We start from the raw sequence: 55,525 nt of genomic DNA, 5'->3' as shown, positions 1-55,525 counted from the left end.
CAGTTGCTGCACGCACCGTGAATGCACGGGCCCGCCCAGGATGCGCTCGACCAGTTTCGCGATGGCAGTCGAGGAAAGTGGTTGCAGTTCAATGCGTTCCAGCACGTCATCTTTCCAGATCGCGGTGATGGCGTCTGGAGCCGGTTCACCCGATCGCAGAGTCAGCACGACGGTGGCCAGTTTCCGCGAGACCAGTTGGTGCACAGCGAAGGCCGACAGATCATCGAGGAGGTGCGCATCGTCGACACCGACGACCACCGCACCCGTCGGCGCGGCGCCGATGACGCCGTCGATCACTTCCCGTACCCGCCGCAACGGATCGGGGCCGAAGTCGCTGACGACGTCGGCAAACGCACCCAACGGGATACTGCGGGCCGACGCGGTGCCGGCGATCCATCGGGAGCGTGCGGGTGGCCTGCAGGCTGTGATGACTTCACGGGCCAGGCGCGTCTTGCCGACGCCGGCGGCGCCGGACAGGACAATGCCTCGGGCCCGGTCCGGACGTCTGATCGCAGTCTCGATCGCCCGCAGTTCCTCAGCTCGACCGTGCAGGGGCCAGTCGTGAATCACTGACGGATCACCCCCAGACACAGCAAACTCACACCATTTGCAGCAAATGTTGCCAGGTCCACCGGCGGCCAACAATAGCTGCGCTAAACGATTGGGGTAGGGCCTTACCTCAGACGGGCAGGATCGGCCGTCTTACCTTCCAATCACCGGCGCAATTGCCGGCGCTAGGCGGAGGCGGAAGGGCGAATCATGAGTCATGCCAACCACATCGGGCGAATCGGGGCGCTGGCGGTGGCATTGGGCGTAGGACTGGTCGTCGCGCCCGGCTTGGCCGCGGCCAAGCCGGCTCCGTCTTCGCCGACATCGGATGGGCCGGGCACCACCGCGCCCACCGCGCCCGTCCAGAACATGGCCGTGGCCACCAACGGCGTCACCCGGGTCCAGCGGGGCGACGCCACCGCGACCTCCGATGGCAAGGGATCGGTGGCCATCGCCCGCGGTTCGGACGCGACGGCGATCTCGTCGGGCGGCCCGGGCTCGTTGGCCATCGCCCGCGGTGACGGCGCCACCGCCATCATCAATACCCGGGGGTGTGAGACGTGCTTGACCACCTCGGGCAACAAGGTCACCGCCAGCGGCGATTACGCCACGGCCACCGCAACCGGCGGGACAGGCAACACCGTCCGCGCCACCGGTAACCACAGCACGGCCACCGCCGACGGGTCGAACAACACGGTCACCGCCTCCGGTGGAGGGAGCCAAGCCACCGTCGTCGGGTCGGGCAACACGGTCACTGCCTCCGGCGGGGTCGCCACCGGCTACAGCAGCGGTAGTGAGGCCACGGTGAACGGATCGAACAACACGGTCACCACCTCCGGAGTCTCCAGCGAGGCCACTGTCATCGGATCCGACAACACCGTCCAGACCTCCGGCAATGTCAGTGAGGCCAACGTGACCGGTTTCGGCAACACGGTGACAGTCGACGACGCACTCGGTGACGTAACGGTGACCGGTTCTGACAACGACGTCCACACCTACGGCCAAGTCGACAGACGCAGCGAGATCAACACCACGACGGTGACCGGCGACAGCAACACCGTGACCGTGTTCGGCACCGGCAACACATCCCGGATCTACCAAGGCGACAGCAACACCGTGACCGTCAGCGGGTATGACGACTTCGCCTTCATCGACGGAAACCACAGCACCGCAGTCGTCAACGGCGATGACAGCACCGCTGACGTCGTCGGCGACCACAGCACGGCGCAGGCCGGCATCGACGGCACCTCCACCACCAACCTCGCCGGTGTGGCCGGCAACAACAGCACCGCGTTGGCCACCGGCTCGTACAACTTCATTGTCTTTGCCACCGGTGACGACAGCAGCGCCACCGCCCTCGGCAGCGGCAACGCAGTCCAGGCCAACGGCCCGGACAGCCACGCCACAGTCATCGGGGACAGCGCCAGCCTCCAGACGGACCCCGGCGAAACCGTCACGCTGATCAATCCTTAGCAACGCCCTGCTCCAGCAGCCGGCGCACCTCGACGTCGCTGACCTGATCGAAATCGCGATAGGACTCCCCCACAGCTGAAAACGGCGTCGGCATATCGGCGCACACCACGTCGTCCGCGATCGCCATGAGCTGCCGGCACGCAGATTCGGCGCCGACGGGAACGGCCACCACGAGCGTCCTGGGTCCGCTCTCCCGCACCACCTCGGCCGCCACCCGCATGCTGGCCCCGGTGGCCATGCCGTCGTCGACGAGGATCACGGTCCGTCCGGTCACGTCGGGCGGTGGCCGGCCCTGGCGGTAGTCGGCTTCACGCCGCTTCAACTCCCGAGCCTCGGCGTCGGCGACGTCGTTCAGGGTCTGTTGCGAAATCTGCAGTGGCCCAACCACATCCTGATTGACGACGATGTGGCCGCCGCCGCCGAGTGCGCCCATGGCGTACTCCTCGTGGCCGGGGACTCCCAGCTTGCGGATGATCAGCGCGTCCAGCGGTGCGTCGAGAGCGGCGGCGATTTCCCGGGCGACGGGGACGCCACCGCGAGCCAGGCCGAGCACCACGACATCGCGTCTGCCGCGGTACGCCGTCAGCAGACCGGCCAATGCGCGCCCCGCTTCTGAACGATCACGAAAGACGCGCCTCGATGGTTGGTTTCGCGTAGTTCCGATCCTATTCCCATCAGCGCTTTTCAGTGGTAATCCGTAATTGACAGGGCCATACAAAAACCGTTCGAGGAGGCAGAAGTGAAGGTCACCGGAACAGCTGTTGCGGTTTTCTCGGTCATCGGCATCGCCAGTGCGCCGATCGCGTCAGCCGGCTATCCACTCGTCGGCAAGCTCGGCAGCGCCATGACGATGACGGACAGCGTCGGTCAGGTCCAGCTGAGCTGGCAGGTCTCCGACCTCAAGCCGAGCTCCGATGTCATGCCGGGCTACCGGGTCGCCGGAAAGCTCTGGGAGGCCACGGCCACCGTTCGCGCGCTGAGCGGCCCGGTGACCCCCGGCATTTCGCAGTTCAACGCCGTCGCACCGAACCAGGCGGCGTACCGCGTGCTGTGGATGGTCGCGAGCCCCGTCAACATCAGCGGCGCGACCATTCCGCAAGGCGGCCAGTCGACCGGAAAGATCCACTTCGACGTCACCGGCCCCAGCCCGACGACGGTGACGATGAACAACGGCATGGAGGACCTGATGGTCTGGACTCCGTGAGCCGCGGCGAATGAGTAGACACCCTGCTTTAGGGTGTCTACTCATGAAGACCTACCAGTGCGAACGCGTCGGCGTGGATTTCATCGACAGTGCACCGTTCCGCTTCGTCAGCAAAGTCGATCTGACGATCAAGCCGGAGCAGTTGTTCGAGGTCTTCTCCGACGAGACGTCGTGGCCGCACTGGGCGACGCTGATCACCAACGTGGAGTGGACCAGCCCGAAACCGTACGGCGTGGGCACCACCCGCACGGTGACCATGCGCGGCCACATCGTCGGCGACGAGGAGTTCATCGCCTGGGAGCCGTTCTCCTACATGGCTTTCCGTTTCAACACCAGCACCTCGAACATGCTCTCGGCCTTCGCCGAGGGCTACACCGTCGAGGAGACCGCGGATGGTTGTCACCTGACGTGGGTGATGGCCATGAAGCCGAGCGGCCTCGCCGGCGAGTTGGGCATGCGGGCCGGCCGGCCGATGATGGCGTGGCTGTTCCAGCGGTTCCTGCACAACCTGCGCCGCTACTGTGACGAGCGCTACGGCGCGTAGAGCCCTTCCCAGGCCTCTCGGCGTACCTGATCCGGGTCGTCGATGGTCTCGTCACGCATCGAGCCGATGACCCGGGTGGCCCGGCGCTCGGTGTCGTAGGCCGGCCAGTCCGCCATGCCGTCACCCTTGGTCGCGAAATCCAGCCAGGTGCGCTGCATCCGCCGGCCCACTGACGGCTGCACCTGACGCCCGAGCGGGTGCAGCATCCGCCCCAGGTACGAGCCGTAGCTGTGCTGGATGTGCACGATCTCACTGCCGTGCGTGGCACCCAGGCCCAACACCTTCAGTGTCCAGGTGGTGTGGTCGAACCGGTAGACGTGCGTCGGCGCCTGGTCGCTGTAGGCGTCCGAGAAGGCCCACGTCGGGGCGCCGAACATGATGTCGGAGCCGATCTCGATCAGCGCCCGGCGCCGCGGGTAGCTCGGATAGGCCTGCAGCACAGAATCTTTGGCGTCCGGCGCGATGCGGGCGAAGTAGTCGTCGACCATCGGCACAGTGGTGGGCAGCATCGGCGGCTTACCCCAGGCGAACATCGACGCCTCCCGACTGTTGGTGCCGACGATCAGCGGCACCTTCGCGACGGCACCGCTACGTGCGGCCTCAACCGGAGGGGCGGGCAGCAGGTCGACGCCGTATGTCAGGCCGTAGGCCAGCTTCGGGCTGTTGGCCGCGCTCTCCCCCTGCAATTGGCCGGCGGCGCGGCGCAGTTGGCGCTGCGGCAGCGCGACGATCTCGTCGACGGCGACACCCAGGCGGCGCACGAACTCGTGAGCCTGGCGGGCTCGGGACTCGCGGTCCGCGATGAGCGTCAAAGCCGGGCTTTGCGCTATGGCCCGCCCGAACAGTCCGGCGGCCGCGGGACTGGCCAGGAGGGCGAGCACGGATGTCGCACCCGCGGATTCGCCGAAGACGGTGACCTGATCGGGGTCGCCGCCGAACGCGGCGATGTTGTCGCGCACCCATTGCAGCGCCGCGATCTGGTCGCGCAGGCACAGGTTGTCGTCGAATCCGACACCGAGATCACTGAGTTCGAAGCCGCCGAACACGCCGAGCCGGTACGTGACGTTGACGACCACCACGTTGCCGTTGGCGGCCAACCGGGAGCCGTTGTAGAGCTGCAGCTGGCCGGCCCCGAACACGAAGGCGCCGCCGGGAATCCACACCATCACCGGCAGCGAGCCCGTCACATCCGGCGACCACACCGTCACGGTCAGGCAGGCTTCGTCACGCATCTTGGGGTCGTCGCGCCCGCCACCTACGAACGACTTGCCCTGCGGCGGGATGGGTCCATGATCGATGGCGTCGCGCACGCCCGACCATGGAGTCAGCGGTTGCGGAGCGCGGAACCGCAACGGCCCGACGGGCTGCTCGGCGTAGCCGACGCCGCGCCAGACATTCACGCTGCCTTCGGTGGTGCCTCGCAGCGCGCCCGCGGCAGTCTGAACGATGGTCGAACGATCGATGGTTTCGGGCTGGACGGCCACACCGCAAATCCTAATGTGAAAAGCTGGCATCCTGTCGTATTCGAGGCCCGGACGGAGCGGTGATGACCTTCAACGAAGGTATGGAGATCGACACGAGCAACACGTCGACCAGCGGGGGTGGCGGCTTCGGCGGCCGTGGCATCGCGATCGGCGGCGGCATGGGCGGCCTGGTGATCGTGGTGGTCGCCATGTTCCTCGGGGTCGACCCGAGTTCGATTCTCGGCCACCAGAACCAGGCGCCCCAGTCCAGCCAGGGGTCCTCGGCCTACGACCTGAGCAAGTGCAAGACCGGCGCGGATGCCAACAAGTACCTAGAGTGCCGCATCGTGGCTACCGGCAACTCGGTGGACGGGGTGTGGTCGCAGCTGCTCAAGGGCTACACGCCGCCGAAGATTCGGCTGTTCCGCGGGCGGGTCGATACCGCGTGCGGCCAGGCCGATACCTCGGTGGGTCCATTCTACTGCCCCGGCGACAAGACCGCGTACTTCGACACCAGCTTCTTCCAGACGCTGGTCGACCAATTCGGTTCCAGCGGTGGACCTTTGGCGCAGGAGTACGTGGTGGCGCACGAGTTCGGCCACCATGTGCAGAACCTGCTCGGTGACATCGGCAAGGCGCAGCGGGGGCCCAAGGGCGCCGAGGGCAACAGCGTGCGCACCGAGCTGCAGGCTGACTGCTACGCCGGCGTGTGGGCACACTACGCGTCAACGGTCAAGCAGAAGAGTACCGGCGTCCCGTTTCTGCAACCGTTGAGCGACAAGGACATTGCCGACGCCCTGTCGGCCGCCTCGTCGGTCGGTGACGATCGCATCCAGAAGCAGGCCACCGGTCGTGTCAACCCGGAGTCGTGGACGCACGGCTCGTCGGCCGAACGGCAGAAGTGGTTCACCACCGGTTACCAGACCGGTGATCCCAAGCAGTGCGACACGTTCAACGCACAGGACCTGGGTTAAGCCACGCGGAACGTGAGCGCAGCCCCGTTCATGCAGTAGCGCAGTCCGGTCGGTGCCGGACCGTCGTCGAAAACATGACCGAGGTGGCCGCCACACTGGCGACACAGCACTTCGGTGCGGACCATTCCCAAGGTGCTGTCGGATCGTTCGATGACGGCCCGGTCGAGCGCTTTCCAGAAGCTCGGCCAGCCGGTGCCACTGTTGAACTTGGTGGCCGAGGCGAACAGGTCGAGCGCACAACCGGCGCAACTGAACACCCCATTGCGATGTTCGTCGTTGAGTGGGCTGCTGAACGGCGCTTCGGTGCCTGCTCGGCGCAGCACGTCGTACTGACGGGCATCGAGCAGCTGATGCCATTCGGCATCGGTATGGGTGACGCCGAAGGCCGGGTCTGCCAACGCCGAATGACTGCACCCGGCGAGTGTGCCGATCCCCGCAAGGGCGATGAACATGCGGCGAGTCAACGACATGTCTCGACGATAGGTCCGACAGCATCCTGCCGGCATCGATGATGTCCGTTCGTCAGCGTTTGGTCACATCTTTGGACTGCCGTGCAGGGGAATTCGGCCGGATGATCGATGTATGCGTACTCGACCGATCTTGGCTGCCGTCCTCGTCCTGACCGGTTCGGCCGCCGCACTCGTGGTGTCGGGGGCGCCGGCGCAATCGCGTCCACTCCCACCGGTCGCCGCCGACGAGCAGGTTCCCGCCGGAGCACCGCACGAGACCGCCGTGTTGGCCGGAGGCTGCTTTTGGGGAGTTCAAGGGGTCTTCGAACACGTCGCGGGGGTACTCGAGGCAGAGGCCGGTTACGCGGGCGGAGAGGCCGGCACTGCCGACTACGAGTCGGTGAGCGGCGGCGCCACCGGTCACGCCGAGTCGGTACGGATCACCTATGACCCATCGCAGATCACCTTCGGGGAGGTGCTGCGAATCTTCTTCGCCGTCGCCACCGACCCCACCGCGCTGAACCGACAGGGACCTGACGTTGGGCCCCAATACCGGTCCGCGGTATTCGCCCAAAACCCCGACCAACAACGCGTTGCAGAGGCCTACATCGATCAACTCAACCGGGCCAAGGCGTTTCCGGACCCGATCGTCACCACCGTGTCACCGCAGTCCAACTTCTATCCGGCGGAGTGGTATCACCAGAATTACCTCGAGCTGCATCCGGATCACCCGTACATCAGCTTTTACGACAAGCCGAAGATCGACGAGCTCCGGCGACTGTTTCCCGATCGCTACCGGGACCAGGCAGTGCTGGTCAAGCGGCCGGGTTGATCCGCGCGATGTGGACATCGCGGGTGAAGATGCGCAGCCCTTGCGGTGTCGGTGGTGCGGTGGAGGTGTACACCGCTCCTGATGGGGTGGTCAGTGCGATGGTGTGCCGGCCGTACCGGTCATAGGTCGCCGCGGCCTGCCAGCCGGGTTCTTCTTTGACGTAGTTGCAGTGCTCACACAACCCGTCACCGTTGTGGGCGCTGGTGGGTCCACGCTTCGCGTGCGGTGTGACGTGGTCGGTGTGCCGGATCCGCGCATTGCAGTACGGGGTCCGGCACAGCTGATCGCGCAACCCGATGAACGTGGCGAGCGCTTTCGGGAACGCCCGCGCCGTGGATTCCATCGCCACCAGCTTGTTCGTCCCGGGCTGGGCATACAGGCGCCGCAACGCCGCCCCCACCGTGTCATCGGCGGCCGCGGCCAGCACCCAGTCCCGGGCCAGCGCCGCCGGAATCGGCCCGTACCCCTGCAGGTGTGCGGGCTGCTCACCGCCGGTCAGTAGCGTCTCATCCGAGAGCACCAGGTTCGCGGTCACCGGCACCGGCGCCGCCGGGTCACGGCCGGTGACCCGCGCCACCACCACATCGGCCATGATCTGGCCACGGCTGCGCACCGTGCCCGCCGCCACCGCCGTGGCCGCCTCGCGCGAGAGCGCCTGGCGCATCAGCTGGCCCTGAGCGGCCGGCACCCGCACCGTCATCGCCATCATGCCGTCCCGGGCCACCCGGAACCGCACGTGCCGCGACGCCCGCGCCCGCGCCATCTTGTCCAGCACGCCCTGCTGATCCACCTCACAGGCGATCCGCGCGGCCTCCGCCGAAATCTCGGCGTTGCCCAACCCCGCCAACCCGGCCGGATCCCCACACAACTCGACGTCCAGCAACTGACGATCCAGCGGCGACAGGCATGCCGCTTCCTTGGTGATCAGCTCGGCCCGATGCTCCGACAACACCCCCGACTCCAGCGCCGCCAGGGTGCACGGCATATCCGCCACCAGAATCCGGGCCATCGCCGCGAGCCGCTCACCCCGATGCGGCGACTCGTGCCGGGCCAGCCCGATCTCCGAACCCAACGCCGCCCGCGACACCCGCGGCCCACCCGCCCGCGCTGCCGCCACCCGCCGGGCCTCCAACGCCGCCGCCAACCGCGCCTGCTCGGCCGCCGCGGCCGACTTGACCCGTTCGAGCTCGGTCATGCGACCCCGCAACGCCGCCTCATCGACATCAGGGTCCAAATCTTCGCTCATACGTTCGATTATGCCACGCGGGTGTGACACGCGCCGCCACCAAAACCGGTTTCCCGAATCGTTGACCACGTTGAACAAATTTCGTTAATGTGTGCAAATGCCCGCCAAGCCGCCGATTCCCCGGACTATCTCGCCGGCACTACTAGCAGCCACCGCCGACACACTTCACCGTTTGGGCCCAAGGCAATTCAGCCTCACCGCGGTCGCGGAAGCCGCCGGAGTCTCGCGCGGCACGGTGTACAACGCTCTTGGGGGTCGTGACCACGCGATCAGCGTCGCGCTGGACCACCTGGCCTCGACGTTCGTCGACGGCATGGCCGCGGAGATCGACAAGCAGTCCACGCTGGCCGATCAGGTCGCCGCGGCCGCCGTCCTGATCTGCGCCCACCGCGAGAGTTCTCCGTCAGCCCCCCAGAAGGGCATCAATGAGGGCATCGTCGTGCTGCTGTTGCGCAACATCGGAGAAGACCTGATGAAGCGCGCCGTCGAGCTCTGGAAGCCGCGCGTCAAGGCCGCGCAACGCGACGGCGAGATCGGCGCCGGCGTCGACCCCGCCCGCGCCGGTGAATGGATCGTCCGGGTGCTGCTGAGCTTCGAACTGCTGCCCCCGATCGGCGTCAACCTGGACAACCCCCGCGCCATCCGGCGCTTCGTCACCGACCACATCATCAATGGACTCACCGGAGAGACACCATGACCACACCCGACCACGAAGTGGTCATCATCGGGGCGGGCCCCGGCGGCATCGCCGCCGCTCACCTGCTGCAGCAGAAGGGCATTCACGACTTCCTCATCGTCGACCGGGGCGACGACTTCGGCGGCACCTGGCGTGACAACCACTACCCCGGACTTGCCGTCGACATCCCGTCACCGTGGTACCAACTGTCCTTCGCGCCCAACCCCGACTGGAGCCGGTTCTTCGCGCCCGGGCCCGAGATTTATGCCTACCTGCGCGACACCGCCGACAAACTGGGCCTGCGTCCGCACCTGCGCACGGGCGCCGAGGTGCTCCGCCAGCAGTGGGACGACGATGCCGGCCTGTGGCGCCTGTCCATCCGCAACCAGCCGGACGTGACGGCCCGGTTCCTGATCAGCTCGGTGGGCGGCTACGTCAACGCCAAGAACGTCGTCGACATCGACGGCATCGGGGACTTCGAGGGCACCATCCTGCGCCCGAACGCCTGGGACGACGACTACGACGTCCGCGGCAAGCGCGTCGCGGTGATCGGCACCGGATCCAGCGGTGTGCAGATCACCGGGGCACTGTCCGGGATCGCCGCGAATCTCGATGTGTACCAACGCACTCCGGCGTGGGTACTGCCCAAGGTCGACTTCGACATCCCGCCGTGGCTGCGCCGCCTGTTCAAGGTGCCGGGCTTCGTCACCGCGATCAACATCTTCGGCCGGCTCCTGATGGACGCGGCGATGGTCGTGCCGATCATCCACGTCTTCTCCCGGCTGCCGCGCAACGTGCTGACCAAGCTCATGCCCCTGTACGACGGCAACAGCCGTAACCTCTACCGGCTGCTGCTGCGTACCACCGTGCGAGACAAGGCAACCCGCAAGGCACTGCTGCCCCGTTACGGCATCATGGCCAAGCGTCCGGTGATCTCCAGTGCGTTCCTGCCGGCCCTGAACCATCCGGACACGCACCTGATCACCACTCCCATCGAGCGGATCACCCGCGACGGGGTCCGCACCGTCGACGGCGTCGACCATCCCGCCGACCTGCTGGTCACCGCGACCGGCTACGAGCTGTGGACCGACCCGGAGACGTACCGGCCCGGAACCATCCTGGGTTCAAACGGATTCGACCTCGCCGAGTACTACCACGCCCACGGACTGCACGCCTACGCCGGCACTGCCCACCCCCGGCTGCCGAACCGGTGGGAGATCGTCGGCCCGCTCGGGTTCGTCGGCTTCGCCTGGATGGACTGGGTCGAAACCGTTGCCGCCCATGCCGTTCGGATGATCGACGAGGCCCGTCGCCGGGCCGACGCGCCGGTCGTCGCGGTGAGCAATGACGCGTTCCACAAATGGAATGCGCTGATGGACAAGCGTGGCCGCACTGCCCACACCTATTACACCCGCGCCTCCGAACTGAACACCTACTTCGTCAACTCCCAACACGAAACACCGTATTACCGTCCACAAACCATCACCGGGTCAAGGATTTTCGCGCGGCGCTCGCCGCTCACGGACTACGAGTTCAGCGATGTCCGGGCCGCCACGATCAGTGAGGAACTCAGCGCATGACCGATCAACCATTGGCCGGCAAGGTCGCCTTCGTCACCGGGGCCGCTCGGGGACAGGGCCGCTCGCACTGCGTCCGGCTGGCCCGGGCCGGAGCCGACATCGTCGCCATCGACGCCTGCGCACCCGTGACCGAGGCCAACGGCTACGAACCCGCGACGCCCGAGGATCTCGTCGAGACGGTGAATCTGGTGGAAGGCGAAGGCCGCAAGATCTACGCCAAGACGGTCGACGTCCGCGACGCCGAAGGCCAGCAACAGGTGGTCGCCGAGACCATCGAACAGTTCGGCCGGCTGGACATCGTGGTGGCCAACGCGGGAGTGCTGAACTGGGGGCGGCTCTGGGAGATCTCCCCGCAGCAGTGGCAGGACACCCTGGACATCAACCTGACCGGGATGTGGAACACCATCCGGGCAGTGGTGCCGACGATGATCGAGGCCGGCAACGGCGGCTCGATCATCGCCACCAGCTCGGCTGCCGGGATCAAGGCCGTCCCGGGCTGCGGCCACTACTGCGCGACCAAGTTCGGCGTCGTGGGCATGATCAACGCGCTGGCGGTCGAGCTGGGTGAGTTCGGCATCCGGGTGAACTCGGTCCACCCGTACGGCACGGACACCCCGATGGGCAACGACGTGTCGATGTACCAGGTCCTGCAGGATCACCCGCACTACATCCACAGCTTCTCCCCCGGCGCGCTGCCGACGGATTCGCTGATCAAGCCCGATCAGATCTCCGACATCGTGGTGTGGTTGGCCAGCGACGCATCGTCATTGGTGACGGCTGCGCAAATCCCGGCAGACAAGGGTTACCTCAAGATTTGACCGGGTAACGTCACTCGCCATGGCGAAGGCAACCGCCGGGGTGGCAGACAACGGTTCCGACGCGCAGGCGCGCGCCACACAGTTCATGCGCTCGGCGCTCGACATTCTTGGCGAGACCGGTCGTACGGAGTTCACCGTGCTCCAGGTTGTGGAGCGCTCGAAGACGTCATTGCGGGCGTTCTACCAGCACTTCGCGACCAAGGACGAACTGGTGCTGGCGCTGATCGACGCGATGCTGACCGAATTCACCACCACGTGGCAGGCCGAGGCAGCACAGCTGGAACCGACGGACGCACTGCGGGCACTGGTCGACCGAATCTATGTGCCGCCCGCGTCCAGCACCCAGGAATGCATCAACCGGGGGCTGACCTTCTACCACGATCGCTTGGCCGAGACCATGCCGGACGATTATGGGCGCGTGCTGACCCCGCTGCACGCGCTGATCGTCGACATCATCGAGCGCGGAAAAGCCACGGGCGCCTTTGATCCCGACTTCGAAACCGAACCCGCCGCGGCACTGGTCATGCAGACCATCTTCGGGGCCCTGCGACTGCGCTCACTCGGGCCCGGACTCGACGTCGCACCGATCGGGAGCGAGCGCATCTACGCGTTCTGCCTCCGCGCGTTGCAGCGGTCATGACGATGCATGCCTGGCGAGTGCGCACGCCCGCGCCGATCGACCGCGGCCCGCTCGAGTTCGGCACTACCGCCATCCCCGAACCCGGCGCCGGCGAGGTGCTCATCGCCGTGCGGGCATGTGGTGTGTGCCGTACCGACCTGCACGTCACCGAAGGCGACCTGCCGGTTCACCGGCCACACGTCACCCCTGGCCACGAAGTCGTGGGCGAGGTCGTGGCAACCGGTGAGCACACGGACACCGACCTGGTCGTCGGCGATCGGGTCGGGGTGGCCTGGCTTCGGCACACCTGCGGACGCTGCCGGTTCTGTCTGCGCGGAGCGGAGAACCTCTGCCCGCACTCGCTGTACACAGGCTGGGACGCCGACGGCGGCTACGCCGAATTCGTCACGGCGCCAGCCGATTACGTCCACCGCTTGCCTGCCGGATACACCGATGCCGAACTGGCCCCGCTGCTGTGCGCCGGCATCATCGGCTACCGGTCCCTGCTTCGGGCCGACCTGCCCGACGGCGGGCGGCTCGGCATCTACGGTTTCGGCGGCAGCGCACACATCACCGCCCAGGTCGCGCTCGCCCGCGGTGCCGAGGTGCACGTCATGACGCGCGGCGAGGCAGCGCAACAACTCGCTCTAGATCTCGGTGCAGCCTCGGCCCAGGGCGCCACGGACCGGCCGCCGGTCGCGCTGGATGCCGCGATCCTGTTCGCCCCGGTGGGCGACCTGGTGTTGCCGGCGTTGGAAGCGCTGGACCGGGGCGGCACCCTGGCGATCGCGGGGATCCATCTCAGTGACATCCCGGCGCTGAACTACCAGCGGCACCTGTTTCAGGAACGCCAGGTGCGATCGGTGGCATCGAATACCCGTGCCGACGCCCGAGAATTTCTCGCCTTCGCCGGCAACCACCACATCCACGTCACTGCCCCTGGCTACCCGTTGGATCAGGCGGACCGCGCCCTGGGCGATCTGGCAGCCGGACGAATCTCGGGCGCCGCGGTGCTGCACATCGGTTGAGTCAGAACAGCGCAGGCTGCACCGCCCCGGCGGACACCGCCGCCGGGGCGGTACGCATGGTGTCAGGTCTGTGTCCGCCGCCTCCGAGTCCATACCGGGCGATCAGCGGCGCCACCCGGGTACGCAACCGTTCGCGGTACTCCGGGCCGAGATACGCACCGCGCCCGTACAATTCGCGATATCTGGGCAGCAGCTCCGGATACATCGAGCCCAGCCACGCCAGGAACCAGCCCCGGGTCGCGCCGCGCAGATGCAACCCGAAGACCGTCACACTCGTGGCGCCGGCAGCCGCGATGCGCGACAACAGGGCATCCAGCTGATCGACGGAGTCGGTCAGGTGCGGCAGCACCGGCGCCACCATCACATGGCAGTCCAGGCCTGCTCGCGCGATGGCCGAGATGAGCTCCAGCCGGGCGGACGGCGTCGGCGTTCCCGGCTCGACCGACCGGTGCAGGTCCGGGTCCAGCATGGCCAGCGACACCGCGACGCTGACCCCGACCCGATCGCCCGCGTCGACGATCAGCGGCAGGTCACGGCGCAGCAGTGTGCCTTTGGTCAGGATCGAGAACGGCGTCCCCGAATCGGTCAGCGCCGCGATGATCCCCGGCATCAGCGCATAGCGACCCTCGGCCCGTTGATAGGGATCGGTGTTGGTGCCCAACGCGACCGCTTCGCGCGTCCACGACCGTCGAAAAAGCTCGCGCCGCAACACTTCTGCGACATTCGTCTTCACCACGAGTTCACGGTCGAAGTCGTTCCCGGAGTCGAAGTCGAGGTACTCGTGCGTGGGCCGGGCGAAGCAGTACCGGCAGGCGTGCGAGCAGCCGCGGTAGGCGTTGACGGTGTACCGGAACGGCAGGTTCGACGCTTCGGGCACCTTGTTCAGAGCCGACTTGCACAGCACCTCATGGAAGGTGATGCCGTCGAACTTCGGCACCCGGATGCTGCGCACCAGTCCGAGGCGTTCCAGGCCCGGCAGCGCCCCGTCCTCGCCGGCCCGCGTGACCGCCTGCCCGTCCCACCGCATGACTCAATTCGAACAATTGTTCGACAGATTGTCAAGCCTCGTCACCGTCGGGGGGACCGTCGACGAGCAACAGATGGTCGATCACCGTGACCGTCTCAGAGGCCAGGCCCTCGCGAATCACGGCCTCCAGCAGCCGGGTCGCGACAGTTCGGAGCTTCACCTGGGTGGCCTGCGAACGCCATTTCAGAATCTCGAAGGCACGATCGGCATCGATGCCGTAGGCCGCCATGAGGATGCCCTTGGCCTGATCAATCACCGCTCGCGACTCCACCACCGAGGCCATGGCCACGGTGAGATCGGACTGAATGCCGGCGGTGACGTCGATGTAGTAGCCCTTGGTACCGGTGACCGCACCGTCGTCGTCGGTCATCCGGTCACTGACCACCACGACCCAGTGAATCCTGCCCTCGGTATCGACGATGCGGTGCCGACTGCTGAACAATCCACCGGTCTGCACCCGCTCCAGAATCTCGGCGACTTTCGCCCGGTCGTCAGGATGCTTGTGGCTCAGCAACAACTCGGTGGTGGGCTCCACCTCCCCCAACGTGTAGCCGTGCATGCCGGCCACCTCGGCAGACCAGATCCACCGCTGCTCGGCGAGACTGAATTGAAAACTGCCGACATGTTGAGTAACGCCGCCGCTGAATACCGCGGCGACGTCCCAGGATTCGGAGTCGGCGATTTCGCCGTCAGGTTCACTCATGTCGTTGTGGGCGGCACTTAGCCGAGATGATCGTAACGCGCTCCGCGATTGTCTGCCCAACTTGCCGGGTACGAGTCCCACATGACGCATATCGGCTACTTCCTCTGCTGTGAACAGTTCGACCCGCACGACCTGATCGCTCAGGCCCGACGTGCCGAGGAAGCCGGCTTCCACGGCCTGTGGGTGTCAGACCATTTCCATCCGTGGCACGACGAACAAGGCCAGAGTCCTTTTGTCTGGGGCGTTCTGGGCGCGCTGTCCGAGGTGACGGCCTTGCCGGTGACCACGGCCGTCACCTGCCCGACGTTCCGGATGCATCCTGCGATCATCGCGCAAGCGGCCGCCACCGCCGCTGTTCAGCTGCGCGGCGGCTTCCGGCTGGGTGTGGGCAGCGGCGAAGCCCTCAACGAACACATCCTGGGCGACGCCTGGCCGTCGGCCGGAGAACGTCTGGACCGGCTCGCGGAGGCGGTGTCGCTCATCAGGACGCTGCACCGCGGCGAAGTGGTGAACCATGACGGGCGCTACTACCGCGTCCAGGACGCGCGCATCTACACCCTCCCGGAGTACCGCATACCGATCTACATATCGGGGTTCGGCCCGCAGGCAACCCGGCTGGCCGGGCGGATCGGCGACGGGTACTGCATCACCATGCCCGACGCCGACCTGGTGGCGCTCTTCCGCGAGGCCGGCGGCGGGCGTAGGCCAGTACAGGCCGGGATGAAGGTGTGTTGGGATCTGGACGCGAAGTTCGCGGCCGACACGGCGCACCGCCTGTGGGCCACCGACCAGCTACCCGGACAACTCAATCAGATTCTGCCCCGCCCAACGGATTTCGCCTCCGCCGCGAGCCTGGTGGCGCGTGAAGCCGTGACGGATGCGATCGTGTGCGGACCCGACATCGACGCCCACGTCGCACAGGTGCGTAAGTACGTCGATGCCGGTGTCGACGAGATCTACGTCCAGCAGATCGGCCCCGACATGGACGGGTTCTTCGATGCCTGGGAGCGCGACGTACTGCCGGAATTCCAGGAGTCGGCCTACGCCTGAGCCGCCGCCTGGCGCTCGGTGTGCGCGCCGCCGGTGACCAACTCGCCCCCGGCGGATTCCAGGTGGGCACGGACGAACCACTGGAACTTCTCCAGTTCGGCGACCTGACCGATCAGCATGTCCTGAGTGACCAGATCGAGCTCGTCGAGTTCTTCGATGGCCTTGCGCGCGTCCTTGATGACGCCGTCATAGACCAGGTCGAGTGCCGCGAGGTGCGCTTGCGCGGTGTCGCGGCCGATCGAGTAGTCGTCCCAGGTGCGATGTTTGAGAATCGCCCCCGGCGTACCGTCGGGCGACGCGCCGAGCGCCGCGATGCGCTCGGCGGTTTGATCCGCGTAACCCCGCACCAGCTCGACCTGCGGATCGATCATCTCGTGCACGCCAATGAAATTGGGCCCCACGACATTCCAATGCACGTGCTTGAGCGTCAGATGCAAGTCGTTGTACGTGCTCAGTTGAATTTGCAACAGCTCTCGGATCCGGCTGCTCTGCTCTTCGGAAAGCCCTGGAATGGTGAATTCGCTCATTGGTTGCCTCTACCCCTACGGCATCGCGGGCAAACACCGTTTAGGACCAGTGCGCCCCGGGTACCGCCCCGGGGTGACTGCTGTCGAAGTGCCGTTGACGCCGCAGCGGCCGTTCCCGGCGCGCCGCAAGAGTTTGGGCGCTGTCCTGTACGGACTCGTCAGCACGACCGACCACAAGGTGATCGGCCAGATGTACCTGGCGGCGTCGTTCGCGTTCTTCTTCAGCGCCGGGATCATGGCTTTGCTGATGCGCACCGAGCTTGCCATGCCCGGCCTGCAGTTCCTGTCCAACGAGCAGTACAACCAGCTGTTCACCGTGCACGGCACCTTGATGCTGCTGCTGTACGCGACCCCTGTGGTCTTCGGTTTCGCGAATCTGGTGCTGCCCTTGCAGATCGGCGCACCGGACGTCGCCTTCCCCCGGCTCAACGCGCTGTCGTTCTGGCTGTTCCTGTTCGGCGGACTGGTGGTGCTGGCCGGATTCGTCGTACCCGGCGGCGCAGCGGATTTCGGGTGGACGGGCTATACCCCGCTGTCCGACGCCATCCGCTCGCCGGGGTCCGGTGGGGACCTGTGGGCGGTGGGCCTGATCGTCTCGGGCCTCGGCACCATCCTCGGTGCGGTCAACATGATCACCACGGTGGTCTGCATGCGCTGCCCCGGGATGACCATGTTCCGCATGCCCATCTTCACCTGGAACATCGTCGCCACCGGCGTGCTGATCCTGCTTGCCTTCCCGATCCTGACCGCGGCCCTGTTCGGTCTGCTCGCACAGCGCCACCTGGGCGCGCACATCTACGACGCGGCCAACGGCGGCGCGATCCTGTGGCAACACCTGTTCTGGTTCTTCGGCCACCCCGAGGTCTACATCGTGGCGCTGCCGTTCTTCGGCATCGTCACCGAGATCATCCCGGTGTTCTCCCGTAAGCCAATATTCGGTTACACCACACTGGTTTACGCCACGTGGGCCATCACCGTGCTGTCGGTCGCGGTGTGGGCGCACCACATGTTCGCCACGGGTGCCGTGCTGCTGCCGTTCTTCTCGTTCATGACGTTCCTGATCGCGGTCCCGACCGGTATCAAATTCTGGAATTGGATCGGCACCATGTGGAAGGGGCAGTTGACGTTCGAGACGCCGATGCTGTTCTCGGTGGGCTTCCTCGTCACCTTCCTGTTGGGTGGACTTTCGGGTGTCCTGTTGGCCAGCCCGCCGCTCGATTTCCACGTCACGGACTCGTATTTCGTTGTGGCGCACTTCCATTACGTGCTGTTCGGCACCATCGTGTTCGCCACGTACGCCGGCATGTACTTCTGGTTCCCGAAGATGACGGGCCGTCTGCTCGACGAGCGCCTGGGCAAGCTGCACTTCTGGCTGACCTTCATCGGCTTCCACACCACGTTCCTCGTGCAGCACTGGCTGGGCGATGCGGGCATGCCGCGCCGCTACGCCGACTACCTGCCCGGCGACGGCTTCGACACCCTCAATCTGGTCTCCACCATCGGGTCGTTCATCCTGGCGCTGTCGGTGCTCCCGTTCGTCTGGAACGTGTTCAAGAGCTGGCGCTACGGCGAGCCCGTCGTCGTCGACGACCCGTGGGGCCACGGCAACTCACTCGAGTGGGCCACGACCTGCCCGCCACCGCGGCACAACTTCACCGAGCTGCCCCGAATCCGTTCGGAACGGCCGGCTTTCGAACTGCATTACCCACACATGACCGAACGGATGCGCACCGAGTCGCATGTGGGCCGTTGACCATCAGTGGTGCAGGCGGTCGTGCAATTTCTCTTGTTCGGCGGTGTCCCGGCGTTCGGCGTCGATGACGTCGTCGCGGGCTGTCGACGAGGTGACGATGAGTTCATCGAGCTTGAGCAGTATCGCGCCGGTCTGACGGTTGGTGGTGTGCTGAATGACGAAGAGCATCACCAGGGCAACCAGCGCGTTGGTGGCATAGACGGCGGTTTGCCACCAGGGCGGGAAGCGTGTGACGATGCCGGCCAGCAGGGCTGCGGCGACCGCCACGAAAACAGCGACGCTGATGCGCAGCGAACCGGCCCAACCGATGATGGCGTCCATCGCCCGGGCACCCGGTTTGACGGCGTTCATGGTCAGCCGGTGCTTTCCCGTTCTTCGAGTCCGACGGCCTCCCGCAGTTCTTTCTCGTCGTCGCGGATGCCGTCGTTCTCATCGCCCTGGTGGTGCATCAAATCTGCCAGTGCGTCGGCGATGGCGTTGAGTTTGTGCTGAATCGCGTCATCGGAACGCCTCTGGGTGTTCTGCAGCAGAGCGACCAACAGGAACGTGATGATCGTCGTGATCGTGTTGATGACCAGCTGCCAGGTATCGACGGTCATGAGGGCGAAAGTCGGCGCCCACACGATCACCAGCAGCACGCACGCCAGGAAGAACCAGGCCCGGGAAACGATTTCGGCCGTGGTGGTGGCGAACCGGTCGAACATGGACACTTTGTCGGACACGCCGGACGGCATCACGTCCGGGTCGGGATTTTCGGAGACGGTCATGACGCGTCCTTTCGTGGTGCAGCCCTGTTTACCCGGGACGTGCCCTCGGCAAACGGCACCGGCTGCATCAGGAACTCCACCAACACGTCTGACATCGCACCGATGCCATCGCGCGGCACCACCTCGTACCCGTGAGTGCTCAGCGTGGGCAGGCACAGCAACCCGGCCGCGGCCGTGTGCCCGTTCGACTTGGCATGCGACGCATCGGATTCGAACGCGCCCAGGACCGCCGGCTGCGGATCGGTGCCCAACTCGGTCGCCACGTCCACCAGCCGGTCCGCGACGCCCTTGTCGTAGACGCACTGCGCGTCGCTGTAGCCGACGATGGGCCCACCTGTGACGGTGGTGCCGTACTCGGCTTCGGTCGGGCCGACCTCGAGTGCCAGGGTCAACTCACCAGGCAGGGCCCGGCTGGCGTACGAGCCACCGAGGCCGCCGACCTCCTCACTGACCGTGCACACGAAATACACGTCCTGGGGCGGTCTTTCCGGCCGTTGGCGCAACTCGCGCGCGGCAGACAGGAGCACCACCAGCAGTGCTCTGTCATCCATGAAATAGGACCCGAGATAGTCATCGATCTCGACGAGTTCCCGCTTGCTTCGGTGCACGCACACGCGAGCGCCGGGACGGATGCCGGCTTCGGCCAACTGGTCCGGTGTGCGGCCCGTGAACACGTACACATCCGACCAGTTCAGCGCCCGGTCACCACCGTCGGGTTTGGTCTGCCAGATCTGCGGACTTTCCTGGGTGGTGTGTTCGGATCCCACTGTGAGGACACCTCATACGTGTTCCCGGTCACCAAGCATCAGCACGGGTCCGAGGCCGAAGTTCGCGGGGTACATCGTGCCCAGCGGAGTCAACCGCACTCTGCCGTCCGGCTGAATTCGCTTGACGAGCATCGACAGTTCGTCCATGTGAGCCATCACGCGGATGGGCGAGTGCTCCTCGTCGCGCGCCGACGAGGACACCCGCCCCACCACGTTGCCGGCCTTGTCGACCCAGGCGCTGTCGACCACCGGCGCCAGCTCGCGCAGGCAGATCTCACGGACGGCGTCCTCCTGGCCACAGGGTCCGTACGCCCACAACAGTTCCTGCAGCAGCTGGATCATCGGACTCAGCGGACGCTCGAGATCACGTCCCGCACACGGTCGAGCATCGCGGCGAACGGTCCGACGATGAGGTTCGCGGCCGGGGACTCCACGCCGGGATGTGGCCGGGTCGGCGCGACTGCCTCCGCGAGTTTGGCGATCTCGCCCATACGCTCGAGCTCCTGCTGCGACAGCTCGGTTCCGAGCTTGGCGAACTCCTCCGCCTCCTCGTGCTCGGCGTGCGCGATCACGGCGTCGCGGAGTTTCGTCAGCTTGCCGGTGAACTCCTTGCTGTCGACGTCGAGCGACTCCAGTTCGGCGAGTAGCTTTTTCGCCTCGTGCTCCTCTTCCAGCCTGGCATCGACGACCTTCTCGCCACCGGGCAGCTTCTGCTTCGCCCGCGGGTGCACGATCTCCTCCTCGGCGGTTTCGTGCACCGCGAGGAGCCGGCGCAGATCCCGGAACGACCTCGCTCTCTCGTCGCCGGCCAGCACCAGGGTCTCGGTGAACAGTGACTTGATCTGCTCGTGCTGATCAGTGAGGAGATCGATCACATCAGACGGGGATTTGAGGGCGTGTGAAGCCATATTTCCTCCTGTGAGAACGTCAGACGCGCTCGGGCCGTGAGCGCGTCCCTCACCGATTACCCGGTGCGCCGGCGGTCAAACGGGCCAGTGCTGCAGCGACGGGCACCCTGCCGCCCAGCTGGACAGCATGTGATCGGCGAGCCGTCCCTCGATCGCGTCGAAGGCGCGAATACCGAAAACGATGTCCCGTTCCAGGCCGGGCTCGCGCGACACCAGGTCTGCCACGACGTCCTTGCGGACCACTTGTTCGTGAACCGCGTCGGCCTCGACGTGTTCCCGATAGAAGTCGACGCAGGGTCGCGGAGCGCCAAGTCTCTTGAGGCCCTTGACTATTCGGTGCGATCCCGGCGAGGAGGTCAGTTCGGTTGCGGCGAAATGCCCGACGGCCGCGCCACGCAGGTGGCGGTGCAGACCGAACATCGACATGAGATTCACCGCGGCCAGGGTGCTGCCCGTCGCATTGCCGAGGTAGTGCAAATAGTCGCTGCGCAGACCCGCGGCATCGAGCAGATCGGCGAACAGCCGCTGGTGCATGGACGCGTACCCGCCACGGCCGCCGTATTCGTCGTATTCCACCGCCACGAACGCGGCTTTCGCCCGACCGGTCAGCCGCGGAATGATCCACGACTGCGGGTCGGCTTCCTTGAGGTGGTACAGCGAGCGATGCACGAACTACTCCTGCATCTGCGGCCACGTCGCCTGATCTTGTAGATAGACAGACAGACTCGAATCATCGACAGGCTCGGTGTCGCAGCGAGCCAGCTCGGCGTGCGCCGTGCTGTCCGGACTGATGGGGCCGACGAGCTCTCTCACGGCGGCCAGGAACCGCTCCTCGATGCGATGACGAACATCGAGGAGGGCGGGGTTCCATTCCCACTTTTCGTCGGTGCCGGCGAAGCCGCGGTAGTGCAGTTCGTAGCAGACATACAGCGCCAACTGCAGGTCGAGGCCAAAGGGGTCGGCATTCGCGAGCGGCAACTGTATCCGCGCCAGATACTGTGTGGGCAGGCGCTCGCCCAGCAGTCCGATGACGACACTGGACACGGGACCGCGGGGGTCCGGTAGCAAAGGCTGAACAAGTTCTTCTGTGCACATGAGACCTCCCCGATACCCGCAGGTGTGGCCCGCTAAACCCGGTTTGCGCCGCGGCTCACGTGTACCGATGCCCGCGTACTGGATGCTCTGGGCGCACAACAGTTTTGGGATGACGTGCTGGCCAGCGGCGGGCTTGTACCTGCCGGACCCCGCACATCCCGAGCTCAAATCGGTGCGAGTCGCCGCACAGCGGGTGTAGAACCGCCCTGCACCGGGCATTAGAACGTCGAGGACTGATCCCCAGGAGGCATTCCATGAAAGACCCCGTCGACCATGCTCGCACCACCCGGCCGCATGCCGGCGAATCGTTCAAGGACGGCACGAATGCTCCGGGCCTGGTGGCTGTTGCGCTCGCGGTGGCCACCCTGGTTGTGAGCCTGTACTTCTTCGCCGGCGGCCAACCCGGTACCGGCGGCGTGACCCTGGTGATCGCGGCCGTGCTGGCCGTCGGAGGTGGCGCCTGGCTCTTCGTCCGGCACCGCCGCATCCGCCAACGCGAACTCGAATTCCTCCAGGCTCACCCCGGTGAGCCGCGGACCCCACCGACGAGCTGACTGCGGACGCACCGCGGCGTTTTCCGGCGTGCGGGGCGGGTATCCGCTCTGACATGACACCAGAACAGTTTCCGGACGCTGTCCCCGACGCCGATGCCGCCGAACAGTCACGCGACGTTCGCGAACAGGTACCCGACGACGAGGCCGCCGTCACCGGCCGCGACAACCCGCCCCCGGAGGCCGCGCCGCACGACTGGTTGGAGCAGACCGCGGACGTCGAAATCGACGCCGACGAAGACGATTTCGGACGCGATGCCTGATATGGACACCCCGATCCCCTATCCCGGGCACACCGCCGACATGGCAGAACAGCCGCACGACGAGATGCGCGATTACGTCGGCCGCGGGCTGCTGACAGGTCGCCGGGCCCTCATCACCGGCGGTGACTCCGGCATCGGACGCGCGGTGGCCGCGGCGTTCGCCAAGGAGGGTGCAGACGTCGCCATCGCCTACCTCGAGGAGCACGACGATGCGATCCACACCGCGAGCATCGTGGGCGCGGCCGGCCAGACGTGCGCGCTGTTCCCCGGTGATCTCGGCGAGCCCGCGCATTGCCGAGAGGTGGTGGCGCGCACCCTCGCCGAACTCGGCGGGCTCGACATCGTCGTCAACAACGCCGCATACCAGGCGCCTGCAGAGGAACTCACCGATATCACCGACGAGCAGTGGCGACGGACGTTCGCCGTGAACATCGACAGTTACTTCCAGGTGACCAAGGCCGCCTTGGCTCATCTCCCCGACGGCGCCGCAATCATCAACACGGCGTCGGTGAACGGGCTGCGCGGCAATGCGTCGCTGATCGACTATTCGGCCACGAAGGGCGCCGTCATCGCGTTCACCTATGCGCTGGCCCAGTCCCTGGCCAAACGCCACATCCGGGTGAACTGTGTTGCCCCCGGACCGGTCTGGACGCCGCTCATCCCGGCCACCATGCCGCAGAACAAGGTCGAGTCCTTCGGCGGCAACGCGCCGTTCGAGCGGCCGGCCCAGCCGGACGAGATCGCGCCGTCGTACGTCTTCTTCGCCGCCAACCAACTGTCGTCGTATTACAGCGGTGAGGTGCTGGCGCCCCTCGGCGGCGAGACGATGCCGGGGTGATGTTTGGGTCAGTGCTGCACGGGAATCCCTGCCCCATGATCATTCGTAGGATCGCCCGTCCGCTTCTGGCCACCGCGTTCATCGGACAGGGCGTCGAAACCTTGTTGAACACCGACTCCGGCGCTGAGGCCGTACGCCCCGCGCTCGACGGGCTGAAGGACATGCCGGATCCCGTGGCCCGCAACGTGCCCGCCAACGCGGTCGCCGTGGCGCAAGCGACTGCGGCTGCCCAGGTCGCCGGTGGGCTGTTGCTGGCCACCGGCCGCATTCCGCGCGTGGCCTCGGCAGTGCTCGCGGCGACGGTGATTCCCGCAAACCTGGGTAACCACATGTTCTGGACCGAGGACGACCCCGATGCCAAAGCCGCCAAACGCCGGGGGTTCCTGGCTGACGTCAGCCTGCTCGGCGGTCTGATCCTCGCCTCGGCGGACACCGCCGGAAAGCCATCGCTCGGCTGGCGGGGACGGCGGGCCGCTCAGCGGGCGGCCGAGGCTCTCTCGTCGACCGTGCCGTCCCGGACAGAAGTCGCGCTCGAGCACGGCCGTGAACTCGCCGGCGTCGCGCGCGAGAAGCTGGAAGGCGGGCTGGAGAAGGCCGCCCCGTATGCGGAATCCGCCTACCGGAAAGCCAGCGCACGCGCCTCGGAGTTGGCCGACACCGTGGGAGACGGCTTGGAAAAGGCCGCTCCCTATGCGGAATCCGCGTACCGGAAAGCCAGCGCACGCGCCTCGGAGTTGGCCGACACTGCGCGAGAGCAGGCAAAGAAGGCGAAAGCCCGGGCCTGAGGCCCGGGCTTTCGCCCCTCACGCGTCGCGTCAATACCAGTAACGACGTCCGGCAACGGCATGGCCGCCCGCCCCGAGGATCCAGAACACCGCGCCCACCACGACGAGCACGATGCCCAGGACCCACAGCAGATACACGTTGAAGACGAAGCCCAGGATGAGCAGGACTACTCCCAAAGCAATCATGATGATGTTTCCTTATCTCACGCGGTTGCCCGCATCGAACTTGGTTGTGGCAGTCGGCAATCGACGACCTTCGGATTGACCCCGGCGTAGTTCAACGGCCCGGCTATCACGGTCAGCGCGATACGCCCTGCCGAGCCGCAGCTGGTGTCGCCGCCGCGGAAATAGTCGCGTTGCCAGGCCGCCAGTACGCCGACCAGCAGCCAGACCACCACGATGACGCCCACGCTTCCTCGCAACATGGCTCCTCCTACATAGACCACCCTGGTCTCATTGAAAGAAGTACCCATGGGCGCGTGATGGCAAACTAACGCGCAAGAAAAACGCCGCCGTCAGCGGTTTTCCAGCCCGAGGCGCGCCGCCAGCTCGAGAAAGGCCATGGCGAAGTCATTGCCGGCTGCGGCCTCCCGAATGCGCGGCCAGTCGAGTTGCTCGCGGACCGCACGCACTGCGGGCAGCAGCATGGCGAAGTCGCAATGATGTTCTCCAAGGGTCAGCAGCTTCTGGAGGACGACAGTGTCGGGAGGCAGCACCGGCATCGAGATTGCCAGCACATCGCGCACCACCGCCGCAGCCAGCAAGCCGGAGTCCGCGGGCGCCCCGTTGACGCGGTGCAGCACGTCGACGACAGCGCGGTCACGGTGCGCTTTGAACAGCCAGTCCTCGGGCGGCCGTTCGATGTCAAATCCGTTCTGCGCCAGAATCTCCACTGCCGACTCTGTGTCCTGCTCGGGAACGACGAAATCGACATCGTGATCGGGCTCCGGTGCGCCGTGGACCCACAGGGCGTAGCTGCCGGCAAGGGCGAAACTCTGATTGTTCGCCTTGAAAGCGCATGCCGCGGCGCGCAGTGCCTCGCGCAGAGTCGCGCGGTCAGGGAGCATGACAAACCCCGCAATCAAAGCGGGCCAACGGGGGTAACGCTCCGGCATGACTTCGATGCGACTCGCGACCTTCAACATCCTGCACGGCCGCACCGTCGGGGACGGCGTCCATCTCGACAGACTTCGGCGCAGTATCAGCGCCCTCGACCCGGACATCCTGGCGCTGCAGGAAGTGGATTTCGATCAATCGCGTTCGGGCCGAGCGGATCTGACCGCCATCGCGGCCGATGTGATGAACGCGGTCTCGCACCGGTTCGTCGCTGCCATCACCGGAACGCCCGGCGCCACCTGGATCGCCGCCACCGGTGAAGAACAGCCCGAATCGGCGGCGTACGGCATCTCGCTGCTCTCGCGCTATCCGGCGACCAGCTGGCAGGTACTGCGGCTGCCCCGGATACCGGTGCGGTTTCCGATGTATCTGCCGGTCCCCGGAAAGGTGATGATCGTGCACGAGGAACCTCGGGCTGCTGTCCTCGCGCGGTTGGATACCCCGTTGGGCGCCATGACCATCGCCGGCACCCATCTGTCGTTCGTCCCCGGCTGGAATCGGCATCAACTGCGGCGGCTGGCCCGCGCGGTCCGTGCCCTGCCGGGGCCGCACGTGATCGCCGGCGACTTGAACATGTCGGCGCGCCCGGCAGGGCGCTGGTCGGGCATGCGTCCACTGGCCTGTGCCGACACCTTCCCTGCGGAGGCACCGGGTCAGCAGCTGGACCACCTTCTCACCGATGATCGGCAGCTGGCCGCAGTCCGCCACGCAACCCCAGAGGTGGAACTCTCGGATCACCGTCCTTTGGTTGTCACCGTGACCCGGCATTGACGGTTCGTACCCTTTCCGGCCGGCGTCAAAACCGTCCACGTCGTGCGGCGTTACCGATTCGACGCGTTTGCCCGTGCCACATAGCGGTTATATCGCCAGGGATTGAACCAGAGAGGAAGCCCGATGCTGAGCTCCGACATCTCACCTGAGTGCGCGACTGTCTATCTGCCGCAACATGATTCGCGACTGCTGATCGAGACCATGCACCGCTGCTGTCACCCGGCGGGGATGCGCGTCGCAGACCTGTGCACCGGCAGCGGGGTGGCAGCGATTGCTGCGTCTGATGCCGGCGCAGACAGTGTGGTCGCCTTCGATACGTCGCCCGCCGCCATCGCGGCGGCCCGTGCCAATGCCCGACTCGCCTGTTGCCCGATCGATGCGCGGCTCGGTTCCTGGTCGACGGCCCTGGAACTCGAGCCGTTCGACCTGGTGCTGTGTAACCCGCCGTACGTGCCGGAGCCCGCGAACCGCGAGCCGGTGATCGTCGGCGCCGGTGGTCCGCCAATGTCCTTCAACGCCGGTCCCGATGGCCGACTGATACTCGATCCGCTCTGCGCCGCAATGCCATCGCTGCTCAAGACCGGCGGCACGGCACTCATCGTCCAGTCAGAGTTCGCCGACGTCTCGACCAGCGTCACGGCGTTGCGTCACGGCGGCCTCGCGGTCAGTGTGGTGGCGCGCAGAACCATCGCATTCGGGCCTGTGATGAGCGCTCGCGCAGGCTGGTTGGAGGAGACCGGTCGCTTGATGCCCGGACGACGCGCAGAAGAACTGGTCGCCATCAAGGCGGTGAAGCCGTGAGTCCCGCCCGGAGAACCGTGCGAATCGTGCCCCGCGGCCCGATGTTGATCCAAGGCCCCGTCGAGGTCGAACTCGACGACGGCAGACTCTTCTGTTCGGACCGGTTCGTGGTGGCCATCTGTTGCTGCCAGCGCAGCAAAACCTATCCGTGGTGCGACACCAGCCATCGGCGGCAGACCCGCTCTGCCGCCGACAGCCCGCACCCCTGCGACGATCAGGCGCACCCCACCTGAGTTCGCAACTCCCGCAAAGTGCGGTCCAGTATCCGTGAGACATGCATCTGCGAGACCCCGATCGAATCGGCGATCTGCCGCTGCGTCATGGCCCCGAAGTACCGGAGATAGAGCACCTTCTGCTCCCGTTGCGGCAGCGCAGCCAGCAGCGACCGCACCGATTCGCGATCGGTGACGCGGTCGAAACCGGCATCCATATCACCGAGTGAGTCCCCGAGCACTTGAGCACGCGAGTCATCATCGGTGACGTTCACGTCCAGCGATTGTGGTTGATAGGCCTTGGCTGCCACGATGCTCTCCACCACCTCACCACGGTCGAGGTCCAACTCCTCGGCCAGCTCCTCGATGGTAGGCGCCCTCTTCAGGTCATTCGTCAAATATGCTGTGGCACAGGCAATATCATGTTGCCGATCGCGAATTCTCCTGGGCACGTGCACTTTCCAACCGTAATCGCGAAAGTATCGGCGCAGCTCCCCCATCATCGTCGGAAGCGCATACGCGACAAACCTCGATCCTCGGGTCGGATCGAATCTGTTCACCGCCTGCAGCAGACCGACCCGGGCCACCTGGGTCAGATCCTCGAGATTCTCACCTCGGCGGTCGAAATGCCGTGCCACCCGGTCGGCCAGTGGGCAGCACCGCAGCACGATGGGCTCGAGCTGACGGGCATAGGCGGCCGAATCGGGCGGTAATTGACGTAACACCGCAACCATCATGACCACGTCTGCGTATTCATCCGACGCTGCCGGGCCGGCCTCCGCAGACGCGTCCACGCCAGGGAGATCGTTTTCTACCAAAGAAATTGACATGCGAAACCCTCCAGGGGTTCACAGCACGCAGGAGGCCACCGAGCTACGGCATAGACAATTACGAGGACACGGTGAATCAGTGACGTGCTGACTTCCGCCTTGCAGGCGGAATGGCAATCTGCCGAAGTCGACTATGACCGCAATCGGCGAATCCCGGGAATTGAGGCCCCGCTCTGGACCGAATTCGCGCGCCGAGCAAGCAGTCCTCGACTATTGCCGCTTTTGTTTAAGCGGCCACGCTGTAACAGCGTCGTGCATCTCACACTACACGCCACGACACTTCACGACCAGCGCAATGGCGACATGTGTTTGCGAAGCCCGCTTGCAGCACCAACCCTTCAGCCCGGAATGTACTCCTGTGCTTTTGTTTTCATCCCCTGGTACACCAGATGCCAGCCACCCGGGTCACCTTTGAGAATTGCCGCGGTCATATCCTTGATCTGCTCGTAGGTGGCATGCGGCGGGATGGGCGGCACTTCGGGATCACACCGGATGTCCAGCACCACCGGATGGTCGGCGGCCAGCGCCCGGTCCCAGGCCTCACCGATCCGGTCGGGTTGGTCGACCGCGATACCCTCCAGACCCATGGCACACGCGATCTCGGCATACGAAACGTCGGGAAGCGACTGCGACGGTGGGAATTTCGGCGCTCCGCCCATTGCCCTGAGCTCCCATGTGACCTGATTGAGATCACCGTTGTGGAAGACGCACACCACCAGTCGGGGATCCGACCACTGCGACTGGTAGCGCTTGATGGTCAGCAGCTCCGCCATCCCGTTCATCTGCATCGCACCGTCGCCCACCAGCGCGACCACGGGCCGGTCCGGGTGCACGAACTTCGCCCCGATCGCATACGGCACCCCGGGGCCCATCGTGGCGAGCGTGCCGGACAGCGAGCCACGCATACCCTCACGGAACTTCAGGCACCGCGCATACCAGTTGGTGGACGAACCCGAGTCCGCGGTCACGATGGCGTTCGGCGGGATGCGCCGCGACAGCTCCCACGCGATCCGCATCGGATTCACGGGTCGAGCGGACAACATGCACTGGCGTTCGACGGACTCCCACCACCGAGAGATGTTGTGCTCGATGGTGTCTCGCCACCTCCGGTCCGGTTTCGCCACCACCAGCGGCAGCAGCGCGACCAGCGCCGCACTCGCGTCGGCGACGATGTTGACCTCGGTGGGGTAACGCATCCCGATCGCGGTCCCGTCGATGTCGATCTGGATGGCCCGGGCCTGGCCGAACTTCGGTAGGAACTGGCTGTATGGGAAGTTCGATCCGATGATCAGCAGCGTGTCGCAGTCGCGCATCATCTCGTAGCTGGGCCGCGAGCCCAGCAGCCCGATGGACCCGGTGACATACGGCAGATCGTCGGGCAGCACGTCCTTGCCCAACAGCGCCTTGGCCACTCCGGCGCCCGTCCTGTCCGCGAGTTCCCGCACCTGATCGGCAGCACCACGGGCGCCCTGGCCGACCAGAATCGCCACGCGCGCACCGGCATTGAGTACGTCGGCCGCCTGGCGGATCAGCTCGTTCTGCGGGTACACCGCGGGCGGTACGTACTGCGGATCGCTCGAGGGCACCTGCTTGAACTCATGCTCGGGCGCCTCGTAGGGCTGCTCCTGCACGTCGGACGGGATCACCAGGGCCGTGGGGGCACGCCTGGCCAGTGCGATGCGGATCGCCCGATCGAGCGCGTTGGGCAACTGGTTGGCGACGTTGACCTCGACCAGATACTCGCCGGCGACATCCTTGTAGAGGCTCTGCAGGTCGACTTCCTGCTGATAGCTGCCGCCCATCGCGCTACGGGCCGTCTGCCCCACGATCGCCACCACGGGCACGCGATCGAGCTTGGCGTCGTACAGCCCGTTCAGTAGGTGGATGGCACCCGGACCGGATGTCGCCATGCACACACCGACCGCGCCACCGAACTTGGCGTAACCCGTGGCGGCGAACGCGGCCATCTCCTCATGGCGAGTTTGAATGAATTGCGGCTCGTCCTCACTCCGGCCGAACGCCGCGATGATTCCGTTGATGCCATCACCCGGATAGGCGAACACATGACGAACGTGCCATTGCCTCAGCCGCTCCAGCAGATAGTCCCCAACGGTCGTCGTCATATCGCCTCCAGAAGTGATCTCGGCATGTGCCGCGGTGCTGGCGACGTACCCGATGCGCACAGGGCGAAACGCGCGTTTGGGCGCCCAGCCACCGGGTACGACAAGCAGTACATGCCGAACACCACCGGGAGGTGCCGATGTCCGAGGTCCAGGCCGGAGCGATCGCGCAACACGACGCAGACGCGCAACAAACCGGAAGCGGGCGACGCACCATCGTCAACTGGGTGCTCGCCGCCCTCACCGTGCCGGGCGCCTTCGCCATCATCCTGTATCAGTACGCCCAGGTCCTGGCGACCGCGGGCTGTTCCGAGCGCACCTGCGCCAAGCTGGGCCCGAGCCCATTCGTTTTCGGGCTGATCGAGTACGGAGCGCCCGTGGTTGCCGTCGTGGCCATTGCGCTGTCGTTCGTGACGGCGCGCAAACGCTCCGGCATCGTCGTACCTCTGGTCGCCTGGGCGCTACTGATCACCGGGTTCGTCATCCTGACGTTCACCTTCGAAACTCCTTGAGAGGCAAGGCGCCAGAAATGACCGCCAGCCCGCAGATCGACGTCGTCGCTCCCGCCGACATCACGGAGGGTTCGGGACCTGACGATCGCATCGCTGTCGCCGGTACCGAAAAAGTTCGCCGCAAGAGTGATGTGTCCGGTGACAGGCGTGCAGGGTGACGAGGGACCATCCGACCAGCGATGGGACCGGATGGCCCGTCACGAAACCCAGATCGAGCGGCTGGACCGGAACTGGTCGAGTCTGTTGCAGGAACTCCGGGTGGCACAAACCGGTGTGCAGCTGCTCACCGGCTTCCTGCTGACATTGCCTTTCCAACAACGATTCAGCGCGCTGGACACCCAGAACCGCACCGTCTATCTGGCGACTGTCGCTTTCTCGGTCGCATCGACGATTCTGCTGATCGCGCCAGTTGGCATGCACCGCATCCTGTTTCGACAACGACGCATGTCGCTCATCGTCGCCGCAGCACACCGCTGCGCCTTTTTCGGCCTTCTTCTGCTCGGCATAGCCCTGACCGGCGTCACGGAATTGATCTTCGGGACCGTCGCCGGGCAACTGGCGGGCTGGGTCGCCGGCGGCATCGGCCTGGCCGGCTTCACGACATTCTGGGTGTTGGTGCCCCTGGTGATGCAGAACACCGGACGCAGCGATACTGCTCGCGCACAATAGTTTTCGACAAGGAACAGCCCGACCTCCCCCACGGTTGAGGAGGTCGGGCTGCTCGAGCTACTGATTCTGTTGTTGGCGCTTCTCTGCGGCCTTCGCTCCGGCACGGGCCGACTCGGCCTGCGCCTCTCGCTTGGCTGCGTCACGCTCGGCCTCGGCCTTGTCCTGCTGGGCCTGGCCCTCACGGACCAGGTCATCCCGGCCGACGACGCTGCCTGCCGCTTCCTTCAGCTTCCCCTTGACACCTTCGACGGTGCCCTTGATGCCCTCTTCAGGGCCACTCTTGTTCTCTCCCACTGTGTTTCTCCTCTATTTATTAGAATTCAGATCCGCTGCGCCAGCAGTGCTTTTCCTTGCTCCGCGCCCTTGCGGCTTTCCTTCTGCGCCCTCTTGAACAGATCGATGAGTTCGGTGTCGCCTTGGCGCTCGGCGTCCGCGCAGTAGCGTTCCATATTCCTCCAAACATGCTTGATTCCGATTGCACAATCCGGCACTACCGACATACCTGCTCTGCGCCGATCGGAAACCTTCTCTGGCGCAACGTTTGACCAAATTTTGCCGCGGGTATTTCAGTGCCAGGAGTTGATCACAATGCGAAATACCCGGAATGGCCAGGGAGTACGACGAGGACGCCGCAAGGGCGTCCGGCACCGCCATCGTCGACGCAGCCCACAGTCTGTGGCCATCGACGCCGCCTGCCGGGTATTGGTGAAGAACGCCGTCCGCATGTGGGCGCTGCAACCGAATCTGCACTGGCCCTTCACATTTATCGACCAGGTCGCCGCGCTCGCTCCGCTGCCGCGTTCGGCGAGGGTCAGTCGCGTGCGCCTACCGGCCTGTCCGGCCGAATTGATCGGTACCGCCGGCTCATCCGCCCGCCGGGCCATTCTCTACCTGCACGGCGGCGCGTTCCTGACCTGCGGCCTCAATACGCATCGATCACTCGCCGCACAACTGTCCCGCAGTGCCGACGCCGAAGTGCTGAACGTCGGCTACCGCATGTTGCCCGATCACGGGCTGTCAGCTGCGCTGTCCGATGCGGCGGACGGACTCCGGTGGCTGCTGCGCCGCGGATACCGGTGGTCCGACATCGTGGTGGCCGGAGATTCCGCCGGCGGATACCTGGCGCTGCAGACGGCCGCCGAACTGCTACGGCAAGGTCACCCACCCACCGCCGGAGTGGCGGCCATCTCGCCGTTGACGACGCTCAACCCCCGCGACAAATCCCCGGGACGCAAGGACCGGTGCGCGATGTTCACGGCCCGCGCGATGACGTCGTTCATGCGCTACGTCGCCGCGCACGGCGAGAAGAACCCGTCCGGGCATCCCATCGCCTCACCCGTCGACGCGGATCTGCGCCGGATGCCGCCGGTGACGATCCATGTCAGCAGCGACGAGTTCCTCCGGCACGACGCGGAGCTCATGTACGAGCGGCTGACCGACGCCGGCGCCCAGTGCGATCTTCATATGTGGGACGGGCAGATTCACGATTTCCCGCTCGCTGCCGCCATCCTGCCCGAAGGCCGGCGGGCCATCGGCTACATCGGCGACTTCATCAAGAACGTCACCCCCGCCTCGCAGCAGGACGTAGCCGCATCCGAGTACCCGACAGCGCTCTGAATGCGGCCCGGTGTACCCCGCGTTTGTCGGCGAGCGCGGCGGGTACCCCTCACCGAGAGTCCCCAGGAGAGGAACCACGGTGAACGACACATCGAATCAGAAGCAGGAGCAACTCGCCGCAGCGCGGATCGACAACGGCGCCGGTTACCTGACCACCCAGCAAGGGGTGCGAGTTCCTCACACCGACGACGCACTCACCGCGGGTGAGCGCGGTCCGACGCTGCTGGAAGACTTTCATGCGCGCGAAAAGATCACCCACTTCGACCACGAACGCATCCCCGAGCGGGTGGTCCACGCCCGCGGCGCGGGTGGCTACGGGTTTTTCGAGCCGTATGACGATTCCCTGGCCGACTTCACCACGGCAAAATTCCTGACCACACCGGGCCGACGCACACCGGTGTTCGTCCGCTTCTCCACCGTCGCGGGGTCCCGCGGCTCCGCCGACACGGTGCGGGACGTGCGCGGCTTCGCCACCAAGTTCTACACCGAAGAAGGCAACTACGACCTCGTCGGCAACAACTTTCCCGTCTTCTTCATCCAGGACGGCATCAAGTTTCCCGACTTCGTGCACGCGGTGAAACCAGAGCCGCACAATGAGATTCCACAGGCGGCCTCGGCCCACAACACGCTGTGGGACTTCGTGTCGCTGCAGCCGGAGACCCTCCACGCGATCATGTGGTTGATGTCCGATCGGGCCCTGCCGCGCAGTTACCGGATGATGGAAGGGTTCGGGGTACACACCTTCCGCCTGGTGAACGCCAATGGCGACGGGGTGTTCGTGAAGTTCCACTGGAAGCCGAAACTCGGTGTGCATTCCCTACTTTGGGAGGAATGCCAGCAGATCGCCGGTAAAGATCCGGACTTCAATCGCCGCGACCTCTGGGAAGCCATCGCAGCCGGGCAATTCCCCGAATGGGAGCTGGGTGTTCAGCTGATCCCCGAGTCTGATGAGTTCGCCTTCCCGTTCGATCTGCTCGACTCGACCAAACTTGTTCCAGAGGAACGTGTTCCGGTCATCCCCGTCGGCCGGATGGTACTCGACCGCAACCCCGACAACTTCTTCGCCGAGACCGAGCAGGTCGCTTTTCACACCGCAAATCTGGTGCCGGGCATCGACTTCACCAACGATCCGTTGCTGCAGTTCCGCAACTTCTCGTACCTCGACACCCAGCTGATCCGGCTGGGTGGGCCGAATTTCGCGCAGCTACCGATCAACCGGCCCGTCGCGGAAGTCACCAACAATCAGCGCGACGGCTACGGCCAGCACACCATCCCTGTGGGCACGACGAGTTACCTCAAGAACAACCTCGGCGGTGGCTGTCCCGCACTCACCGACGAGAACGCCTTCCGGCACTACACCGAACGCGTCGACGGCCACAAGATCCGCAGCCGCGCAGAGAGTTTCAAGGACCACTACAGCCAGCCCCGGATGTTCTGGCTCAGTATGTCGACCGCCGAGCAGGATCATATCGTCGCCGCGTTCTCGTTCGAACTCGGCAAGGTCGGACCCGAGACCGGCATCCGGCCACGAGTCATCGCACAGCTCAACATGATCGACCACGAACTCGCCGAGCGGGTCGCCGCCAAGCTCGGGTTACTGGCGCCGGATGAGGTCGCCGTCCCCGACCGGGTGGCCTCGTCGCCGGCGCTGTCGCAGATGAACACCGCGACCAACTCCATCGTCAGCCGCCGGATCGCCGTCCTGGCGGGCGACGGAGTCGACCTGCGGGGCACCGAGCGCACCGCCGCGGCGCTGCGAGAACTCGGCGCGCGGGTCGACATCGTCAGCCTCATCGGTGGTGGAGCCGTCACGACCGACACCGGCCAGGAACTCGCGGTGGATCTCGGCCTCAACACCACCTCGTCGTCGCTCTACGATGCCGTGCTGATCCCCGGAGCGCTGGACTCCGTTGAGCAACTTGCACAAGACGGTTCGGCGATCCACTTCGTCGGCGAGGCCTACAAGCATCTCAAACCGATTGCCGCGTTCGGCGCAGGCATCGGCCTGCTCCGCGCCGCGGGCATCAATCCCGAATCGGCCGGCCTGTCCGAAACGCGCACGGACAGAGGCGTTGTCACGACGACATCGCACGGCGGCTCGCTCGACGAGCTGTTCATCGAGGCCTTCATCGACACGATCCAGCGGCATCGGACGTGGAACCGTGAGACCGAAGCGGTGCCGGCCTGACGTCCATGCCACGCCACCCGCACTCCGAGCCGGATGACGATCACATGCTCACCCCGAGCGAGTCCACCGACTCCGATGAACTACACAACCGCGACGGTGATCAAACCGTCGAACCGCCCGAAGACTGGTATGGCGCAGATCAATTCGGGCTGACCGAAGACGAGGCAGAAGAGGGTGAATCCCTCGACGACAAGCTGGCGGCCGAGGAGCCGGATGTGCTCGGTGGCCCGGTGGCACCGGAAGCCGAGCAAGACGCCTCGTTCTTCCCCGTCGTGGACAACGATTCCGACACCAATTGAGGAGGATCACGATGCCGAAGACCACCAAGAAGGGGCAGGCCAAGAAGAGCGAGCTGCCCAGCACACTGCAGAAGTCGAGTCCCAAGGCGCAACGCACCTTCGCGAAAGCGCACGACTCGGCCGCCGAGGAATACGGCGAAGGTGAACGCGCCCACCGGGTCGCGTACTCAGCGCTGAAGCACAGCTACGAGAAGGTCGGCGACCACTGGGAGAAGAAAGACCACAAAGGGCCGTCGGACGAGCGGGCTCGCAGCGGCGGCCCCAACGCCCGCGGCAAGTCCGCCGAGGGCGTCGACACCCAGGCCACGAAGAAACATCTCATGGACGTCGCGCGCCGGCTGGACATCCGGGGCCGCTCCACCATGAACAAAGCTGAACTGGTGCAGGCCATCGAAAAGGCCAACCGGCGGGCCAGCCGCCGCTAGCGAACTACCACTGACCGAGCTGGCACTGCACGTTGTACGGCGCGCTCTGGTGCGCTGCCGACTGCCCGTCGACCGCGATGTCGCATGTCGAATCCGGGGCGGCCTGGCCACCGTGCGTGGTGCTGCTGACTGTGAAGATGGCCCACTGCGGGTCGGCGAGCGTCGTCGTGAACACCCACGGGGCGTCCGGCCCGACGGTCACCGTCTCACGCTTGAGGTAGGCGTAGGCGTCGGCGTTGTACGCGGCCTTGTTGGCCGGCTGATTGACCAGGTAGAGCAGGTCGAAGGTCGCGGGCCCGCCCACCGACAGCGTGTACCGGACCTCATGGCCGGCCGGGGCGGCGGACGCCACGGGCGCCATCAGCCCAGCGGCTGCCACTGCTGCCGCGCCACACACCACTGACAACTTGACTGTCGCTTTACGCATGCCGGTCATATCGACTGACGGTACCGGACTGTTACACCTGCATCAGACGTATCACCCCGCCTGCAGTTCGAGCATCACGGTTACCGGGCCGTCGTTGATCAGTTCGACGTGCATATGGGCGCCGAACCGGCCGCTCGCGACCTCGGCGCCCAGCGCCCGCAGCGCCGCCGCGAACTCCTCGACCAACGGCTCGGCCACCGGACCGGGCGCCGCGGCGTTCCAGGACGGCCGGCGCCCCTTGGCGGTGTCGGCATAGAGGGTGAACTGACTGATCACGAGGATCGGGGCGGCGACATCGGCGGCACTGAGTTCGTCGTCGAGGATGCGCAGCCGCCACACCTTGTCGGCCATCTTGCGCGCCACCGCGGCATCATCGGTGTGGGTGAGCCCGACGAGCGCCACCAGGCCTTGAGGATTCGGGGTGATCTCGCCGACTGTCTGCCCATCGACCGTCACCCGCGCCGACGTCACCCGTTGCACCAGTACCCGCACGTTCGCAGATGTTGCCACAGCTGTTTGTGGTACCTGTGGTGGTCATGGACGGCCCATCCTGGCGCGGTACTCCCCTGACCCGGCGTTCGATCCTGGTTGGGCTCGGCGCAGTCGGCGCGTTCCTCGTCGCGGATCTCGGACTGGTCGCGTACACCAGCAGGGCCGGCACGCTGACCCGCCAGACGTTCCTGGACGGCTTCCGGCGGGTCTTCGGCGACCATCCAGGGTTCCGGAAGAACCACGCGAAGGGTGTCTCGGTGGTCGGCCATTTCATGAGCAACGGCAACGCGGCCACGCTGTCCCGCGCCGCGGTGTTCAGGCCGGGTGAGATGCCGGTCGCGGGCCGGTTCTCCCTGGCCGGCGGGAACCCGACGGTCGCCGACACCCCGGGTGCGGCCCGGGGACTCGGCCTGGCCATCGGCTTCCCCGGCACCGACCAGTGGCGCACAGCAATGCTCAACATCCCGGTGTTCCTCGATAATTCGCCACAGGGCTTCTATGACCGACTGCTGGCATCCAAGCCCGTCGCCGGTACCGGCAAGCCCGATCCGAAGCTGATGGCGGACTTCCTCAGCCGGCACCCGGAGACCGCGGCAGCCATGGCGCTGGTCAAGAAGAGCCCGCCCACACCGGGTTTCGCGGACAGCACCTTCTCCGGCCTGAACACCTTCTATCTGGTGGACCGCGCCGGCGCCCGAGTTTCGGTCCGCTGGTCGTTCGTCCCGCAGCAGACCGCGCTGCCGCCGAAGTCCGACGATCCCAACGCCTTGTTCGATGCCCTCATCGTGCAGGTGAAAACCGCACCGCTGCAGTGGAATCTGCGGCTGACCGTCGGGCAGGCCGGTGACCCGGTCGACCCGACGCTGCCGTGGCCGGCCGACCGGAAGGTCATCGACGCCGGCATCCTGACACTCACCGAAGCCCAGACCGATGCCGCCGGCAATGCCCGCGACATCAACTTCGACCCCCTGGTCCTGCCCGACGGTATCGAGCCCTCCGACGATCCGCTGCTGAGTGCGCGCTCGGCGGTGTACGCCGGGTCGTATCGGGCCCGGACCGCCGAGCCGAAAACCGCTCCGGCCGTTCAGGTCATCTCGTGACCGCCCGCTTCCCCGTCCGAACCCGGGTGTTGCACTGGCTGACCGCGGTGGCGGTCTTCGCCGCGCTGCTGATCGGCTTCACCATGACCAACCGGATCGGCTCCCACGGCGCCCTGGTCGCCGTCCACATGACGCTGGGCATCAGCATTCTGGTCATCGTGATCGTCCGGGCGGCAAACAGATTCACCCACAAGCCGCCGAAGTGGCCCGACACGGTGGGGCCGCTGGAAGGCAAGCTAATCGCCGGATCCGAGTTGGCGATGTACGCCATGCTGCTGGCGCAGCCGCTGGTCGGCTGGGCCATGGTGTCGGCGTCCGGGACCCCGGTCCGGGTGTTCGGGCTGACGCTACCCGGCCTCGTCCCGTTCGACGGCGACCTGTACGGCATTCTGCGGCAGGCACATTCGGTGGTGGCCTACCTGTTGGTGGCCGCCATCGCCGCGCACGTCAGCGCCATCCTGCTCCATACCCTGACACTGCGCGACGGCATGCTGCGCCGCATGACGGGCTAACGCAATCCCGCGAGCCGGCCTGGGGGTACCTCCCGCTTGCGGGGGAGTTTGTACACCGACACGCCGTGTGGGATGTGCAGTTTGGGGCCGCTCGGCGCTGACGAGCGGCCCCAAAACGCCAAGGATGGGCGGCGTGTCGCGTACAGACACGGCCGCTCGCGGTTAATGAAGTAGGGCGACGACCTGGGCGACGACGTCGGCGATGGGCACGTCGACCTGCTCGCCGGTCGACAGGTCCTTGACGCCGACAGTGCCGGCCTCGATGTCGCGGTCACCGGCCACCAGCGCCGCCTTGGCGCCGGAGCGGTCGGCGGCCTTCATCGCGCCCTTGAGGCCGCGGTCGCCGTAGCAGATGTCGGTGCGCACACCCGAACCACGCAGGGCTGCAACGATCTTCGCCAGTTCCAGCTTGGCCGGCGCACCCAACGGCACCGCATAGACGTCGACGGCCGCGGGCGACGCCACCGTCTTGCCCTCGGCCTTGAGCGCCAGCACTGTGCGGTCCACCCCGAGACCGAAACCGATGCCCGACAGGTCCTGCCCACCCAACTGCTTCATCAGACCGTCGTACCGGCCACCGCCACCGATGCCGGACTGCGCGCCGAGGCCGTCGTGCACGAACTCGAACGTCGTCTTGGTGTAGTAATCCAGGCCGCGGACCATGCGCGGGTTGATCATGTACGGCACACCGAGGGCGTCCAGGTGCGCCAGCACGGTGTCGAAGTGTTCCTTCGCGGCCTCCGACAGGTGATCGAGCATCACCGGGGCGTCGGCCGTCATCTCCTTGACGTGCGGCCGCTTGTCGTCGAGCACGCGCAGCGGGTTGATCTCCGCGCGGCGGCGCGTGTCCTCGTCGAGGTCGAGCTGGAACAGGAAGTCCTGCAACAGCTTCCGGTACTGCGGCCGGCAGGTGTCGTCCCCCAGCGAGGTGATCTCCAGACGGAATCCGTCGAGGCCCAGCGAGCGGAAGCCGGCGTCGGCGACGGCGATGACCTCGGCGTCGAGCGCCGGGTCGTCGATGCCGATGGCCTCCACGCCCACCTGCTGCAGCTGGCGGTAACGGCCGGCCTGCGGCCGCTCGTAACGGAAGAACGGTCCGGAGTACCGCAGCTTGGCGGGCAGCGCGCCGCGGTCCAGGCCGTGTTCGATGACGGCGCGCATGACGCCGGCGGTCCCTTCGGGCCGCAGCGTGACCGAGCGGTCACCGCGGTCGGCGAAGGTGTACATCTCCTTCGACACCACATCGGTGGACTCGCCCACGCCGCGGGCGAACAGCGCGGTGTCCTCGAACACCGGCAGCTCGATGTGGCCGTACCCGGCCAGCCGCGCGACGTTCAGCAGACCGTCGCGCACCGCGACGAACTCCGCCGAGTCCGGGGGCAGGTAGTCCGGGACGCCCTTGGGCGCCTGAAAATCACTCAACTTGATAAGCCTTCGAGGAATGGGTTGGTGCGGCGTTCGGCGCCGATCGTGGTCTGCGGGCCGTGCCCAGGTAGTACCACGGTGTCGTTGTCGAGCACCAACAGTTTTGTCACGATCGAGTTCAGCAGGTCCCGGCCGCTGCCGCCCGGGAGATCGGTGCGACCCACCGACTGCTTGAACAAGGTGTCGCCGGTGAATGTCAGGTCGACGGGTCCATCACTGATCCGGAACACCACCGAGCCGCGGGTGTGCCCCGGGGTGTGATCCACCGTGACGGTGATGCCGCCCAGCTCGAGCTTGTCACCGTCCCGGTCCAGCTCGACGACCTGCTTGGGCTCGGAGAACAACACCCCGAACGCCAGCTGGGCCAAGCGCGGACCGAACCCCTTGATCGGATCGGTCAGCATGAACCGGTCCTCGGGGTGGATGTACACCGGGCAGCCGTAGGTGTCCGCCACCTTCTGCGCCGACCAGATGTGGTCGACGTGGCCGTGGGTGAGCAGCACCGCCGACGGGGTGAGCCGGTTTTCATCCAGAATCTCGCGGATGCGGCCCATGGCCCGCTGGCCCGGGTCGACGATGACGGCGTCCGACCCGGCGCGCGCCGCGAGGATGTAGCAGTTGCACTGCAACATCCCGGCCGGAAACCCCGTCAACAACACGGCAACCAGTTTCCCACGTGGGAAACTCGCCTCATGACGCAGCCAGGACCGTGGGGACCCCCGCCGTATGTTCCGGGCTATCCCCCGCCGAAGAAGTCCCGCGCCGGCTGGGTGATCTTCGCTGTCGTCGCCGTCATCGCGCTGGTGGCGGTGGGTGTCGCCGCCGTGATCGTGGTTCGTCATGAGCAGCTGTCGGCGGACGGCACCGCCAGGACGACGTTCGCCGAAGCCGGCCCCATGGAGCTGCGCTCGATCCACCTGGCCGCGCCGAATGTCACCACCAAGCCGGGCAGCACCGAACCCAAGGCCACGCTGACCGTCTACGAGGACTTCCTGTGCCCGTTCTGCGGCCGGTTCGAGCAGGTCTACGGCCCGACCATCAGCAAGCTGATCAGCGACGGCCGGATCGCCGTGGACTACACCATGGTGTCGATCCTGGGCCGTGACACCGAGTCGTACTCGGTCCGTTCGGGTGCGGCCGCGTACTGCGTCGCCGACGCCGACCCGGCGGCCTTCCAGCGGTTCCATGCGGCGCTGTTCGCCCAGCAGCCCGAGGAGTGGGCGCAGACGTTCCCGTCCGACAACGACCTGATCTCTCAGGCCAAGAAGGCCGGGGCACCCGGTTCCGTGACTGACTGCGTGACGAGCGGCAAATACCTGGACATGGTGAACAACGCGGTCAAGAGCTCGGGCATCAGCTCGACCCCGGCGGTGCTGCTCAACGGCACCGATATCGGCGACGCGGTGTTGTTGCATCCCGATCCGCAGGCGCTGCTGGACCAGCTCAAGACCGTCTCAGGGTGACCTGGCACACTCGGTGCCGACCATTACGTCGGGGCACTTGGCCCCGACCGTGACGAGGAGGGTTTCGGCGGTGCCGACGAATGAACAACGGCGGGAGACCGCCAAGCGCAAGCTGGAACGGCAGTTGGAGCGCCGGGCCGAGAAGGCGCGCAAGCAGCGCATCATGACCATCGCCGCATCGGTGGTCGCGGTGCTGGCGGTCATCGGTGGCATCGTCGGCGGCGTCATCTACCTCAACAAGGACTCCAAGTCCTCGTCGGCGACAGCCTCGGCATCGACCGAGACCTCCGCCACCCCATCGCAGAACCCGCCCGCCGACGGCAAGCTGCCGCCGTTCGTCGCGCCCGCCGGACTCGGCGAGAACTGCCAGTACCCGGCGTCGTCGGAGCAGGCCAGCAAGAAGGTCAACCCGCCGCGCACCGGCAAGATCCCCACCACCCCGCCGACGGTGACGGCCAGCATGAGCACCAACCAGGGCAACCTCGGGCTGACGCTGGACAACGCCAAGGCCCCCTGCACGGTGAACAGCTTCGCCAGCCTGGCGCAGCAGGGCTACTTCAACGACACCCCATGCCACCGGCTGACCAAGGGCGGTCTCGACGTCCTGCAGTGCGGTGACCCGACCGGCTCCGGCATGGGTGGCCCCGGCTACCAGTTCGCCAACGAGTACCCGACCAACCAGTACCAGCCTGACAGCCCGGCGCTGAGCCAGCCCGTCGTCTACCCGCGCGGCACCATCGCGATGGCCAACGCCGGCCCGAACACCAACGGCAGCCAGTTCTTCCTGGTGTACCAGGATTCGCAGCTGCCTCCCGGCTACACCGCGTTCGGCACCGTCGACGCCACCGGCCTGGCGACCCTGGACAAGATCGCCCAGAACGGCATCGAAGGTGGCGCCGGCGACGGCAAGCCCGCGCAGCCGGTCACAGTGAAGTACATCCAGCTGGACTGACAGTTCGCGAAGAAGGCCCGGTCATCACGGTGACCGGGCCTTCTTCGTTGTAGCTCTGCACAGACCCGGCTGCGGTGGAATCATGCGCATCGTGGCGAACACCAAACCGCAGACCATCTCGTACCCGGCGCCCGGCTCACGCCCGAACCGCCACGACGACGTCGCCGTCGACCCACACGTCATCGTGCTGTTCGGGGCGACGGGTGACCTCGCCAAACGAAAACTGCTGCCCGGCCTGGCCTATCTGGACCAGTCCGAACTCGCGCCCGACATCCAGATCGTCGGCACCTCGTTGGAGGACCTGACCGTCGATGAGTTCCGGGCGCTGGCCAAGGCGGCGATCGATGAATTCGGCAGCCACCACCTGACCGACGAGCAGTGGGAACGGTTCGCCGCGACGCTCACCTACGTCCCGCAGGGGGCGGGGCCGTCCGGTCTGGCCGCCGCGGTGGCCGCGGCAGAGAAGAAGCTGGGCCCGAATGTGCGCCGGCTGCACTATCTTTCGGTGCCACCGAAGGCCGCGCGGGCCGTCATCGGGACGCTGGACGAGGCGGGACTCGTCGACCGTTCGCGGGTGGTGATGGAGAAACCGTTCGGCACCGACCTGGCCAGCGCGGTCGCATTGAACGACTTCGTCCACGAAACCTTCGACGAGGCACAGATTTTCCGGATCGACCACTTCCTGGGCAAGGAAGCCGCACAGAACATTCTCGCGTTCCGGTTCGCCAACGGCTTGTTCGAACCGATCTGGAATCGCAACTTCATCGACCACATCCAGATCGACATCCCCGAGACGCTCGGCCTCGATCAGCGCGCGAACTTCTACGAGAGCACCGGCGCCTACAAGGACATGGTGGTGACGCACCTGTTGCAGGTCATGGCGTTCGTGGTGATGGAGCCGCCCACCGCCCTGGAACCGCGGGCCATCAGCGAGGAGAAGAACAAGGTCTTCCGGTCCATGCTGCCGATCAGCTGCTCCGACGTGGTCCGCGGCCAGTTCAGTGGCTATCGCGAACTCGACGGTGTGTCAAGGGATTCCGATACCGAGACCTTCATCGCACTCAAGGTCCGCATCGACAACTGGCGCTGGGCGGGCGTGCCGATCTACCTGCGCACCGGCAAGAGGATGGCCGAGGGCATGCGCATCATCTCGATCGCGTTCAAAGAGGCGCCGCGCACCATGTTCCCGTCGGGGTCAGGCGTCGGCTCTCAGGGACCCGACCACCTGACGTTCGACCTGGCCGACAACTCGAAGGTCTCGCTGTCGTTCTACGGCAAGCGCCCCGGACCGGGCATGAAGCTGGAGAAGTTGTCGATGCAGTTCTCGGCCACCGAAGCCGACGGCGCCGACCAGGTGCTCGAGGCCTACGAGCGGCTGATCCTCGATGCCATGCGCGGCGACCACACGCTGTTCACCACCGCCGAGGGCATCGAGTCACTGTGGGCGAATTCCGCTGCGCTACTGGAGGATCCGCCGCCGGTCAAGAACTACCAGCCCGGCACCTGGGGTCCCAACGCCATTCACCAACTGATCGCGCCCAACGCCTGGCGGCTGCCGTTCGAACGGGGTTGGCGAGAGTCCAAGAAGAAGTAGGGCTGAGCGTTCACGCGGCCGGGCGTGTCGCGGCTCTCTTCACATGTTCGGTTGGAAGCCGTCAAGGAAACCAATCGGCGGCCAGACGTTGATCGCCGGCCAACCGAACGAAGACATCAGCAAGAGCAGACGGCCGGGAAAGGAACGGCGAATGACTGCCGGGAAGCTCGATAATGTGCGCACCCAGCCGGTCACGAGCGACCCGCCTCGACCAGTCGGGGTTGACCATCCGATCGTCGCTGCAAATCACGGAAGTGGAACTGACAGATGGGAATTCGGACAACGAGAACGGTAGGGCGCTCGCCTGATTTGCTTGTGCTCGAAGGCGTTTGAATGCGTCCGCTGCCGTAAATTCATCACAGTCGGCGTACAGGAGAGCTCGAGTGCAATCGGGATTGACCCACTTCGTTCGCAATTCCGCATCCGGTGCGCTCAAGCCGGCATCCCAGCCCCGCTGCATCATGTCAGATCCGGCGATCTGATCGAATACGCTTTGACCGATCGACGGGACCACACCGCACAAATACACCAGATGGCGGACTGGTCGCCGAGTCGCCACCAGGGGAATCGTGTTGGCGCCCAACGAATGCCCAACGAGGACGACATCGTCCCCGCACCCATCGAGCGCTGCGCAGACCACGTCGGCGTAGGTCTCGAAGCTTGCCGAGGCGTCTTCGCACGGTAAATCCATCGTCACGGTGTTGTGGCCTTCTCGCTCAAGGAGCGGAGTCAGCAACTCCCAGCACCACGGCCCGTGCCAGGCACCATGCACAAGGGCAAACGTCGTCATTCCTGGATCGTAGATACCCTGGAGGGCCGAGGTTGGCGATCATGGAACATCGCTCTCACCGCGCGCATGGTCGAACTCTGCTTCGAGTTCTTCGACTGTGGGAAGGACATTTTCAAGTTCAGCCGGCAAGCTCGCGGTGATGGCAGCTTTCCATTCCGCTACGCCAATGGGCGCGTTGTATCCGCGCAGGGCGTACTCGGCGACGACGTTGTTCTTCGTCTTGCACAGGATCAATCCGATAGTCGGTTTGTCGTCAGCGTGCCGCAGCAGGTCATCGACTGCAGCCATGTACATACCGAGTTGTCCGAGATAGCTGGGATCGAACTCCCCTACCTTCAGTTCGATCACCACGAAACAGCGCAGCTTCAAGTGATAAAAGACCAGATCTGCGTAGAAATCGACATCACCGACTTCCAGATGTACCTGACGCCCGACGAACGCAAAGCCCTGACCGAGTTCGATCAGGAACTTCTCGACGTGACGAGCCAGTGCCCGTTCCAAGTCATGTTCCCGGCGGATGTCAGCGATGCCGACGAAGTCGAACAGGTACGGGTCCCGAGTCGCCTGCTGAGCGATGTCCGAATCGGCTGAGGACAAGGTTCGAGCGAAGTTTGTGACAGCACGGCCTGCCCGTGTGTGGAATTGCCCTTCGATCTGATGCACGAGCACATCACGACTCCAGCCGTGCTCAACTGCTGTTTCCGCATACCAAATCCGCAGGTCAGCGCTATCCAGCTTGTCCAGCAGAACCATGTGCTGGCGCCAGGGCAATTGTGCAGCGCAGCGCTGCACAATTGCGAAGTCTGGCCACGCAGCTGCGAAGGCGCGCATATATTTGAGATTTCGAGACGAGAACCCCTTGGCGTCCGGCACCCGCTCGCGGAGATCTGCAGACAGTCGGTCTATGACGCGAGCACCCCAGCCTTCGGCACTCTGTCGGTCCAGGCACCACCGACATCGTCAGTACACTGACACCGCATTCTCTGCTACCCAACGCTTTTCAGCATCGGAGCCCATCGGTGGTGGGATCAATCCGTTGATCATCCAGAGGTCCTCACTGGTCTCGTCGACATGGAACTCCCAGTGCGGGTTGTCGTGGCGTTCCAGGTATGGGCTGAGGATCGACTTGATCCAGTGGGCGATCCGGTTACGGCTGTCCTTGTCCGCGGCATGGCGGGCGATGTGGTCGATGACGACCCGCAGCCCGACGGGGGTCGGCTCGCCGCCGACATACAGGTCGTCCGAACGGGTTTCGTTGAAGATGACGACGACATAGAACCGCGGCAAACCGGCCTTCTCGTAGTGATCGGTGATGCGCGACGCCAGCGTGCGCTTGTCCTCGGCCGTGAAGAAGTCCGGTGTGTGGTGAATGGTCCACAGCGGCATCGTTTTTCAGACCGCCATCGCGAAGGTCAGGTTCTCCACCGGACCGGACAAGGCGGATTTCACACCGACCGACACCTCGTCGGCCAGAACCTCGACGGCGCCGGATTCGAGGCCGTCGATGATGCGGGTCGCGATGTCCACAGCGGTGGTCTTGGGTCCGGGGATGTCCGCGACCATGTCGGTCTCGATCAGCCCGGCATGCACACCGACCACCTGCGTGCCCTGCGCGGCGAGCTCGCCGCGCAGCGAGTTGGTGACCGACCAGATCGCCGCCTTCGACGCGCCATACGCGGCGCTACCGGCCACCCACGACAGCACCGAATGCATGTTGACCAGGGCGCCGCCGCCGTTGGCCGCGAGGATCGGGGCGAAGGCCCGAGCCACGCGCAGCGGCCCGAACACGTTGATGTCGAAGGTTGCTTCGATGTCATCGAAGCCGCCGGTCAGCAATGAGCCGGGCAGCAGAATGCCCGCGTTGTTGAAGACGATCTCGGCGTCCGACGCGACCTCGGCGAACGCGGAAACCGATGCCTCCGACCGTACTTCGAGCTCGACCGGAACCACTTCCGGGCGTTCGTCGGTGAACGACGACCGGCCCGTCGAGTAGACTTTGCGCGCTCCCCTGGCCAGCAGCTCGTCGACGAGTGCGGCGCCGAGGCCGCGTCGTCCGCCGGTCACCACGACCACCTTGCCTGCCACTGCAACCATCTGAAACCACGCTCCCTTGCTGAATAACGATGTCGTTACTAAGATGGAACCACGGATACCTGAGTAACGCAAGCATTATCCAAAAGAGGGTGTGATGGAGTTCGAGGAAAGACTGCGCGACCGCCAGTGGTCGATCAGCGACGGCTGCTCGGTGGCCAAGCTGCTGGACCTGCTCAGCACCAAGACGGTATTCCTCGCCGTCCGGGAAAGCCTCTTCGGCACAACGCGATTCGAGGACTTCGTCGAGCGGATCGGGACGTCGGCACCCGCGGTATCCCGTGCCCTCAAGCAACTCGAGGCCGCCGGCCTGATGGTCCGGGTGCCCTATCAGGAACCCGGCAAACGCGTCCGGGACGAGTACCGGCTGACCGAGGCAGGTGAAGATCTGCTGCCGGTATACCTCGCGATGAGCCAGTGGGGCGACAAACACCTGCAGAAAGGCGGCCGGGGTCCGCTGTGTTTCGTCGACCGGGAGTCCGGTAATCGGGTTGGCGTGATCGTCACCGACGATCCAAATGCCGCCACCGTTTCCGCAGGTGACATCGAGATCCGGCTGAACCGATAGTGAGAGATGACATGACTGCACACCCGTTCACCGATCTCACCACCGTCACCGCGGTGGGCGATGGCACGTTCAACGCCACCATCGATCCGGTGTGGACCATCGGCCCCAAGGTGCACGGTGGCTGCATGATGGCGGTATGCGCCGCGGCCGCGCAGCAGGCCGTCGGTGCAGAATCCGAGCTGCTGCCGGTCGCTGTGAGCGCCAACTACCTGAACGCCCCCGATCCCGGTGAGGTGCAGCTGACCACCACGGTGCGCAAGCACGGGCGTCAGGTGGCGCTGGTGGACGTCCAGCTGTCACAGAACGGGCGCGCGGCCGTCAGCTGCGCGGTGACCCTCGGACCGCTCGACGCCAAGCCGCCACGCCACCAGGAATCGCTCGGAATGTCCTACCTGCCCGTCGAGCCGCCGGCTGATGCCGTGCCCGTCACCGCGGGTCACTCGGTCGGTGAGCTGGTCCACGTGGCGCAAGGCTGTGAATTTCTGCTCGATGCGGCGACACCGTTCCTGTCCGGCGAGGAGGGCGACCCCGTCAACCGAATGTGGTTGCGACCCTTCGCCGATGACGAAGCCAACCCGAACACCGCACTGCTGTTCGCATTGATGGCGGGCGACATCACTCCCCCGGTCACCATGAACCAGGGTCACTTCGGCTGGACTCCCACCGTGCAGCTCACCACCTATGTGCGCCGGCGGCCGGCGCCGGGCTGGCTGCGGGTGCAGGCCAGCTCGACCGTGGTCGGCCAGACGTGGTTCGAGGAGGACCACGTCATCCTCGACTCCACCGGCGAAGTCGTGGTGCAGAGCCGCCAGCTGGCGATGCTGCCCAAGGGCTGAACTCAGGCGGCGGACGTCACGCGATACACGTCGTACACGCCCTCGACGTTGCGCACCACGTTCAGCACGTGACCGAGGTGCTTCGGGTCACCCATCTCAAAAGTGAAGCGGCTGATCGCAACTCGATCGTTGGACGTGGTGACCGACGCCGACAGGATGTTCACCTTCTCGTCGGCCAGCACGCGGGTGACGTCGGACAGCAGCCGGTGCCGGTCCAGCGCCTCGACCTGGATGGCCACCAGGAACACCGACGACGGCGACGGCGCCCACTTCACGTCGATGATGCGCTCGGCCTGCTGCTGCAGCGACGCCGCGTTGGTGCAGTCGGTCCGGTGCACACTGACCCCACCACCGCGCGTGACGAATCCCATGATGTTGTCGCCGGGCACCGGCGTGCAGCACTTGGCCAGTTTGCACAGCACCCCGGGTGCACCCGGAACCGCCACGCCGACATCGTCATTCGTTCGGCGGCGGACCGGCATGGTGGCCGGCGTCGACCGTTCGGCGATCTCGTCGGCGGCTTCGTCGTCACCACCGAGCGTGGCCACCAGCCGCTGCACGACGTGCCGGGCGGAGACATGTCCCTCACCGACAGCGGTGTACAGCGCCGACACATCGGCGTAGCGCAGTTCCCGCGCAAGCGCGGCCATCAGTTCGGCGTTCATCAACCGCTGCAACGGCATTCCGCCGCGGCGCACCTCGCGGGCGATGGCGTCCTTGCCGGTCTCGAGTGCCTCCTCGCGCCGTTCCTTGGCGAACCACTGCCGGATCTTGGCCTTCGCGCGTGGCGACACCACGAACGTCTGCCAGTCGCGCGACGGTCCGGCGTTCTGCGCCTTGGAGGTGAAAACCTCGACCACTTCACCGTTTTCGAGCTTGCGCTCGAGCGCCACCAGCCGGCCGTTGACCCGGGCGCCGATGCACCGGTGCCCGACCTCGGTGTGGACGGCGTACGCGAAGTCGACGGGCGTGGAGCCGGCCGGCAGCGTGATCACGTCCCCCTTCGGGGTGAACACGAAGATCTCCTGCACAGCAAGGTCGTAACGCAGCGACTCCAGGAACTCACCCGGGTCCGCGGCCTCACGCTGCCAGTCGAGCAGCTGGCGCATCCACGCCATGTCGTCGATCTCGGTGGCGTGCCCGCCCGCGGGTAAACCGTTGCGGCCCTTGGCTTCCTTGTACCGCCAGTGCGCGGCGATGCCGTACTCGGCGGTGCGGTGCATGTCGATGGTGCGGATCTGCACCTCCAGCGGCTTGCCCTCCGGGCCGACGACCGTGGTGTGCAGCGACTGGTAGACGCCGAACCGCGGCTGGGCGATGTAGTCCTTGAACCGGCCCGCCATCGGCTGCCACAGCGAGTGCACGACGCCGACGGCGGCGTAACAATCCCGGATCTCGTCGCACAGGATGCGGACACCGACCAGGTCGTGGATGTCGTCGAAGTCGCGGCCCTTGACGATCATCTTCTGGTAGATGGACCAGTAGTGCTTGGGCCGCCCCTCGACCGTCGCGTTGATCTTCATGGCCTGCAATGAATTGGCGATCTCGGCACGCACCTTGGCCAGATAGGTATCGCGCGATGGCGCGCGGTCGGCGACCAGCCGGACGATCTCCTCGTACCGCTTGGGATGCAGGATCGCGAACGACAGATCCTCCAGCTCCCACTTGACGGTCGCCATACCGAGCCGATGGGCAAGCGGCGCAATGACTTCCAGCGTCTCGCGGGCCTTGCGGGCCTGCTTCTCCGGCGGCAGGAACCGCATGGTGCGCATGTTGTGCAACCGGTCGGCGACCTTGATCACCAGCACGCGGGGATCGCGGGCCATGGCGATGATCATCTTGCGGATGGTCTCGGCCTCGGCGGCCGAACCGAGCACCACCTTGTCCAGTTTGGTGACGCCGTCGACCAGATGGCCGACCTCGGTGCCGAACTCGGCGGTGAGCGCCTCGAGCGTGTAGCCGGTGTCCTCGACGGTGTCGTGCAGCAATGCGGCAACCAGCGTCGTGGTGTCCATGCCGAGCTCGGCGAGAATGTTGGCCACGGCCAGCGGATGGGTGATGTACGGGTCACCGGACTTGCGCAGCTGTGGCGCGTGCCGTTCCTCGGCGATCTCGTAGGCGCGCTGCAGGATCGCCAGGTCGGCCTTCGGGTAGTACTCCCGATGGACCGCGACCAACGGCTCGAGGACGGGGTTGACCAGGCTGCGCTGCGCGGTCATCCGGCGGGCCAGCCGGGCGCGGACCCGGCGCGATGCGCTGACGGTGCCGGACACCGTCGGCTCGGGCGGCGCCGACTGGACCTGTGTCACCTTGTCGTCAGCCAACGCCGCACACCTCCTACAACACCTGGTTTGTCGAGAATAGCCCCTCAGACCACGTACAGGCTGGTGACCTGTAGCGGTTCCAGCACAGCGCGTCCACCGAGACCGTTCAGCTCCAACACGACCGCCGCCGCGGTCACCGTCGCACCGGCGGTCTGCAGCAGACGGACCGTCGCGGCGACCGTGCCGCCGGTGGCGAGCACGTCGTCTATCACGACAACGCGCCGGCCGGTCAGATCGATCCCGTCGGCGGGAATCTCCAGCGTGGCGGTGCCATACTCCAGCGCATACGCCTGGCTGTGTACCGGCGGCGGCAGCTTGCCGCCCTTGCGGACCGCGAGGACACCCGTGCCCAGGCGGGTCGCGACCGCGGCACCCAACAGGAAGCCGCGGGCGTCGATGCCGGCGACCAGGTCCGCGCCGTCGGCCACCTCGGCCAGCGCGGCCGTCACAGCCGCCAGGCCGCGGCCGTCGGCGAGCAGCGGCGTCAGATCCTTGAACTGGATACCGGGCTCCGGGAAGTCCGGCACCTCACGGACGAGTTCGGAGAAGAGGGCATTCAGGTCACTCATTTGCTTCCCCAACGGTCCATGTTCCAGCCGGCACCCCATCGGGTGGGATTGGCGCTCACCAACGTCATGTCGTTCGTCACCAACAGTGTCCGCTGCTGGCGGTACAGCGGCAGCGTCGGCATGTCACCCCACAGCACCGTCGCACCTTCGCCGAGCAGACGCGCCTGCTCCTTGGGATCGGTGGTCACCGCCAGGGCGGCGATGACGCCGTCGACGCGCTCGTTGGCATAACCCGACAGGTCGTTGCCGTCCCCGCTGTGCAGGGCATAGGAATCCACCACCGACGAGCCGCTGGACCCACTGCCCGCCGCTCCCCCGACACCGGACAGCAGCACGTCGATGTCGTTGGCCCGCAAGCTTTGCGCACCCACCGTCGATGACGCCACCTCCTGCACGGTGATGCCCGCAGCCGCACACGATTTGGTGATCGCAGCCACCACCGATGCCAGCCGGGAATCCGGGCCGTGATAGCCCATCCGCACCGTCAGCGGCTGACCGCCCACCGCGGCGCGCGCACCGTCCACATCGGCGGCAGCGAATTGCCCACTCGCATCGACGTTTTCGGCTACGGACAGAGAATCGTCCGACGCGGTGTTCAGCCGGGCATTGCTGACCGGAACCCCGACAGCGGCCGCGATGGCGTCCCGTGGCGTGCAGAGGGCGACGGCACGGCGCGCAGCGGGATCGGCCAGCGCGCCCTGGGCCGAGAAGATCAGCTGCTGGATGTCGTCGGACGGCCCGTCCTTGCGCACGTAGCTCGACGGAACGTCGTCCTTGCCGATCACCCCGGCGGCAACATCGACGATCTCGACCTTGCCCGATTTGATCCGGCTCGCCAGGTCGGCACCTCGCGGCGACACCGTGATCTTGCCGATCACCGGCTTGGCGCCCCACCATTTGTCGTTGGCCGCCAAGGTGATCGAACCGTCCTTGGCCACCGACGCCAGCTTGTACGGACCGGCCGACGGGAACCGTTTGAGGTCCGCGTCAGGCTTCAGATCCCAGGTGGTGTTCCAGGCCTGCGCGACCTTGTCGATGGTCGGTCCATCGCCGGTCTCGAGCGCCTTCGCGACCCCGCCGTCGCCCAGACCGAGCGCATCGTCCAACACGTGGGCCGGCAGCATCGACGTCGCGGCGAACAACTGCCCGTAGTCGGTGATGTCGCGGTCGCGAACGAAAGTGACGCGAGCGCGCTTCTGTCCCGGTGTGCAGTCGACAGCGGCCACGTCGACGTACCCGGCGCGGCTGGCGGCGTCGAACGCCGGGAACAGCCCTGACTGCGCGGCCCAGGCCAGCACCATGTCGTCACAGGTGACGGGCTTGCCGTCGGAGTACACGGCACTGTCGTTGATCTTGTAGTCGAGGATCAGCGGTGCGCGGCCGACAACGGACACCGTGCCGAAGTCGCGGTCGGCGACCACCTGCCCGTCGGGCCCCCGGAAGTTGAAGCCCGTCTGCACCCGCGAAAACGCCTGCGGCGCACCCGAAACCGCGCCGACGACCGACGCGGTGTTGTAGGTGGGCAGCGCGCCGTCGACGATGTAGTCGACGGCGTCCGCCGAACTGTCGCAACCGGAGATGCACGCGCCGACCACCAACATCACGGCCGACGCGCGGAACCGCACGGGCATGGTGGGCTAGCCCCGGCTGTTTCGCTTACCCGACGACTTGCCGGTGGGCCGCAACGGCTTGGCCCCCGGCGCCGGCTTCTCCGGTGCGTCCACGACGCCGACGGCCACCTCGTCACCGCTCGAGCCACGCTCGGTCGACGACTTGCGGCGATTGAGCACGCGGCGCGTGTGGTTCTTCACCAGGTCGGTGCGCTCACGCATGGACACCAGCAGCGGGGTGGCGAAGAAGATCGACGAGTAGGTGCCGACGATGACGCCCACGAGCTGCACCAGGGCGAGATCCTTCAGGGTGCCCACACCCAGCAGCCACACGGCGACCACCATCAGCGAGATGATCGGCAGCGCCGAGATGAGGCTGGTGTTGATGGACCGCATGAAGGTCTGGTTGACCGCGAGGTTGGCCTGCTCGGCGAAGGTCCGCCGGGTGGTGTGCTCGAAGCCGTGGGTGTTCTCCTCGACCTTGTCGAACACGATGACCGTGTCGTACAGCGAGAAGCCCAGAATGGTGAGCAGGCCGATGACGGTGGCCGGTGTGACCTCGAACCCGACGAGCGAGTACACACCCGCCGTGCTGATCAGGTCGAAAGCCAACGAGGCCAGCGCCGCCAGCGCCATGTACCGCTCGTAGCGGATCGTGATGTAGATCGAGACGATGACGATGAACACCACCAGCGCGATGAGCGCCTTCTTGGTGATCTGATCGCCCCAGGTCGACGACACCGCCGAGTCGCTGATCGCGGCCTTGGACGCCTTGCCGTCGTCGCCCTTCGGCTGGAATGCGTCGAACAGCGCGTTGCGCACCTTCTCGGTGTCCGCCGTCGACAGCGTCGACGTACGGATCTGCAGAGTGGCCGAGTCGCCGTTACCGACGCGAACCACCGACTCCGGTGCATGGCCGAGGGCCTTGTTGAAGACGTCCTCCACAGCCTGCGGAGTGGCGGTGGCGGACACGCCCGCCACCGGCATCGCGATCTTGGTTCCGCCCTCGAAATCGATACCGAAGTTGAAACCACGGATACCGATGCTGGCGATCATCACCACCATGATCACGGCGCTGATCGCATACCACATGCGGCGCTTGCCGATGACCTCGAAGGCGCCGGTACCGGTGTACAGCCGGACGAAGAAGCTGTGGTGCGGCAGGTTGCTTTCCCGCGCGGTGGCCCGAGTCTCCTCGGCCGCCGAATCTTCTTCGGCCGCAGCCGATTCGGTCAGCTCCAGGTCGGTGTCGTCAGTTGAGTGCTTCGACATGTCGGTGTTACCCCTGTCCCGTCAGGCTGGCCGCTCGCCGCTCGCGCGCAATCTGCTGCACGGCGCCGAGACCGTTGTACGCAGGCTTGGCCATCCGCGCCGACTTCGACGCCAGGAAGACCAGCGGCCACGTCACCAGGAACACCACCACGATGTCGAGGATCGTGGTCAGACCCAGGGTGAACGCGAAGCCCTTCACCTGACCGACGGCCAGGATGTACAGCACCAGCGCGGCCAGGAAGGTGACCGCGTTACCCGAGACGATGGTCTTGCGGGCGCGGGCCCAACCACGTGGCACCGCCGAGCGGAAACTGCGTCCCTCGCGGATCTCGTCCTTGATGCGTTCGAAGAACACCACGAACGAGTCGGCGGTCGTACCGATACCGATGATCAGACCCGCGATACCGGCCAGGTCCAGCGTGTAGTTGATGTACCTGCCCAGGAGCACCAGGATCGCGAACACCATGGCGCCCGATGCGACCAGCGACAGTGCGGTGAGCACTCCGAGGACGCGGTAGTACAACAGCGAGTAGAGCAGCACCAGACCGAGACCGATCAGACCGGCCCACAGTCCGGCCCGCAGCGACGTCAGGCCCAAGGTTGCCGACACCGTCTCCGCCTCGGACGACTCGAACGACAGCGGCAGCGAGCCGTACTTGAGCACGTTGGCCAGGTCTTTCGCCGTGGTGGCGTTGAAGTGACCGGTGATCTGCGTGCGGCCGCCCGGGATCGCCTCCTGGATCGCCGGGGCGCTGACCACCTGGGAGTCGAGAACGAAGGCGGTCTGGGTGCCGATGTTCTTGGCGGTGAAGTCGGCCCACACCTCGGCGGCCTTCTCCTTGAACGTGACGTCGACGACGTACTCGCCCTGCTGCTGGTTCAGGCCCGACGACGCGTCCTTGATCTCGTCACCGCTGATGATCGACTTGTCCAGCAGGTAGACCTCTTTGTGGTCCTTGGAGCAGGTCACCAGCGGCAGGTTCGGGTCGTCGTTACCGGCCAGCACGTCCTGCTGGTCGCAACGGGTCGCCTGGAACTGCAGTGCCAGCAGCTGAATCTGCGGCTGGGTGCTCTGCCGCAGCGCCTTCTCGTCGGCGATGCGCTGGGCGAGTTCGGCCTTCGGACCGCTCGGTGCGGGCGCGGGTGCCGGAGCACCCGGGGCCGGGGCGCCGGGAGCCGCGGGGGCGCCCGGTGCGGCAGGTGCCGGCGGTGCCGGAGTGGCCGAGGTGTCCGAGGGGGCCGGGGTCGGCTCTTCGGGGAACGGCCGCGGCTGGGCGGGCGCCGGCGGACTGACCGGGGCGCCGGGTTCCGCGGGGGCGAGCAACGGCGGCACACCGACGGGTCCGCCGGGCACCGGCACGATGCCCCCGGGCGTACCGGGCATCGGGGGTGTGCCGGGCATACCCGGAATGGCGGGGGGCGCGGGGGCGGGCGGCGTGGGCGAGGTCGGC

At 66.0% G+C, this 55,525-nt stretch carries 63 protein-coding genes and 3 pseudogenes (1 of these 66 cut by a window edge); 33 read left to right on the top strand and 33 right to left on the bottom strand.

The genetic code is table 11. The annotated features are described in order from the left end of the window. On the bottom strand, positions 1-570 hold the 5' portion of the coding sequence (locus EB75_RS01190) for a LuxR C-terminal-related transcriptional regulator (RefSeq protein ID WP_073693660.1). It extends 2,055 nt beyond the left edge of the window; the window shows 570 of its 2,625 coding nt (coding positions 1-570); the start codon lies at positions 568-570; the stop codon falls past the left edge of the window. A 189-nt stretch (positions 571-759) separates the two neighbouring features. Here EB75_RS01190 and EB75_RS01185 point away from each other — a divergent pair, with 189 nt between their 5' ends. Next, the gene (locus EB75_RS01185; RefSeq protein WP_073693659.1) at positions 760-2,022 is read left to right on the top strand and encodes a DUF3060 domain-containing protein; all 1,263 of its coding nucleotides are present in this window, start codon (positions 760-762) and stop codon (positions 2,020-2,022) included. Positions 2,023-2,035: 13 nt separating this feature from the next. On the opposite strand, the pseudogene EB75_RS01180 reads toward EB75_RS01185, so the two are convergent. Further along, positions 2,036-2,686 (bottom strand): annotated as a pseudogene (locus EB75_RS01180) (phosphoribosyltransferase); the annotation flags it as partial. A gap of 75 nt (positions 2,687-2,761) precedes the next feature. Here EB75_RS01180 and EB75_RS01175 point away from each other — a divergent pair. After that, positions 2,762-3,226 (top strand): MPT63 family protein, encoded by a 465-nt coding sequence (locus EB75_RS01175; protein ID WP_073693657.1) that lies wholly within the window; start codon positions 2,762-2,764, stop codon positions 3,224-3,226. 43 nt (positions 3,227-3,269) lie between these two features. After that, positions 3,270-3,770, top strand: a complete 501-nt coding sequence (locus tag EB75_RS01170) for an SRPBCC family protein (RefSeq protein WP_073693656.1) — start codon at positions 3,270-3,272, stop codon at positions 3,768-3,770. Here EB75_RS01170 and EB75_RS01165 read toward each other — a convergent pair. Then, on the bottom strand, positions 3,758-5,284 hold the full coding sequence (locus EB75_RS01165) for a carboxylesterase/lipase family protein (RefSeq protein WP_073693655.1): 1,527 nt from the start codon (positions 5,282-5,284) through the stop codon (positions 3,758-3,760). The genes EB75_RS01170 and EB75_RS01165 overlap by 13 nt on opposite strands. A gap of 32 nt (positions 5,285-5,316) precedes the next feature. Between EB75_RS01165 and ypfJ the strand changes: the two genes are divergently transcribed. After that, entirely contained in the window at positions 5,317-6,207 is an 891-nt protein-coding gene (gene ypfJ / locus EB75_RS01160) for a KPN_02809 family neutral zinc metallopeptidase (protein WP_073693654.1), read from the top strand. Here the strand turns inward: ypfJ and msrB are convergent. Next, positions 6,204-6,677, bottom strand: coding sequence for a peptide-methionine (R)-S-oxide reductase MsrB (gene msrB / locus EB75_RS01155; RefSeq protein ID WP_142239353.1), 474 nt, complete (start codon positions 6,675-6,677; stop codon positions 6,204-6,206). The two genes, ypfJ and msrB, sit on opposite strands and share 4 nt — an antisense overlap. A 112-nt stretch (positions 6,678-6,789) precedes the next feature. Here msrB and msrA point away from each other — a divergent pair, with 112 nt between their 5' ends. Beyond that, a complete protein-coding gene (gene msrA / locus EB75_RS01150; RefSeq protein ID WP_073693653.1) occupies positions 6,790-7,488 on the top strand; it encodes a peptide-methionine (S)-S-oxide reductase MsrA in 699 nt (232 codons plus the stop codon). Here the strand turns inward: msrA and EB75_RS01145 are convergent. Next, on the bottom strand, positions 7,472-8,734 hold the full coding sequence (locus tag EB75_RS01145) for an HNH endonuclease (RefSeq protein WP_083611859.1): 1,263 nt from the start codon (positions 8,732-8,734) through the stop codon (positions 7,472-7,474). The two genes, msrA and EB75_RS01145, sit on opposite strands and share 17 nt — an antisense overlap. 172 nt (positions 8,735-8,906) lie before the next feature. Here EB75_RS01145 and EB75_RS01140 point away from each other — a divergent pair, with 172 nt between their 5' ends. Genes EB75_RS01140 through EB75_RS01120 form a run of 5 tightly spaced genes read left to right on the top strand, consistent with a single transcriptional unit; the run spans position 8,907 to position 13,455 of the window. Next, entirely contained in the window at positions 8,907-9,431 is a 525-nt protein-coding gene (locus EB75_RS01140) for a TetR/AcrR family transcriptional regulator (protein WP_353651638.1), read from the top strand. Continuing rightward, positions 9,428-10,990 carry a flavin-containing monooxygenase gene (locus tag EB75_RS01135; protein ID WP_073693651.1) on the top strand — a complete coding sequence of 521 codons (1,563 nt, stop codon included), beginning with the start codon at positions 9,428-9,430 and terminating at the stop codon, positions 10,988-10,990. The genes EB75_RS01140 and EB75_RS01135 overlap by 4 nt, the downstream gene beginning before the upstream one ends. Next, positions 10,987-11,808 (top strand): mycofactocin-coupled SDR family oxidoreductase, encoded by an 822-nt coding sequence (locus tag EB75_RS01130; RefSeq protein ID WP_073693650.1) that lies wholly within the window; start codon positions 10,987-10,989, stop codon positions 11,806-11,808. Before EB75_RS01135 ends, EB75_RS01130 begins: the two co-directional genes overlap by 4 nt. 19 nt (positions 11,809-11,827) lie before the next feature. Continuing rightward, positions 11,828-12,448 (top strand): TetR/AcrR family transcriptional regulator, encoded by a 621-nt coding sequence (locus EB75_RS01125; RefSeq protein WP_073693649.1) that lies wholly within the window; start codon positions 11,828-11,830, stop codon positions 12,446-12,448. Continuing rightward, complete coding sequence (locus EB75_RS01120; protein WP_073693648.1) at positions 12,445-13,455, top strand: zinc-binding alcohol dehydrogenase family protein; 1,011 nt, start codon at positions 12,445-12,447, stop codon at positions 13,453-13,455. Before EB75_RS01125 ends, EB75_RS01120 begins: the two co-directional genes overlap by 4 nt. A gap of 1 nt (position 13,456) precedes the next feature. On the opposite strand, the gene EB75_RS01115 is transcribed toward EB75_RS01120, so the two are convergent. After that, positions 13,457-14,482: an Rv2578c family radical SAM protein gene (locus tag EB75_RS01115; protein WP_073693647.1), complete on the bottom strand. Its 1,026-nt coding sequence runs from the start codon at positions 14,480-14,482 to the stop codon at positions 13,457-13,459. Positions 14,483-14,513: 31 nt separating this feature from the next. After that, positions 14,514-15,185 (bottom strand): PAS and ANTAR domain-containing protein, encoded by a 672-nt coding sequence (locus EB75_RS01110; RefSeq protein WP_083611857.1) that lies wholly within the window; start codon positions 15,183-15,185, stop codon positions 14,514-14,516. A gap of 81 nt (positions 15,186-15,266) precedes the next feature. Here EB75_RS01110 and EB75_RS01105 point away from each other — a divergent pair, with 81 nt between their 5' ends. Beyond that, on the top strand, positions 15,267-16,235 hold the full coding sequence (locus EB75_RS01105; RefSeq protein WP_073693646.1) for a TIGR03557 family F420-dependent LLM class oxidoreductase: 969 nt from the start codon (positions 15,267-15,269) through the stop codon (positions 16,233-16,235). On the opposite strand, the gene EB75_RS01100 is transcribed toward EB75_RS01105, so the two are convergent. After that, a complete protein-coding gene (locus EB75_RS01100; RefSeq protein ID WP_073693645.1) occupies positions 16,226-16,762 on the bottom strand; it encodes a Dps family protein in 537 nt (178 codons plus the stop codon). The genes EB75_RS01105 and EB75_RS01100 overlap by 10 nt on opposite strands. Before the next feature lie 73 nt (positions 16,763-16,835). Between EB75_RS01100 and ctaD the strand changes: the two genes are divergently transcribed. Beyond that, positions 16,836-18,515: an aa3-type cytochrome oxidase subunit I gene (gene ctaD, locus EB75_RS01095; RefSeq protein WP_073693644.1), complete on the top strand. Its 1,680-nt coding sequence runs from the start codon at positions 16,836-16,838 to the stop codon at positions 18,513-18,515. Between the two features lie 3 nt (positions 18,516-18,518). On the opposite strand, the gene EB75_RS01090 is transcribed toward ctaD, so the two are convergent. From EB75_RS01090 to EB75_RS01070, 5 genes and pseudogenes are all read right to left on the bottom strand, one after another. After that, entirely contained in the window at positions 18,519-18,866 is a 348-nt protein-coding gene (locus EB75_RS01090) for a low affinity iron permease family protein (RefSeq protein ID WP_286150037.1), read from the bottom strand. Positions 18,867-18,868: 2 nt separating this feature from the next. Then, positions 18,869-19,282, bottom strand: coding sequence for a low affinity iron permease family protein (locus EB75_RS01085; protein WP_061000709.1), 414 nt, complete (start codon positions 19,280-19,282; stop codon positions 18,869-18,871). Next, a pseudogene (locus EB75_RS01080) lies at positions 19,279-20,391 on the bottom strand (M42 family metallopeptidase). Before EB75_RS01080 ends, EB75_RS01085 begins: the two are co-directional and overlap by 4 nt. A 5-nt stretch (positions 20,392-20,396) precedes the next feature. Continuing rightward, complete coding sequence (locus EB75_RS01075; RefSeq protein WP_061000705.1) at positions 20,397-20,957, bottom strand: hemerythrin domain-containing protein; 561 nt, start codon at positions 20,955-20,957, stop codon at positions 20,397-20,399. A gap of 75 nt (positions 20,958-21,032) precedes the next feature. Beyond that, positions 21,033-22,052: pseudogene (locus EB75_RS01070) on the bottom strand (iron-containing redox enzyme family protein). 254 nt (positions 22,053-22,306) lie between these two features. Between EB75_RS01070 and EB75_RS01065 the strand changes: the two are divergent. Genes EB75_RS01065 through EB75_RS01050 form a run of 4 tightly spaced genes read left to right on the top strand, consistent with a single transcriptional unit; the run spans position 22,307 to position 24,489 of the window. Further along, a complete protein-coding gene (locus EB75_RS01065) occupies positions 22,307-22,606 on the top strand; it encodes an isopeptide-forming domain-containing protein (RefSeq protein ID WP_073693643.1) in 300 nt (99 codons plus the stop codon). Between the two features lie 53 nt (positions 22,607-22,659). Further along, a complete protein-coding gene (locus tag EB75_RS01060) occupies positions 22,660-22,866 on the top strand; it encodes an Rv3202a family protein (protein ID WP_073693642.1) in 207 nt (68 codons plus the stop codon). Then, the gene (locus tag EB75_RS01055) at positions 22,859-23,704 is read left to right on the top strand and encodes an SDR family oxidoreductase (protein ID WP_073693641.1); all 846 of its coding nucleotides are present in this window, start codon (positions 22,859-22,861) and stop codon (positions 23,702-23,704) included. Before EB75_RS01060 ends, EB75_RS01055 begins: the two co-directional genes overlap by 8 nt. A 35-nt stretch (positions 23,705-23,739) precedes the next feature. Next, the gene (locus tag EB75_RS01050) at positions 23,740-24,489 is read left to right on the top strand and encodes a DoxX family protein (RefSeq protein WP_073693640.1); all 750 of its coding nucleotides are present in this window, start codon (positions 23,740-23,742) and stop codon (positions 24,487-24,489) included. 30 nt (positions 24,490-24,519) lie between these two features. Here EB75_RS01050 and EB75_RS29150 read toward each other — a convergent pair whose 3' ends face one another. The 3 genes from EB75_RS29150 to EB75_RS01040 all read right to left on the bottom strand — a co-directional run bounded on the left by EB75_RS29150 (position 24,520) and on the right by EB75_RS01040 (position 25,556). Beyond that, positions 24,520-24,675, bottom strand: a complete 156-nt coding sequence (locus tag EB75_RS29150) for a DUF6131 family protein (protein ID WP_168175958.1) — start codon at positions 24,673-24,675, stop codon at positions 24,520-24,522. Between the two features lie 17 nt (positions 24,676-24,692). Next, positions 24,693-24,911, bottom strand: coding sequence for a hypothetical protein (locus tag EB75_RS01045; RefSeq protein WP_073693735.1), 219 nt, complete (start codon positions 24,909-24,911; stop codon positions 24,693-24,695). A gap of 93 nt (positions 24,912-25,004) precedes the next feature. Then, on the bottom strand, positions 25,005-25,556 hold the full coding sequence (locus tag EB75_RS01040) for a nucleotidyltransferase family protein (protein ID WP_073693639.1): 552 nt from the start codon (positions 25,554-25,556) through the stop codon (positions 25,005-25,007). Between the two features lie 55 nt (positions 25,557-25,611). Here EB75_RS01040 and EB75_RS01035 point away from each other — a divergent pair, with 55 nt between their 5' ends. From EB75_RS01035 to EB75_RS01025, 3 genes are all read left to right on the top strand, one after another. Further along, positions 25,612-26,376, top strand: coding sequence for an endonuclease/exonuclease/phosphatase family protein (locus tag EB75_RS01035; RefSeq protein WP_073693734.1), 765 nt, complete (start codon positions 25,612-25,614; stop codon positions 26,374-26,376). A 123-nt stretch (positions 26,377-26,499) separates the two neighbouring features. Further along, positions 26,500-27,177, top strand: coding sequence for a methyltransferase (locus EB75_RS01030; protein ID WP_073693638.1), 678 nt, complete (start codon positions 26,500-26,502; stop codon positions 27,175-27,177). Positions 27,178-27,194: 17 nt separating this feature from the next. Next, positions 27,195-27,410, top strand: a complete 216-nt coding sequence (locus EB75_RS01025; protein ID WP_353651637.1) for a CDGSH iron-sulfur domain-containing protein — start codon at positions 27,195-27,197, stop codon at positions 27,408-27,410. Here EB75_RS01025 and EB75_RS01020 read toward each other — a convergent pair. After that, positions 27,392-28,126, bottom strand: a complete 735-nt coding sequence (locus EB75_RS01020) for a SigB/SigF/SigG family RNA polymerase sigma factor (RefSeq protein WP_286150042.1) — start codon at positions 28,124-28,126, stop codon at positions 27,392-27,394. The genes EB75_RS01025 and EB75_RS01020 overlap by 19 nt on opposite strands. Positions 28,127-28,557: 431 nt before the next feature. Further along, on the bottom strand, positions 28,558-30,342 hold the full coding sequence (locus tag EB75_RS01015; protein ID WP_073693733.1) for a thiamine pyrophosphate-requiring protein: 1,785 nt from the start codon (positions 30,340-30,342) through the stop codon (positions 28,558-28,560). Between the two features lie 137 nt (positions 30,343-30,479). Here EB75_RS01015 and EB75_RS01010 point away from each other — a divergent pair, with 137 nt between their 5' ends. The 3 genes from EB75_RS01010 to EB75_RS01005 are packed head-to-tail and all read left to right on the top strand — an operon-like array spanning position 30,480 to position 31,520. Next, positions 30,480-30,851, top strand: a complete 372-nt coding sequence (locus EB75_RS01010; RefSeq protein ID WP_073693732.1) for a hypothetical protein — start codon at positions 30,480-30,482, stop codon at positions 30,849-30,851. Positions 30,852-30,868: 17 nt separating this feature from the next. Beyond that, positions 30,869-31,009, top strand: coding sequence for a hypothetical protein (locus tag EB75_RS29145; RefSeq protein ID WP_168175957.1), 141 nt, complete (start codon positions 30,869-30,871; stop codon positions 31,007-31,009). Beyond that, positions 30,981-31,520: a DUF6328 family protein gene (locus EB75_RS01005; RefSeq protein WP_073693635.1), complete on the top strand. Its 540-nt coding sequence runs from the start codon at positions 30,981-30,983 to the stop codon at positions 31,518-31,520. Before EB75_RS29145 ends, EB75_RS01005 begins: the two co-directional genes overlap by 29 nt. 57 nt (positions 31,521-31,577) lie before the next feature. Here EB75_RS01005 and mbp1 read toward each other — a convergent pair whose 3' ends face one another. Both mbp1 and EB75_RS29795 read right to left on the bottom strand, forming a co-directional pair. After that, the gene (gene mbp1 / locus EB75_RS01000) at positions 31,578-31,814 is read right to left on the bottom strand and encodes a microaggregate-binding protein 1 (RefSeq protein ID WP_073693634.1); all 237 of its coding nucleotides are present in this window, start codon (positions 31,812-31,814) and stop codon (positions 31,578-31,580) included. Between the two features lie 26 nt (positions 31,815-31,840). After that, positions 31,841-31,969, bottom strand: coding sequence for a hypothetical protein (locus EB75_RS29795; RefSeq protein ID WP_286150036.1), 129 nt, complete (start codon positions 31,967-31,969; stop codon positions 31,841-31,843). A 139-nt stretch (positions 31,970-32,108) separates the two neighbouring features. On the opposite strand from EB75_RS29795, the gene EB75_RS00990 reads away from it, so the two are divergent. From EB75_RS00990 to EB75_RS00975, 4 genes are all read left to right on the top strand, one after another. Next, positions 32,109-33,137 carry an alpha/beta hydrolase gene (locus EB75_RS00990; protein WP_083611851.1) on the top strand — a complete coding sequence of 343 codons (1,029 nt, stop codon included), beginning with the start codon at positions 32,109-32,111 and terminating at the stop codon, positions 33,135-33,137. 79 nt (positions 33,138-33,216) lie between these two features. Next, positions 33,217-35,325 carry a catalase gene (locus EB75_RS00985; protein ID WP_073693631.1) on the top strand — a complete coding sequence of 703 codons (2,109 nt, stop codon included), beginning with the start codon at positions 33,217-33,219 and terminating at the stop codon, positions 35,323-35,325. 5 nt (positions 35,326-35,330) lie between these two features. Then, the gene (locus EB75_RS00980) at positions 35,331-35,624 is read left to right on the top strand and encodes a hypothetical protein (protein WP_073693630.1); all 294 of its coding nucleotides are present in this window, start codon (positions 35,331-35,333) and stop codon (positions 35,622-35,624) included. 11 nt (positions 35,625-35,635) lie between these two features. Continuing rightward, entirely contained in the window at positions 35,636-36,049 is a 414-nt protein-coding gene (locus EB75_RS00975) for a ChaB family protein (RefSeq protein WP_073693629.1), read from the top strand. Between the two features lie 4 nt (positions 36,050-36,053). Here EB75_RS00975 and EB75_RS00970 read toward each other — a convergent pair whose 3' ends face one another. Then, positions 36,054-36,485, bottom strand: a complete 432-nt coding sequence (locus EB75_RS00970) for an Rv2576c family protein (protein WP_073693628.1) — start codon at positions 36,483-36,485, stop codon at positions 36,054-36,056. Positions 36,486-36,527: 42 nt separating this feature from the next. Continuing rightward, entirely contained in the window at positions 36,528-36,968 is a 441-nt protein-coding gene (dtd, locus tag EB75_RS00965; RefSeq protein ID WP_073693627.1) for a D-aminoacyl-tRNA deacylase, read from the bottom strand. A 44-nt stretch (positions 36,969-37,012) separates the two neighbouring features. On the opposite strand from dtd, the gene EB75_RS00960 reads away from it, so the two are divergent. Beyond that, a complete protein-coding gene (locus EB75_RS00960; protein WP_073693731.1) occupies positions 37,013-38,068 on the top strand; it encodes a catalase family peroxidase in 1,056 nt (351 codons plus the stop codon). Next, the gene (locus EB75_RS00955; protein ID WP_073693626.1) at positions 38,065-38,580 is read left to right on the top strand and encodes a cytochrome b; all 516 of its coding nucleotides are present in this window, start codon (positions 38,065-38,067) and stop codon (positions 38,578-38,580) included. Before EB75_RS00960 ends, EB75_RS00955 begins: the two co-directional genes overlap by 4 nt. Before the next feature lie 162 nt (positions 38,581-38,742). Here the strand turns inward: EB75_RS00955 and hisS are convergent, their stop codons facing one another. Both hisS and EB75_RS00945 read right to left on the bottom strand, forming a co-directional pair. After that, on the bottom strand, positions 38,743-40,002 hold the full coding sequence (hisS, locus tag EB75_RS00950) for a histidine--tRNA ligase (protein WP_073693625.1): 1,260 nt from the start codon (positions 40,000-40,002) through the stop codon (positions 38,743-38,745). Then, positions 39,999-40,664, bottom strand: coding sequence for an MBL fold metallo-hydrolase (locus EB75_RS00945; RefSeq protein ID WP_073693624.1), 666 nt, complete (start codon positions 40,662-40,664; stop codon positions 39,999-40,001). Before EB75_RS00945 ends, hisS begins: the two co-directional genes overlap by 4 nt. A 33-nt stretch (positions 40,665-40,697) precedes the next feature. Between EB75_RS00945 and EB75_RS00940 the strand changes: the two genes are divergently transcribed. From EB75_RS00940 to zwf, 3 genes are all read left to right on the top strand, one after another. Continuing rightward, positions 40,698-41,468, top strand: coding sequence for a DsbA family protein (locus EB75_RS00940; RefSeq protein WP_073693623.1), 771 nt, complete (start codon positions 40,698-40,700; stop codon positions 41,466-41,468). Between the two features lie 70 nt (positions 41,469-41,538). Beyond that, positions 41,539-42,420, top strand: a complete 882-nt coding sequence (locus EB75_RS00935; RefSeq protein ID WP_073693622.1) for a peptidylprolyl isomerase — start codon at positions 41,539-41,541, stop codon at positions 42,418-42,420. Positions 42,421-42,511: 91 nt separating this feature from the next. Then, complete coding sequence (zwf, locus tag EB75_RS00930; protein WP_073693730.1) at positions 42,512-44,014, top strand: glucose-6-phosphate dehydrogenase; 1,503 nt, start codon at positions 42,512-42,514, stop codon at positions 44,012-44,014. A gap of 61 nt (positions 44,015-44,075) precedes the next feature. Here zwf and EB75_RS00925 read toward each other — a convergent pair whose 3' ends face one another. The 4 genes from EB75_RS00925 to EB75_RS00910 are packed head-to-tail and all read right to left on the bottom strand — an operon-like array spanning position 44,076 to position 46,898. Further along, a complete protein-coding gene (locus tag EB75_RS00925) occupies positions 44,076-44,804 on the bottom strand; it encodes an alpha/beta fold hydrolase (RefSeq protein WP_073693621.1) in 729 nt (242 codons plus the stop codon). A 39-nt stretch (positions 44,805-44,843) separates the two neighbouring features. Further along, positions 44,844-45,749 carry a PDDEXK nuclease domain-containing protein gene (locus EB75_RS00920; protein ID WP_073693620.1) on the bottom strand — a complete coding sequence of 302 codons (906 nt, stop codon included), beginning with the start codon at positions 45,747-45,749 and terminating at the stop codon, positions 44,844-44,846. Positions 45,750-45,764: 15 nt separating this feature from the next. Beyond that, complete coding sequence (locus tag EB75_RS00915) at positions 45,765-46,190, bottom strand: tautomerase family protein (protein WP_073693619.1); 426 nt, start codon at positions 46,188-46,190, stop codon at positions 45,765-45,767. 6 nt (positions 46,191-46,196) lie between these two features. Next, on the bottom strand, positions 46,197-46,898 hold the full coding sequence (locus EB75_RS00910; protein ID WP_073693618.1) for an SDR family oxidoreductase: 702 nt from the start codon (positions 46,896-46,898) through the stop codon (positions 46,197-46,199). A 94-nt stretch (positions 46,899-46,992) separates the two neighbouring features. Here EB75_RS00910 and EB75_RS00905 point away from each other — a divergent pair, with 94 nt between their 5' ends. Together EB75_RS00905 and EB75_RS00900 are read left to right on the top strand one after the other, a co-directional pair. Then, entirely contained in the window at positions 46,993-47,463 is a 471-nt protein-coding gene (locus EB75_RS00905) for a winged helix-turn-helix transcriptional regulator (RefSeq protein ID WP_073693617.1), read from the top strand. An 11-nt stretch (positions 47,464-47,474) separates the two neighbouring features. Then, positions 47,475-48,299 carry a thioesterase family protein gene (locus EB75_RS00900; protein ID WP_073693616.1) on the top strand — a complete coding sequence of 275 codons (825 nt, stop codon included), beginning with the start codon at positions 47,475-47,477 and terminating at the stop codon, positions 48,297-48,299. Positions 48,300-48,301: 2 nt separating this feature from the next. On the opposite strand, the gene EB75_RS00895 is transcribed toward EB75_RS00900, so the two are convergent. The 5 genes from EB75_RS00895 to secD form a co-directional block, all read right to left on the bottom strand. Then, on the bottom strand, positions 48,302-50,623 hold the full coding sequence (locus tag EB75_RS00895; RefSeq protein WP_073693615.1) for a RelA/SpoT family protein: 2,322 nt from the start codon (positions 50,621-50,623) through the stop codon (positions 48,302-48,304). Between the two features lie 44 nt (positions 50,624-50,667). Next, positions 50,668-51,192, bottom strand: coding sequence for an adenine phosphoribosyltransferase (locus EB75_RS00890; RefSeq protein WP_073693614.1), 525 nt, complete (start codon positions 51,190-51,192; stop codon positions 50,668-50,670). Further along, positions 51,189-52,823, bottom strand: a complete 1,635-nt coding sequence (locus tag EB75_RS00885) for an ABC transporter substrate-binding protein (RefSeq protein WP_073693613.1) — start codon at positions 52,821-52,823, stop codon at positions 51,189-51,191. The genes EB75_RS00890 and EB75_RS00885 overlap by 4 nt, the downstream gene beginning before the upstream one ends. A 6-nt stretch (positions 52,824-52,829) precedes the next feature. After that, positions 52,830-54,074 (bottom strand): protein translocase subunit SecF, encoded by a 1,245-nt coding sequence (secF, locus tag EB75_RS00880; RefSeq protein ID WP_073693612.1) that lies wholly within the window; start codon positions 54,072-54,074, stop codon positions 52,830-52,832. A 7-nt stretch (positions 54,075-54,081) separates the two neighbouring features. Continuing rightward, on the bottom strand, positions 54,082-55,525 hold a 1,444-nt coding region (secD, locus tag EB75_RS00875; RefSeq protein ID WP_073693729.1), incomplete at its 5' end, for a protein translocase subunit SecD.

Source organism: Mycobacterium sp. ST-F2, assembly GCF_001905655.1.
In the GTDB taxonomy this organism is placed as follows: Bacteria; Actinomycetota; Actinomycetes; order Mycobacteriales; family Mycobacteriaceae; genus Mycobacterium.
Note: the sequence above shows the minus strand (reverse complement) of the source record. Positions and strands in the feature narration are given on the sequence as shown.

Coding starts and splice junctions, on each gene's coding strand:
- EB75_RS01185 (WP_073693659.1), top strand. CDS start 760: ATGAGTCATGCCAACCACATCGGGCGAATCGGGGCGCTGGCGGTGGCA.
- EB75_RS01170 (WP_073693656.1), top strand. CDS start 3,270: ATGAAGACCTACCAGTGCGAACGCGTCGGCGTGGATTTCATCGACAGT.
- EB75_RS01165 (WP_073693655.1), bottom strand. CDS start 5,284: ATGCCAGCTTTTCACATTAGGATTTGCGGTGTGGCCGTCCAGCCCGAA.
- ypfJ (WP_073693654.1), top strand. CDS start 5,317: ATGACCTTCAACGAAGGTATGGAGATCGACACGAGCAACACGTCGACC.
- msrB (WP_142239353.1), bottom strand. CDS start 6,677: ATGTCGTTGACTCGCCGCATGTTCATCGCCCTTGCGGGGATCGGCACA.
- msrA (WP_073693653.1), top strand. CDS start 6,790: ATGCGTACTCGACCGATCTTGGCTGCCGTCCTCGTCCTGACCGGTTCG.
- EB75_RS01145 (WP_083611859.1), bottom strand. CDS start 8,734: ATGAGCGAAGATTTGGACCCTGATGTCGATGAGGCGGCGTTGCGGGGT.
- EB75_RS01135 (WP_073693651.1), top strand. CDS start 9,428: ATGACCACACCCGACCACGAAGTGGTCATCATCGGGGCGGGCCCCGGC.
- EB75_RS01130 (WP_073693650.1), top strand. CDS start 10,987: ATGACCGATCAACCATTGGCCGGCAAGGTCGCCTTCGTCACCGGGGCC.
- EB75_RS01125 (WP_073693649.1), top strand. CDS start 11,828: ATGGCGAAGGCAACCGCCGGGGTGGCAGACAACGGTTCCGACGCGCAG.
- EB75_RS01120 (WP_073693648.1), top strand. CDS start 12,445: ATGACGATGCATGCCTGGCGAGTGCGCACGCCCGCGCCGATCGACCGC.
- EB75_RS01115 (WP_073693647.1), bottom strand. CDS start 14,482: ATGCGGTGGGACGGGCAGGCGGTCACGCGGGCCGGCGAGGACGGGGCG.
- EB75_RS01110 (WP_083611857.1), bottom strand. CDS start 15,185: ATGAGTGAACCTGACGGCGAAATCGCCGACTCCGAATCCTGGGACGTC.
- EB75_RS01105 (WP_073693646.1), top strand. CDS start 15,267: ATGACGCATATCGGCTACTTCCTCTGCTGTGAACAGTTCGACCCGCAC.
- EB75_RS01100 (WP_073693645.1), bottom strand. CDS start 16,762: ATGAGCGAATTCACCATTCCAGGGCTTTCCGAAGAGCAGAGCAGCCGG.
- EB75_RS01090 (WP_286150037.1), bottom strand. CDS start 18,866: ATGAACGCCGTCAAACCGGGTGCCCGGGCGATGGACGCCATCATCGGT.
- EB75_RS01085 (WP_061000709.1), bottom strand. CDS start 19,282: ATGACCGTCTCCGAAAATCCCGACCCGGACGTGATGCCGTCCGGCGTG.
- EB75_RS01075 (WP_061000705.1), bottom strand. CDS start 20,957: ATGGCTTCACACGCCCTCAAATCCCCGTCTGATGTGATCGATCTCCTC.
- EB75_RS01065 (WP_073693643.1), top strand. CDS start 22,307: ATGAAAGACCCCGTCGACCATGCTCGCACCACCCGGCCGCATGCCGGC.
- EB75_RS01060 (WP_073693642.1), top strand. CDS start 22,660: ATGACACCAGAACAGTTTCCGGACGCTGTCCCCGACGCCGATGCCGCC.
- EB75_RS01055 (WP_073693641.1), top strand. CDS start 22,859: ATGCCTGATATGGACACCCCGATCCCCTATCCCGGGCACACCGCCGAC.
- EB75_RS01050 (WP_073693640.1), top strand. CDS start 23,740: ATGATCATTCGTAGGATCGCCCGTCCGCTTCTGGCCACCGCGTTCATC.
- EB75_RS29150 (WP_168175958.1), bottom strand. CDS start 24,675: ATGATTGCTTTGGGAGTAGTCCTGCTCATCCTGGGCTTCGTCTTCAAC.
- EB75_RS01040 (WP_073693639.1), bottom strand. CDS start 25,556: ATGCTCCCTGACCGCGCGACTCTGCGCGAGGCACTGCGCGCCGCGGCA.
- EB75_RS01035 (WP_073693734.1), top strand. CDS start 25,612: ATGCGACTCGCGACCTTCAACATCCTGCACGGCCGCACCGTCGGGGAC.
- EB75_RS01030 (WP_073693638.1), top strand. CDS start 26,500: ATGCTGAGCTCCGACATCTCACCTGAGTGCGCGACTGTCTATCTGCCG.
- EB75_RS01020 (WP_286150042.1), bottom strand. CDS start 28,126: ATGATGGTTGCGGTGTTACGTCAATTACCGCCCGATTCGGCCGCCTAT.
- EB75_RS01015 (WP_073693733.1), bottom strand. CDS start 30,342: ATGACGACGACCGTTGGGGACTATCTGCTGGAGCGGCTGAGGCAATGG.
- EB75_RS01010 (WP_073693732.1), top strand. CDS start 30,480: ATGTCCGAGGTCCAGGCCGGAGCGATCGCGCAACACGACGCAGACGCG.
- EB75_RS29145 (WP_168175957.1), top strand. CDS start 30,869: ATGACCGCCAGCCCGCAGATCGACGTCGTCGCTCCCGCCGACATCACG.
- EB75_RS01005 (WP_073693635.1), top strand. CDS start 30,981: ATGTGTCCGGTGACAGGCGTGCAGGGTGACGAGGGACCATCCGACCAG.
- EB75_RS29795 (WP_286150036.1), bottom strand. CDS start 31,969: ATGGAACGCTACTGCGCGGACGCCGAGCGCCAAGGCGACACCGAACTC.
- EB75_RS00990 (WP_083611851.1), top strand. CDS start 32,109: ATGCGAAATACCCGGAATGGCCAGGGAGTACGACGAGGACGCCGCAAG.
- EB75_RS00980 (WP_073693630.1), top strand. CDS start 35,331: ATGCCACGCCACCCGCACTCCGAGCCGGATGACGATCACATGCTCACC.
- EB75_RS00975 (WP_073693629.1), top strand. CDS start 35,636: ATGCCGAAGACCACCAAGAAGGGGCAGGCCAAGAAGAGCGAGCTGCCC.
- EB75_RS00970 (WP_073693628.1), bottom strand. CDS start 36,485: ATGACCGGCATGCGTAAAGCGACAGTCAAGTTGTCAGTGGTGTGTGGC.
- EB75_RS00960 (WP_073693731.1), top strand. CDS start 37,013: ATGGACGGCCCATCCTGGCGCGGTACTCCCCTGACCCGGCGTTCGATC.
- EB75_RS00940 (WP_073693623.1), top strand. CDS start 40,698: ATGACGCAGCCAGGACCGTGGGGACCCCCGCCGTATGTTCCGGGCTAT.
- EB75_RS00925 (WP_073693621.1), bottom strand. CDS start 44,804: ATGACGACGTTTGCCCTTGTGCATGGTGCCTGGCACGGGCCGTGGTGC.
- EB75_RS00915 (WP_073693619.1), bottom strand. CDS start 46,190: ATGCCGCTGTGGACCATTCACCACACACCGGACTTCTTCACGGCCGAG.
- EB75_RS00910 (WP_073693618.1), bottom strand. CDS start 46,898: ATGGTTGCAGTGGCAGGCAAGGTGGTCGTGGTGACCGGCGGACGACGC.
- EB75_RS00905 (WP_073693617.1), top strand. CDS start 46,993: ATGGAGTTCGAGGAAAGACTGCGCGACCGCCAGTGGTCGATCAGCGAC.
- EB75_RS00900 (WP_073693616.1), top strand. CDS start 47,475: ATGACTGCACACCCGTTCACCGATCTCACCACCGTCACCGCGGTGGGC.
- EB75_RS00890 (WP_073693614.1), bottom strand. CDS start 51,192: ATGAGTGACCTGAATGCCCTCTTCTCCGAACTCGTCCGTGAGGTGCCG.
- EB75_RS00885 (WP_073693613.1), bottom strand. CDS start 52,823: ATGCCCGTGCGGTTCCGCGCGTCGGCCGTGATGTTGGTGGTCGGCGCG.
- secF (WP_073693612.1), bottom strand. CDS start 54,074: ATGTCGAAGCACTCAACTGACGACACCGACCTGGAGCTGACCGAATCG.